The organism is Acidithiobacillus ferrooxidans ATCC 23270, from assembly GCF_000021485.1.
Classification (GTDB): Bacteria; Pseudomonadota; Gammaproteobacteria; order Acidithiobacillales; family Acidithiobacillaceae; genus Acidithiobacillus; species Acidithiobacillus ferrooxidans.
In genome coordinates, this window is the sequence record NC_011761.1 from 2398197 (window position 1) to 2453627 (window position 55431).

The window sequence follows — 55431 nt, forward strand, 5'->3', positions numbered from 1 at the left end:
CTGCTCCCAGCGCTGGTAGATGCGGGACTCCACAGCCAGCGCCTTGACCGTCTGAATACCGGTGATGGTCTCCACCAGAAAGGACTGGTTTTCGGCGCCCCGGTCGAAGCGCTCCTGCAACAGCCGTCGCAGAATGGGAAACACCAGGAGGGATATGCCGACCATGAAGGGAATGGTGGCCAGCACCACCAGGGTCAGGCGCACACTGTAAAAGAACAATACGACGAGGAAAATGCCGACGAACCACACGTCGATGAACGCCATGAGGGTGGGTCCGGTCAGAAACTGCCGTACCACCTCCAGTTCCCGCACCCGCGCCACGGTCGAGCCGACGGTCCGGGATTCAAAATAGCGCATGGGGATACGCAGCACGTGGGCGAACAGACGCGCGCCGAGGGTGACGTCGATACGATTGGTCGTATGGGTCATCATCAGCGTTTTGAGCACATTCAGGGTGGTTTCGAAGGCGATCACCACCAGCATCCCCACCGCCAGAATGTCCAGGGTGGGCAGACTGTGATAGACCAGCACCCGGTCGATCACCAACTGGATGAACAACGGCATGGCCAGACCAAACATCTGCACCACGAAAGCCGCCACCAGGACTTCGATGACCGGTTGCCGGTATTTGAGAATGATGGGAATGAACCAGCGCAACCCGAAGCGTTGCCCCGCCGCGTTCCACTCGAAGCGCGGCTTGATGAGCAACACCCGTCCGGTCCAGACCTGATGGAGGGTGGCTTCATCCAGTATCAGTTGACCACGCTGCGGATCCACCGCGACCAGGCGGTTATTCTCGAAGCGGGCCAGCACGAGGTAATTGCCATCCCGCAACTCGGCCATCACCGGATACGTCTGGCGGGCCAGATCCGTCCATTTCAACTGAACCGCCTTCGCCACCAGACGCACTTCGCGGGCCGCCAGAATGATTTTGCCAAGCGGCAGAATGGGTTCGGACATGCCCAGAGCGCGCGCCAACTGCTCCGCGTTACACGGCCGCTGGTAATACCCGGCGATCAGCGCGAGGCATTGCAGCCCGCTGGAGGCAATGCCACCGGCCTTGCCTTGAGCGGCGGGCCCGGTGGCGCCGCCGTGGTTTTCTTCCGCCGTCATGGATGCGCAGTAGCCCGCATCTGAATTCTCGGCTTCTGCTGGGGGGTGGTCCCGACCGGAGCAGACGCCGAGGGAAGCGTTTGCAGATCACCCAGAGACGGGCCTTCCTGCGCCTTGCTCTGCAATCCGGCAATCGCGGCATTGGTTTGGTCCAGTTGGCGCTGCAGTTCCTGGCGCCGGGAATTCAGCGCCTGCGCTTCGGAGAGAAGCTGGCTCTGGGCTGCGGTTCCCGCCTGCATGATCTTTTGCTGGGCGGATATCTGCTGCTCCAGTTCCGCTTCGCGCTTTTGTTGTGCCAGCAGGCTGCTGCGCGCCACCGCGATACGCGCATCCAACTGAATTTTTGCGATGTCCGGGGCAGATAACCGTATGGTTTGCGTCGCCAGTTTGGTGTACAGCATTTCCGCCTTGTGACCGTCGGCGGTTTGTCCGACCCACCAGAAATCGTGGTTCTTGAGCAGGACGACCGTATAATTGAGCGTACTCGGATTAAAGAACATGGCCGCCGCGAAGGGGCCGTTATAGATGGTCCGCAGTTCCACCAGCCGGTGTTCCTTGATCAACTGCAACACATGCTGAGTCAGTACGGGGGCCTCTGCCGGCGCGGTGGACGGCACGGCCTGCCGGGCGCTCACAGCGGGTGCGGACGGCGCAGCGTTGCTGCTGTCAGTGCCCGCCCGGGCCACGGCGGTGAAGGGCAAGACACCCATGACGACGGCGAATACCGCCATCCGGATACTCCGTTTTCCGTTTTGCTTTTCCATATCTCGCATCCTGTTTCTCCCTGTAAAAACGCGTAATGGCCTTGCGGCCGCAAACCGGTCGTTCGACTGATCTTGGTCGCTGCTGCTGATGTTCCGACTGTGCGTCGGTTCGGTGTTATCCAGATAATCCGTATTTTTTCATTTTGAGCCACAACGTCTTGCGGCTCCAGCCCAGTGCCTCAGCCGTTTCCAGTCGACGCCACTGGTTTTTTTCCAGCGCGTCCAGGACCTGGCTCCGCTCCTCCGCCCTGGTTGAAAAGTCCGGCGGAGCGCAGACCCCGGTGGTTTCGCAGTCGATTTCTCCGGCGCGCAAAAGATGCATGCATTCGGTCTGCTCCAAAACCCCATGGCCGAGGTAAAAGGCGGCAAGACGCGCCGCCCGGTTGAATAATTCACGCACGTTACCCGGAAACTGGGAAGTATAAACCCAGTCCTTGAGCCAGCCTGGCAGTTCCGGAGAGGCGATATCATCGCCGGAAAACTTTTCCAGGGCCAACCGGAAAGCGTGGGTGAACAGCAGCCACTTTTCGTCCCCACCACGTTCCTGCAGAGTGGGTATGTAGAGTTCAACCACACTGATGCGATGATAGAGATCCAGCCGGAAGGTCCCTTCCCGGATCATGTTGATGAGCGGTCGGTTGGTGGCGGTGACCAGGCGGAAATTGATCCGCATCGTCTCGTTGCTGCCCACCGGGTGGATCACCCCGTCCTCCAGCGCGCGCAACAACTTCACCTGCTGATAAAAAGGCAGGTCGCCGATTTCGTCCAGATACAGGGTGCCGTTATTGGCCTCGCGCAAAAAACCCGGGTGATCGCGTACGGCACCCGTAAATGCGCCCCGGACATGCCCGAAAAAAAGCGACTCGAAAAGCGCATCGGGAATGGCCGCGCAGTTCACCGGCACAAAGGGACCAGAGCGGTACTCGGGGTGGGAATCCGCCACCAGACGGGCGACGTATTCCTTTCCGGTACCGCTGGCACCGCGGATCAGCACATTCACCGACAATGCGCCATAAAGACGGGCGTTACCCACCAGGCGGTGCATACAGGGCGACTGATAGACGAAATCCCCATCTTTGGCCATGGGCAATTCCGTGAGCGAGATGGCGTCATCCCCCGGTAGCGGCCGGTCGGTTGCGCCCTGCGTCACCGTATGCAGGGTGTGTTTCAGTACGGCAGACAGGCTCGCGCAGTTGAAGTAGGCGGGCAACACGACCCGTTCGGATAGCGGCGTCGTCGCATAGATGCTCTGCTCGCCGCTACCCACCCAGATGACCGGTACGCCCTCTATCCGTTTCCAGGCAAGGTGGTTTTTTTCATAACGTCGCAGCGCCGTGGTGCTTATGAAAACGATATCCACGTCCATGGCTTCCATGCTGGACGGATGATCCACCTCGTCATCGTAGCGGATGACCTCGGCGTCGGCATGTTGACTCAGACAGCGTTCCAGACGCTTGGCGAAATCATGCTGTCCTTCCCAGACCAAAACACGAATCATGTTCATCAGTACACCAGAACCGGCGGGATGGTGCCGCAACTGAGGGCGTTGTAGTTCACCGCCGCCTGCCCAACCTGAATGCCCAACAGATTCAGAACCGGCGTAAGCAAGCTATCCAGAGCACTGAGTAGCGGGGTCAGGATGGGATTCAAAATACTGAGCAACGCAGCAACAATTCCTCCCGCTGGCAATTGAATAACATTAAGCACCGCGTTGATATTTAGCGCACCCGGTGTTTGCAGTTCCGTCTCCAGGGCCTGGAGCGTCTGGGCCACGGCGGAACCCAGGGCGTTGGTGGTCACATCCTGTGTCTGGGAAGGCGTACCCGTGAAGTTCAGTTCCTGGTAGCCATTTAAGCCTTGGGCGCTCAGCGGCACGATGAGCGGCTTTTTCATGGTGACAGTAAGTATGGGTAATCCCAGAAGAGTTGCATTCACCAGGGTTGCGCCCTGAGCATTCTGGGTCAACTGATTCAAAGATTGTACCGTGTTATTGAGCGCAGTAGAGGGTACATCTCCGACAATGGCGGTGAGCACCCCAGTATTGGCGCCGATGCCGACCTGAGACTGGGATACCGGCGTCCCGCAGGTCAGGCTGGTCAGATGCGCCTGGGCGGGCGCTACTTCCAGATAGATTGGAATGTCGACTACCCCGGTATTACCCCCCAGCAGCGCCCCGAGTTGCAAGAGCTGAATATGTAAAGCCAGCGCTACTTGCGCAGTATGGGCCTGAGTGCGCCACTGCCCGCTGGTGTCCCTGCCGGGTTCACCATAGGCGATGGAGGGAGGTGAAATCACGTTTAGGCCCAGGGAGACATTCACCAACCCGCCCAGGTGAATTCCGATGTCGGGGATCTGGATGAAATGCTTCTGGTTGGACAGCATGGCAGAGGCGGTGACGAGGTCGAGCAGGTTGACCTGCGCGTTGACGGCGGCGTTTTTGTCGGCCAGACCGAGCTTGAGGATTTTACTGAGCTGAATGGTGCCCTGTGCCGTGGTGGATCCGACCAACGTCTGCAAGGCGCCGGTGGCACTCTGGGTGCTCAGCAGGCCGCCGCCGGCCGCCTGGTTTCCGACGGCCTTCAGGGCGCCGGTAAACAGGCCGGGCAGGGTCAGATTGGCGTCCAGCAGGTTGTTCACGGTACCCACGCCAATGGACTGCGCCAACTGCCCCAGGGACACGGAGGTGTTCAACAGTCCGTTGAAGGCCGCCACGCCCAGGTTCAGATTATGGATGCCCAGCAGTCCCCCGAGCAGGCTATTCAGCAACGCAGACTGCTGTTCGCTGACGTTGAGCAGGGTGCTGGACAGGGAGAACCCCGCCGCCGGATTGGGCACCCAGGCGATGGCTTGCGCCTGCACGGTTTTCGCGGGCCCGAAAAAAAAGAAGTACGGCACGCTCTCGGACAATTGCACCTGTACGGCGTTGGCCTGATGGCCATAGGGTACAGCAGCGGAAAAATAGCTGGGACCGGTCTCGATCTGCGGATTCCAGTTGCCGGGAGTGACCGTTATTTGGGTGGATGACGTCTGCAGCCCGTTTTTGACGGCGTTGCCCGTCGCCAAGGACTGGGCGTTGGGAACGTCTTCCGCACCGGCGATGGCCGCCATATCGGCGATCTTCTGCAGATTGCGCTGTACATAGGCCATATGGCCGATGTCGATGCCGAAGGCCAACGCCAGGATCATGATGGGCATGACGATGGCGGCGATGATGGCGATATCGCCCCGCTCGCCCCTTCCGGCACGCCACCGGCGTGGATCAATAACCTGAAGCATTACCGCCAGACTGACCATTGCTCATTCCTTGCAGGGCGACGCTGCTCCCTGCGTTTTTCGTCGAAGACGACGAAGTGGAACCGGAACCGCCCGTAAAGGATTTCAGGTAGTTCTTGAAACTCTGCTGAGCCTCGACACCAAGGATCGGCTGAAAAGTGCCGGGGTCCTCGGCTTCGCTCTGGAAAGCGAGCAACCTTTGCACGGCGCTCTGCCGTCGCGCAACCGGGGGCGCGGGCGGCGGGCTGGTGTTCGCCACGGCCGCACTATGGATGACCGGCGGAACGACCGCTTCCGTGGCTGGAGGCGGCAGTGCGGGCGCCGGCGGCAGCGGCGCCGGCGGCACGACAGGGGCACGCGCGGGAAGGGCGGCGGCTGGTGCGGCTGGTGCGGCTGGCGTTGCGGCCACCGAGGCCACCGGCGCGACTGGCGCCGCCGCTGCGGGTACCACCACCTTCGGCAATTCATGCCAGCCGAGAATCGGTGGCTGCAGGTAATCCGAAGCACCATCGGCGGAGGCGAGGGGCGTTACCCCCAGGGCGCAAAAGGCCAGCAGCATCCGCGACAGGCGGGTGGAAAGGTGGGTGTTGCGGTTCATGGCACGCTCCTGGGTTCGGTGGCTGGCCCGGCATTACCGGAAGAAAACAATTGCGTCAACGGCGGATTGGGGAATGCGGGCATGACCGCTCCCGAGGGCGCGGGCGCCGCTGCGGAAGGATGGTCGCCGGTGGGGGTGGGCACGCCCGTCATCTGGTCGGCTTCGCGGCGGATGCGCTGGGAGACCGTCCAACTAAAATCGTGCGCACCCATGATCTGCTGCGCCCGGAAGCTATCGCCGCGCAGCAGGTAGTACAGGGCGATATTGCTCCACACCCGCTCGTCCTGCGGGGCGAGCTCTCCGGCGCGAAACAGGGCATTGCGCGCGACATTCCAGGCCTTGCCCTGCAGGGCGGCGTAACCCAGATCATTCAGTATCCCGGCGTTCGTGGGATCCTCCCGTGTGGCGCGTTGGAAAAGCGGGATGGCCCGGGTGATGTCGCCGCCGCGCGCGGCAATGAGGCCCAGACCCTGGTACCCCTGTGCGGCGAGGGGAGTACCCAATACCCGCCGAAAATAGCGCTCGGCCTGGGCCGGCTCACCCGTAGCCGCGAGGGCGCGGGCACGCAACAGATCGGTCTGATCCGAGGCCGGCCACTCTTTCAGGTAGCGGTCCAGATAGGAAATGGCCGCATACCACTTCTGCTCGGCTTCCATTTTCTGGATCAATTGCAGACTCAACCCCCGCAGATCGGAGGAGGAAACCTTTGGCTCCGGCGCGTTGGCAACGACCGGTGGCGACGGATGGGTGGCACACCCCCCGGCGGCCAGGATGCAGAATACGGCCAACCCCCTGCTCAGGTTCTGGATTCCACGGGCACGGTTCCGGGCGGTCATCTTCATCCCATCTTGTCGAAGAAACGCAGCAACGCGAGCACCGCGGGACCCGCCGTGATCAGCAACAACGCCGGCAGCATGGTCAGGGTCATCACCGCCGTCATCTTGACGTTGAGCTTTCCGACCCTTTCGCGCAGGGCCATCTGCCGTTTTTCCTGAAGGCGGCCGGCGAAATCCCGCAGGGGCTGGGCAACGTCGCCACCAAAACGTTCGATCTGCCGGAGCATGTTTACCAGCTCCTCAAAATCCGGGTCGCCCAGTTGTTCCGCCAGCTTCTGCATCGCCTCCACGCGGGGGCGACCAATGGCGATATGCTTGCCCATTTCGCGCATCTCGCCGGCGAGCAGCGGGATTCCCGCCTCGCTGGTCTGCGCCAGGGACGCGAGACTTTGCTCCAGGCTCAGGCCGACGCCCTGCAGAAGGGCCAGCATGTCCACGAAAAACGGGATTTCCGCATTCACCGCGTCACCGCGACTTTTGGCCTTGCTCTCCAGGATGAATTTGGGGAGCAGGTAGCCAACAATGGCCACCGCCAGAAGGCTCATCCAGAAGGTGAGTTTGAGCATGTGCGGCGCCAGCAGATGTTCGGTCATCCCGGTCACCACCACGAGCACGACCGGCAGCAGAAAGCGTATCGTGTTGAAAATACTGGGGGCGGCTGGCCGCCGGTAGCCGGCCCTGAGGAGCAGGCGGGCATCCTCGCCGCTCCGCCAGCGATCCAGCAGGTCCCAGCGCACGTTGGCCAGCGGCCCCCGCTCCATCTGCGCGGCCACTTCCGACGGTTCACTGCCGGCTTCCAGCTTCGGGGCGACGCGATCCATGGCCGAGCGGGCGCGGGCGATCATCACCAGACGATATGCCCAGAAGAAGACGCCCAGCAGTACCGCCAGGGCGATGCTCGCGACGGCCAGAGCGGTCAATAAGGCATGCAGGTTCAGCATGATGGCGTCACCTCAACTTGGCCATACGATTGAGCAGAACCACTCCGGTCACCAGCAGGGTTCCACCGGCGACCAGGAGCATGCGCCCGGTCGATACCGCCCACATGCCCTGCAGGTAGCTGTGGTTCATCAGCACGATGTAGAGGGCGAGCCCGGGAATCATCAGACTGAGAATGAGCGCCCCCAACCGGGTTTCGGCGGACAGGGCGTTGAACTCCGCCTGGGCCATCACCCTCCCCCGCAACCAGTCGGCGATGCGTTCGAGCACGACGTCGGTACGCCCGCCGTAGCGCATGTTCAGGCGCAGCACGGTGGCGATGATCGCCAGTTCCTGCATCTGGTAGCGTTTGCCCACCGTCAGCATGGCCTGGTCGATGGGGGTTCCGGATTGCTGGCGGCGCATGATCTGGTTGAACACCTCCCGCACCGGTCCATGGGCATCCTTGGTGGCGCTCAGGAGCGCGGCGGGCAGACTGGCGCCCACCCGCGAGGCGCGCACCACCGCATCCAGAAAACCCGGCAGGGCGAGAATCGCGGCGCTGCGCCGCAAACCGATCCGGTAGCGGATATGCCCCCACAGAGCCAATGGATAAAAGATGAGGATGAACGCCAGCGCCAGCCAGTCGCTGACCAGAAGCGCCAGCAACAGAGTGATCAGCAGGCCGACGATGGCGGCCTTGGGGAGATAGGATTTGGGCCGCAACCCCGCCCGCCGCAGCCATTCCTCCGCCTGGAGCAGGAAGGATTCCTTTTTGTACCGGGCGGCATGGTCCAGCAGATCGTCCTGGGCGGATTCCGTATCCCCCGCTTTGCCCGTGTGCGCGTCGAAGGCCCGCAGGCGCTCGCGCAGGGCATCCGGAAACGCCTCCCGCTGCCGGAAGGAGAGCCAGACGCCCGCCGCGATGCCGAGAAGCAACAGGGCGGAAACGATCAGACCCAGGGCCATCATTCCAGCCACCCGAACTGATCCTTCTCGGAGGATTCGGGACGATACTTGGCGAGTTTCGGACTGCGCGGATTGATCCCCGTGGATATCCAGCGGTCGACCGTCTTGTTTTCCCGGTTCACCTGGGGTTCGTAACGGAAATGCTCCTGGGTGGCGATGATGTTGTCGCCGACGCCGGTCACTTCGGTGACGGAGGTGATGCGGCGCCGCCCGTCGGGAAAACGCTCGATCTGGACGATGAGGTCGATGGCCGAAGCGATCTGCCGCCGCATGCTGGATTCATTGCCCGGAAAACCGCCGAAGCTGAGCAGGATTTCCAGGCGCTGCAAGGCCTCCCGGGGGGAGTTGGCGTGGATCGTGCCCAGTGAACCATCATGGCCGGTGGTCATGGCCTGCATCATCTCCAGGGCCTCGCCGCCGCGCACCTCGCCGACGACGATCCGGTCGGGGCGCATGCGCAGGGTGTTGCGCAGCAGATCGCGAACGTTGACGGTGCCCGCCCCGTCATGCCCGCCGGGACGGCTTTCCAGACGCACCACATGCCTGCTCTGCAGTTGCAGTTCCGCGGTGTCTTCGATGGTCACCACCCGCTCCTCATCGGAGATAAAGCTGGCGATGACGTTGAGGAAGGTGGTCTTGCCGCTGCTGGTGCCGCCGGATACCAGGATGTTGCAGCGCGCGCGCACCGCGAACTCCAGAAACTGGAGGATGGGCGCATTGAGCGTGGCCTTCTCGATCAGATCCTCGGCGCGCAGCGGATGTGCCGGGAAACGCCGGATGGAAATGACCGGTCCGTTCAGGGCCAGGGGCGGAATCACGACATTGATGCGCCCCACGTTGCTCAGACGCGCGTCCACGGTCGGCGACGACTCGTCCACCCGTCTGCCGGTGGCGCCCAACAGACGATAGATGATACGCATCAGATGGGCTTCATCCTGAAACACCAGATCACTGTGCTCCAGCGTACCTTTCCGTCCCAGATAGATTTCACGAGGTCCGTTCACCAGAATATCTTCGACCTCGGGATCCTTGAGCGCCGTTTCCAGCGGGCCGTAGCCAGTCAGCTCGTCGGTGAGCTGGTTGATGAGCACCTCGGTTTCTTTTTCGTTCAGCGGATAGGGGCGCTCCGCCATCAGGCGGTCCAGTTCCAGCGAGACGAAACGATAGACGGCGCCACGACTCAGCTCCGCGAAATCGGCGCCGATCTCTTCGACCCGGTCGATGAGCCGCAGATGCAGATAGCCTTTGAACTGCTGGTAGGCATCCTGCTGGTTCAACGCCTTCGCGGTGGCCATATCGAAAGGCTGCGCGCCAAAGGGACTGTCGTCGGTCATGCCATCGTCCTCCACCGGCGCAACCAGCCGGTCGCTCCACGGGTTCCCTCCGGGTTGCTGTCCGGCCAGATACGGCCCGCCAGCAACCCGGCACATTGCTGTACCGCACGACTGTAGGCGTCCTTCGGAAGGGCATCGACCGCCAATGCGCCGCCGTTCATCGCCTGAATCAGGGGCAGGCGCCGTTCGGGGACGATGCCCTGGCCGAGCAGGGGCAACCCCAGCGCCTCTCCCACATGCACCGCATCGACACCCAGCGCAGGCTCGTAATGATTCACCACCACACTCGCCTGCAGGCGAGTGCCGATCTTTTCCCGCAGATTGGCGGCGATTTTTTTCCCTTCGAGAATGCCCGCCACCGACTGGTCGCAGACCACGACGATCTCATCCGCCGCCTGCAGCAGATACTGGCTGACCTCGCTGAACACCGCTCCGCCGATATCGGCCACCACCAGATGATATATCGACAGGATGATCGCCAGCATCTGAAAGACTTCGCTGAGATTCAGTCCGCGCAGATCCCGGGCCGCCGCGAACAGCGGCAATACTCCGAGGCCACGGGTATTTTGGGCAATGGCCGTGTCCAGATACGTCTTGTCGCAACGTTCCAGATTGCGCACCGCCTCGGCAAAGGCGACGCGCGGCGCTATGCCCATATAGGTGGCGGCGGTCCCGACCGGGGCGCCGAAATCCAGCAGCAGCTCCGCGCTCTGCGGGTGGAGTGCGGAGAGGGACGCCGCCAGATTGCACGCCAGGGTGGTGCAGCCGCTGCCGACACCGCCCGCCACCACCACCAGCTTGCCGGCGCGCGCGCGCCGCTGCCGGGTCTGGGACAGGATGCGGCCCACCGCCATGCGCAGGGGTTCCGGCGCGCCGCCGCTTTGCACGAAATCCACCGACTGGGCGCGCATGGCCGCCAGCAGCACCCGCTGATCGGACACCGGCGCTATGCCGATCAGCCGGAGATCGGGGAAAGCCTGATGCAGGCTGTCGAATACGGTGCCGTAATCGTCACTCTCCGCGCCAAAGTCCACGATCAGCAGAGCGGCACCGCTCTGCCCGATGGCGGCGGAGATTTCGTTCTGCCGGGCGTTGACCGGCAGCACGGTGGCCAGACCATCGAGGGCCTGCCGTATCCACGCCAGGCATTCCGGGCGCCGGGACAGAGCCAGCACGACCACCGGGCCGGTGGCCTGTTCAAAGCGGGCGGCGGGCTCTACGCTCATTGACTGTATCCGGGACCGTTGTCGGGCTGGTTATAGTCCGACCCGGGCAACAATACCGCCTTGCCCAGATTGAAGCGGGAATGGGCAAAGGCCGCTCCCGGCAAGGGCGGGAGCTTGGCTCCGGCGGCGATGGGGCGCACCAGACGCGGGGTGACGATGATGGCGAGTTCCATGTCCTGCTTGGAATACTGAATGGAACGGAAGAAGGCGCCCAGTATGGGGAGATCCCCCAGGATCGGCACTTTGCTGATGTTTTGCTGCATCTGGCGATCCACCAGACCGCCGATGACCAGACTCTCGCCATTGCCGAGGGTGACGGTAGTGTCGGCCTGACGGACCAGCAGGGCGGGCACCGAATAGCCGTTGAGGGTGATGGCGTTGGTATAGTCGAGAGAGCTGACCGACGGCGCCACATGCAGGGCGATCCGGTGGGCGCTGAGGATGGTGGGGGTCAGATCGAGCTGCACGCCATATTTTTTGTACTGGATGGTGATGGTGGGGGTGCCGACCCCGCTGCTTTGCGGTACGGGAATCGGGATTTCGCCACCGGCGAGGAAGCTCGCCTGCTGGCCGTTCATCGCCACCAGCGTCGGTTCCGCCAGCACCCGGAGGATATTGTTGCCCTCCAGCAAGCTGAGGTAGCTGCTCAGGCCGCTGTTGCCGACCCCGCCCACCAGATTGAAGGCCTGGGTGAAGGGCGCCACGCCGGTGATCGCCAGCGCCCCCGGGCCGCCGCTCGCCAGGGATACCGGATAATTGGCCGAGGTCAGGGTGGAGGGACCGAAGGTGCCCAGGCTGAAACCGCCGGTGCTGGAGAAAATGTTGATACCGACATTCTTCAACTGCGCCTTGCTGAACTCCACCACCTTGACGCCGACCTGCACCTCGTCATCCACCGGAATCACCGACTGGTCGATGACCTTGCCGGTTTTGCCGGCGGCCAGCGCCGCCGCTTCCAGGGCCGCTTCGTGTTTCACCTGGTCCGCCACCGCGCCGGACAGGGTGACGGCATCGCCCTGGGCGCGCACTTCGGGCATGCCCGGCGCCGGCGCCGCCAGAGGCGCTCCGGGCACCGGCACGCTGACCTGAAGCTGCCAGACCTTCGGCGTCTTGTGGCCGAGGTTCCAGACCAGCAGGCTGGTGGTGCCGGTACTGAGGCCGGTGATCAGAAACTGCCGGCCGCCGGAACGCGGCAGCGGCGCCACCGATGCCGTTTTCGGGTTGCCGACGGCCACCCGGTAGGCCGGCTCGGTGAAACTCAGGGTCTGCTGGGTGCCCACCGGGATATTCAGCGCGCGGTACCCGCCGCTCTGGTGCGCGGCCCAGGAGGGATGGGCGCCGCCCTCCGCCGCCGGCCCTTCCGCCCAGGCGCCCTGGGAGCCCAGCGCCGCCAGGGTCGCCACCGCCAAACTGCTCATCATCCATTTGCGCATCGTTCAGGCCTCTTCAGTAGGGTACCGCTGTTTTTTGTCCACCCTGATAGATCTCCATCATGGGCGGCGGAGGCAACGGATGCATCGCGCGCTCGGCCGCTTTGCTCTTGCCCGCCAGACCCGGCAGGGTCAGGCCGGCATAGGCCCGGTTCTCCGGCTTTGCCAGGGCCGCCTTGCGTTGCGCGACGGGCAGTTCCGCGGGCGGCAACGCCGGCGACGGAGTCGGGAAGGCCCCGGTATCGGGCAAGGTATGGTCCTTGGGGTTGCGCAGCGCGAGCAGGAGATGGCCCTGACCGCTGGCCAGCGCCAGGGTCGCGGCGGAGGCGACGGGCACTTGCAGCACCACGGTGCTGGGCGGCTCCCGGGGCGGCTGGTTGCTGGAGCCCGCCGAGCCGGCCGCCGGACCAAAAGCCGACGGCTCGCCCTGGGCGACATGGCGCACCACCGTCTGCGGCCCCACCGCCAGTACCCGCAGATCGGCCAGCAGCAGGCGGCTCTGGGTCGGCCAGCCGCCGTGCATGGTCATCTGGTCACCGGCCAGGGTGGTGAAGACATCGACGTAATCGCCGGGCTGCAGATGGTCCCCCACGGCGATGGCCTTGTTGACGTCGATGGCCATGGCCACATCCCCTTCGGGCACCTGGGTGGCCAGACCGGACAACAGGTTGCTGGACATCACCGGGGCGCCCATGCCGATGTTCACCTGCGGCACCTTGCCGACGACGTGCGCGGTCTCATGGAAGGCGCCGGCGGGAAATTCGGGGTAATGCAGGACCTTGACCCCGTCCGGCGGGATGGGGAATCCCGCCGACAGGGTTTTGGCCGCCACCACCACGGCCACCCCCGCCGTCGGCTGCTGCGGCGCCGCCGCACTGGTTTTGCTCTGCACTACCGGACTGGGTTGGCTGACCAGATAGGCGGACACCCCCAAGGCGATGGCCAGCAAGACCAGTATCGCGATCACGATCTTCGCGGTATTTCCCATGCTACGTTTCCTCCCTGTGGTGGCCTCGCCTGGGCGGGCACCCGTCTATGTTCTGAATGGCCTGATGGCCGGCGTGATGAATCATTGCTTGACCGAAATCTGACCGCCTCAGCCCCCCGGCAACAAATTGCCCGGATCCACCTGCATGGTCGCCTTGCCCACCAGTTGCGTGGGGGCGAACAGGCCGAAGCCCGGGAAAGGCGGAATCAGCGGATGCTGCGCGTAGGGGTAGCTGATCTGCACATGAAAGCAGATCAGGTTGGCGTTATAGGTGCAGGGCGCGGAAGTCGCCGTGAGATAAGCCGCCGGATCGTAGGCAGGAGTGAAGTTCTGCAACCACTGTACGGTCTGGGTCGCCATGGTCGTCGCCGCGCTGATTCGCGCGGCGGTGGCGCCGGCCGTGGTGGTGGCGGGCTGGTAGCGCAGGGCCGCCCGCGCGCCGTTTTCCGCCGCCAGGGTCAGGGTGTTCTGGGCGGCGAAAATGAAGCCGAAGGTGAGGATGCCCCAGAGCATGGCGAAGAAGAGCAGGAAGACGATGGCGAACTCGATGGCCGCCTGACCCCGCTCCGCCGACCGGTCATGGACCCCTGTCATGGCCGCCGTCATGACAGGGGCCAGTGCAGGGCCAGCCGCCAGTGACTGAGCACCACCAGCGCGCAGCCCAGACCCAGACCCACGCCGTAGGGGTATTGCCGCTGCACCGTGCCCGTGAACAGGCGGTCGCGGGCCACCAGCGCCAGGGTGATGACCCCCGCCGCGAGATAGATCGGGAACAGCACATCCACCCCGCCCAGGGCGCCCATGGCCATGAAAAACTTGACGTCGCCCGCCGCCACCAGGCGCCAGACATAGGCGGGCAGCAGGGCGAGAAAAGCGGCGGCGACCCCCAGCAGGGCGGCGCTCCAGGGCGCGCCCAGGAGACAGCGCCCCGTCAGCGGCAGCACCGCCAGCCCCAGCGCCAGGGCGCTCAGGGTCAGGCGGTTGGGCAACCGCTGGCGACGGTAGTCGCCCTGCGCCCCCCACACCGCCCACAAGGCCACGCCCATTTCCTCCCATCCCACACTTCCTCCCGTTTATGGTCATTGTGAAAAATCCCCTGGGGACTGCCGTCCCGCCTGCGAGAAGGCGATTTTTCGCAATGTTTAGCTACAGTAACTTTGCCCGACTGTATGCTTGCGGAGTGTTACAACCGCTCCACCCCGCAAGTAAAATCATTCTAACGGACATTGCGACTCGCGCCACCCCAGAGGATGAAAGAGAATGGGGGGTGAGGAGATGGCGGATTGAGGTCGAGCAAGTTTTTGGTGATTCCATCCCGACTCTAACGTGACCCGCCAGGCCGACTCGTACCCCGGATTGCCTCCCTTGAGAGCGCACATTAAAAGGGCCGCCTGAGGCTTGCCACAGGCTGGTGATTTCGGCGCTGGCATTCGCCATCTCTCCCTTTGATAGTAATTGGAGAGACGTCGTTATGGAACTGCAATCCCTCTTTCACCGGGTTATCGGACTGGATGTTCATCAGGCCCAGGTCACCGCCTGTGCCATTCTCACGGACCCTGACGGAAACGTTACGATTGAGCGCCGGCAATTTGGTGCTTTTCAGAAGGACCGGAAGGCATTGGCCCTGTGGTGTGCCTCCCATCGGCCCGATACGGTGGTCATGGAGAGCACCGGGATCTACTGGAAGAGTCCCTATGCGGCCCTGGAAAAGGTGGGGATCCAGGCACAGGTCGTGAACGCCAGGCACGTCAAACAGGTCCCCGGTCGCAAGACCGATGTTGGGGATGCAGAGTGGCTCGCCACCCTGGCTCGAGCCGGACTGCTGCGGGGTTCCTTCGTTCCCCCGGCACAACTGCGGGAGCTGCGGCTGATCGCCCGACAGCGGCAAAATCTGGTGGGCATGCTCTCGTCGGAGAAAAACCGCTTGCACAAGGTGCTGACCGATGGCGGAATTCGACTGGGGGTGGTGGTCAGCGATATCCATGGGCAATCGGCCCGGGCCATGATCCAGGCCCTGATTCAGGGGAGTCCCCCGGAGGCCGTACTCCGACTGGCCAGCCGACGGCTCAAAGCCAGCCAGGAGGAGATCCTGGATGCCCTGCAAGGCGAGTTGAGTGCCAGTCACCGCTTTGTCCTGGACGAGACGCTCCGCCATATCGAGTCTCTGGAGGCCCAAATCGCGCGCTTCGATGTCCAACTGCTGGAGGGCTTGAAGCCGCAAAAGAATGCTCTCGAACTCCTGCAGACCTTGCCGGGCATCGATACCGTGGGTGCTGCCTTGCTGCTGGTCGAAATCGGAGACGACATGAGCGTCTTTGGGAGCGCCGATCGACTGGCCTCCTGGACCGGCCTTTGTCCCGGGAACAATGAGTCTGCCGGAAAACGGAAAAGTGGGCGAACCCGCAAGGGCAACCCGTATGTCCGTCGGATCCTCTGCGAATGCGCCCACGCCGCCAGTCGTACCCACTGCGCCCTGCGCTCCAAGTTCCAGAGTCTGGTCGTCCGTAGGGGGCACAAGCGCTCCATCATCGCCCTGGCCCACAAAATGCTGCGCATCATCTACTTCATGCTCTCACACGGCAAGTACTACCGGGATGCCGATACGGACTATGAGGCACTGAGTGTGCAGCGCAATGCTTCTCGCTGGATCAAGAAACTGATCAAATTCGGCTTCCTGCCGCAGCATCAGCCAGCGTAGAGCGTCACTTCGATCCCAATATGGCCACCCGATGGCCAGGGATTGCCGTGCCCATTCCACGGATTTCTTTCACATTAAAGAACTTACGGGACCTTGAGCTGGCCAGTTATGTAACTAAACAGGCTGGCCAATTTCAAACCCAGTGCCTGTACTGAAATAATAATCGCCACCGCAATCAAACCGGCAATCAGGCCGTACTCGATGGCGGTGACCCCTTCTTCCTCCCGCACGAAACGGGCTACAGCATGCTGCAACGTCTTCATCGCTCGTTCTCCTTCATAATCCACCCAAGAAAATGTCCGTTCCCAACGGCAGAGTCCCATCCGCCCGACCCGCAGCCAACAACCAGCAAACTGCGTGCCAACCCCGTCTCCACCGACCGGTCATTGCGTTATGCGGGCATCAAAGAAATCTTGCCATCGGGAAAATTAGTCTAACAGGATAATATTGCAAGGAGAAGTACATCGGAATATCAACAATTACTCATTTTATGGGCGGTCCAATTCCACTCTTGGTCTAGAAGCAGCGTAGAACGTTTTGCCACGTCTGTTACATGCTGTTACAGACAACGAAACCAACCACACCGGCCTTCCGCAGGGCGCGGGGCCGGGGGGTGGTGCCGGATGGCGGTCTCAGGGATCGCCCGAGGCCACTCCATCCGGCGGCGCAGCAACACTTCGTGATACCGCATTCGTTTCCTGGGTGGATAACGTAAGCAGAGTATAAGCACGAGCCGTGCCACCCCTGAAACACCAGAACAGGTACATACAAAACAAATAGATAGGAGTATCGAAAGATGCCGAAGGTTACCAACACCGTATCCACCAGCCCCAACGGGTAACCAACATTGACCCGTTGCCGCCTTCCCGCCGGGATATTCCGCCGACGCGGGGGGATACGTTCCTCCAGGCGAGGGAAGCAATGCGTAACACCATTTCCCATGGTGTCACCAAAGCTATCCGCATTTAACAGCTTATTCTCATGTTCTAAAGCTGCTCGCGGCCCGCTTATCCGGACATTATCAACACGATAGAAGGGAATGATGAATCCCCATAAAAACTGGCATGCAATATGCTGTTCGCTGCTGTCCCTGCGCGGCAGGGGCGCGAGCGGGACACGTAACCTACTGACTATGGAGAAATGATCAATGTCAATTTTGAACCTTGGTAGCCTGTTGAGTGGTTTGTTGGGCGGCAGCAGCACGGCGGCCTCCGGTGCCGGCGGGCTGTTGTCCGGACTCCTGGGCGACGTGGGCGGGGCGGCTTCCAGCGTCAGCGGCATTCTGTCCGGCGTCGCCTCCACGGCGACCTCCACCCTGGGCGCGGTGGAAGGCGTGGCTGGCGGTCTGGTGGGCACCCTGGGCAGCGCCGTGAGTGGCGTCACCACCAATGCGGAAAGCCTCCTCAACAATGTGACGGCCAATGTGGGCAACACCGCGGCCATCGCGACCTTTGCCGTCGGCGCAACGCTGGGCGCAACCGAAGGCCTGCTCAACAACGTGGTGGGCAACGCCGGCAACGCCCTGGCGGCGGTCAGCTCCACGGTGCCCAGCCTGCTTTCCGGCACGGTGGGCGCCCTGGCGCCGGTCACCGGCGCGGTAACCGGCCTGACGGGCGGCAGCACCGGTCTGCTGGGTGGCCTGTTGGGCAGTCTGTAAGGCGGAAGACGGCGCGGGACGGTTCCATCCATCCGGCACGGGGTGGCCATATCGGCCCCCCGTGCCGGGCCGTTTCCGGGTGTAATCCAAGGAAAACGATTTCGAGGAGAATGACATGAGTGGATCAACAGGGATATTCGCCAATGTTCAGGGCACCGTCGGCGGTTTGCTGGCGGATCTGGTCAACACGGTGGGCGGTCTGCTGGGCGGGATCACCGGCCAGGGCAACGGCGCGCAAGTCCAGGTGGACAAGCTGGCTTCCGTCTCCATCAATACGCCGGGGGGCAGCGCCAGCATCGCCCAGGTGAGCGCCACCACCAGCAACGGCAGTGCCGGCGGGGCACTGGCCGCGGATGTGCAGGGCCTGCTCGGCAGTCTCGCCGGCGGGGTGGTGAATGACCTCGGCAGCCTCCTGGGCGGACTGGGCGGCGGTCAGGGGTCGGGCTTCGCCCTGTCGGTGGGCGGTCTGGTGTCCATCGGCATCAACCAGACACCGGCACAGGCGTCCCTGCTGTCCCTCGGCATCAACACGTCAGCCAGTGGCGCAGGCGGTCTGGGCGGCCTGTAGCCCTCCGCGGGCGCTCACGGCCCGCAGACCACTTTCCGCGCGCCGGTCACCGAGATCGGCCGCTTTTTGCCATCGCCGGGCCCAGGGCCTTGGCTCAAGCGCCTGCTCAGTGGCCCATCAGCATCAGCGCCACCGCCAGCAAGGCACCGCTCACCGCAAGGGCGACCCTCCCTGGGCGCAACGGCGGGTGTTCGTCTCCGCGAAAATAGTATGGCGCCGGTTTCCCGACAAATATCATGGGGCTGGACCAGCGTGCCTGTTTCCAGACCTGCCACCAGAACACTCCCGTCCATCCCAGCAATCCATTCAGCAACAGCAGCCTGCGCCAATGCGCATGACGACAGCCGTTTTTCCAGGCGCGGACGGAGGGCAGGAAGTAGATCAGGACGACCATCCAGATGAATGCCATGGGAATACTTCGGTACATGAGCCTGTTCCGGCGTCGTTCTATGACGGCTTGCCGAGCGCGGAATGTTGCCATTCCGGGAACGGGACGCCAGGCCGGGCGCCGTCCGGTCCGGCGAGATCCTGTGCCAGCCTGCTCAAGCGCGCTTCCAGAAAAATCAGGGAGAATATCCACTCGTCCAGTTCGGCGGGCTCGCCGCTGGCCTGATGAAAGCGCAGCTCCGCGGCCAGATGCCCCAACTCCCTCCGCACCAGATGAAGCTCCTCGAGCAGGTGCGGTGAAGCCGGCGCGGCGTCGGCAGGCGCCGCACTCCGGTGACTCGAGCTTTCTGCCATATGCTCCGGCGCTGTATGCACGACGATGCCTCTCCCGAATGAAACCCTGTGTCGGCATACGCAATTTTTGCGCCAAACCGGGCGTATGGCCATGTGCCGATATTTATTGGATTACCTGCGGGTCCGATTTCCACGGCCGGGGTAAATGGCGTTACGGACCGCAACAAAACGTTACCGTATGGCGTTGAGGTACCGCTATTCCACGGGATTCTCCGGGTTTGACAGATCGCCCAGCCTGCCCCAGAGTAATGGCCGCTTACAGCGCCGTCCGGGCATTTGTCGGCCCCCTTGGGGAGGACGGTGCGAGGATCTTTTGAACAGATAATGGGAGTATTCGTGCCGGCAATCCGTCCTGCAGAAGCAAGCTATGTGAACATGCCACCCGCTTACCGGCCCAGATTCTTTGCGGGGCTGGTGGCCTACCAGACGACGCAGTTGCAGCAAGCGATGGGATATTCCCAGGAAGTGGCGCACGATCTGGCATACCATCAGATCCAGGGCGTCCAGCAGGACGACGCGGGCCTGACCCACCGTCACCTGGTCGCGGCGAAGTGGAAAAAGAACATCATCGGCGGTGCGTGGTATATGGCGGTGCCCGAGCGGGCGTCCTCCCTGCTGTGGATCATGATCGAGGACGCGCACCGGGGACAGGGACACGGCCGCAGGCTGCTGGCGCACGTGGCGGAGCAGGCGCGCGCGGCGGGGGCCACCGGCCTGGTGCTGCACGTGTTCACCGCGAACACCGCGGCCGTCACCCTGTACCGGAAGCTGGGGTTTTCCGATATCGGGAAGGAAATGTTCCTCTCCTGGTGAAAGGTGCCGGGCCGCAAATCCGGCTTTTCAGTCCCCCTGCCCGAGCGCGGTCAGCAGCGGCGCGAGGTGTCCGGTGTAAGCTTCCCATTTGCCGATGGCCGAACGGTAGATGGGCTCTTTGACCTGCAGGCGGCTGGCCGTCTGCAGCATCCGGGTGTTTTCGGTAAAATCCAGGCAGCGCGGATCGTACTCCAACTTCAGGAATTGCAATATTTCCCGGATGCCGTTTTCGGGGTCGGCGACGATGTCTTCATAGCCTACGGTAATGACATCCTCCGCCATGCGGGATTGCCATTGGGCGAGGGTTTTCAGATGCGCGCGATAGTATTTTCCCAGGCTGTCGAGGTCGTGGCTGTAGGCATGGTCCCCGACCATGTTCTGCTGAAATATGGAAAGGCAGTTGTCGCGCGCATCGCGTCGGCAGTAAATGACTTTTGCTTCCGGGAACAGGAGTTTTGCGCTGCCCAGAAACAGAAAATTGGTGGGCAGCTTGTCGATAAAGTATCGGCTTCCGGTCCATCGGTGCCGGATCCTGTCCAGATACCATTGGCGAATTGCGCCGATGTGATCCGTCAGGTTTTCGGAGTCGAGGCGCAGGCTCCGCAGTTTGGCGGCGGCCTGGGGAAGATGCCGGAGTTCGCCAAGGCCGTCGATGTCGGCGTGCATGTCCAACATCTGATGCAGCAGACTGGTTCCGGACCGGGGCATGCCGACGATGAACAAGGGGGTCGGACCGTTTGGCGTCGCCACCGCCATGCGGCCCTTCCAGCGATCATACCTGTCCAGGTCATTCCGCAGGGTGTCGGCCATGGCCTGGAAATCGAAGGGTTCGACCTTTTGCAGCATCTGATGTCCCTGACGGTAACAGGCGAACGCTTTGGCGTATTGCCGATGGCTGTGGTGGTGGTTTCCGGCAATGAACCAGGCGTTGACGGCGTAATTTTCCCCTTCTCCGCCGCTTTCCCATGACAACAGTGGTTCTATCAGTGCGAAAGATTCCGCGTAATTTTTCTGTCGTTGGAGTATCTCGGCAAGGGCGACCCGCACCCGAAGGTCGGTGGGCGCCAGATTCCCGGCCTTCCGCAGAGTCGTTTCGGCAGCCTCGACCTCGCCCAGTTTCTCCAGGCAGATCGCCAGGTTCACCAGCGCTGCGGCGTTGTCCGGCTGGTTTTCGAGCAGCTTGCGGATCATGCCCTCTGCCGTCCGGCATTCTCCCATGTGGATCAGGGCAACGCTCAGATGAAATTGCGCATCCGCAGACTCCGGCAGAAGTTCCAGCGCCCTGTGGAAGGTCTCCACCGCCTCATCCACATACTTCAATTGAAACAGTGCCCGCCCTGACAAGATGAGGGCATCGACATGGTCAGGCTTCAGGTTTAACGTGTGCAGCAGCACTTCCAGGGTTTCGGGATAACGACCCTGCTGGAACAGCAGGGTACCCAGAGGATAGCGGAGAGAATGGCTCTGGGGATGATCGGCGATGGCGGATCGAATGTACGCCTCGGCTTCCCGTTCGCGTTGCTGTGCCACGAGATTCTGAAAAATATAATGTCCGACATCCGCATGCACGGAATAGGTATCGGCGGTTCTTCTGAATATTTCTTCCGCTTCGGTCAACCGGCCCTGCTCCTGCAGGGCGATTCCCAGACCGATCAGCAGCGACGGATTTTCGCCGTACAGATGCATCCGCCGCCGGAACAGGGCTTCGGCGCCGCAATGGTCGCCGGTGGCCAACGCGAGCATATTCCTGTGATGCAGGGCGACGGCGTGGTTGGGGTCCGTGTCCAGCGCCTTGTCCAATAACACCCGCGCGTCTTCCTGCCGGCCCTGCTGCGCCAGCGTGACGCCCAACTGGACGAGGCAATCCAGACATTCCGGGCTGCGCGCCAGCGCTTCGCGAAAGGCACGTTCCGCTTCCGGGAAACGCTGGCAGGCGAGGAGCAGGAGCCCGTAGTTATACCATGCGGGCACGAAATCGGGCTTCGACGCGATGGCTGCGAGGTAAAGTTCTTCGGCGGCCACCAATTTGTTTTGATGAAACAATATGAGTGCGAGATTACTGAGGGTATCCGTGTGGTGACCATCCACGGCAAGCGCCGCCCTGAATGCGCGTTCGGCCAGGTCCAGTCTGGCACTTCCGGCCGTGGCCTGCCCTATGGTGGTGAGGAGGTTTATTTTTTCCGCCGCCGGGATGGCCGTTGCCTGTTCGATCAGCGTGATCGCGTCACCGTATTTTTGTTGGGAATAGTGGCTTTTTATGGCTTCCAGGGCAACATGAGCGGCGTCTTTTCCCGAGGGGTCGCGTTTTTTAAACATCCTTCATTCCTGTCCTGATGTAGTCGTTGGCGTCCTATGCGAATGGAGCATCATACCTTATCCGGCATAAGAGGCATCAGCTCCATTCCGGGTTCATTCTTCATGGCCTGCGCCAGGGCAGGACGGGCGGCACCTTCCACCACAGCAGCAGCACGCCGATCCAGACCAGGACATAGATCGAGGTGAAAAAAGACATGGGCAGGTGCCAGAACAGCAGATGGTCGATCCAGGTCTGGATCAGGGGCAGACGGTAGCCCCGCCGCCCTGCCGCTTCCTGCAGTTCGCTCTGCCAGATGGTCAGAAAGCAGGCAGTGCCCAGCAACGCCTGTACGGCCACCACCAGGAGCGCCGCGAGGTGGAGGGCCCGCCACCAGAAGATGCGGACCCACCGCCAACCCCGCCAGGCACCCAGCGGGATGGCGATCAGGCCAAAGACGTTGAAGGCGATGATCAGGATATGAAAAGCCAGAATCGCCTGAGCCAGCCAAAGTTCATTCTGCATGTCCGTTCTCCGTTGCGGAACCATTGTACACCTGCTGACCCTGGGGATGATTCCAGTTCCACTTTGCTGTTGACGAACCCAATATATGTGCTAAATTATCTATTGAGATGTCTATATATTGTGTTCTACCGTTCCGAGACGCGACAGCGCCGGTTCGGTGCCGGTCGGGAGAATATGGCGATGAACGATTCTTCGGTGTTGCAGCGAAACGGCGCAAGGGTACCTTTTGATCCAAAGCGATTGCGCGGGGATCGCCAGGCGATGGTAGACGCCATCACTTCCGTGAATGAGTACCTGGATCGGGAGGATTGGCGGATCAACGCCAATGCCAACCAGGGTTATTCCCTGGGGGGCCTGATCCTGAACATTGCCGGGAAAGTCACCGCGAACTACTGGCTGAGCCATGTCTATCCCGAAAAAATCGGTGCCGCCCACCGCGAGGCCGACCTGCATATCCATGATCTCGACATGTTGGCCGGTTATTGTGCCGGATGGTCCCTCCGCACCCTTTTGCAGGAGGGTTTTAACGGCGTACCGGGAAAGGTGGAGGCGGCACCGCCGCGTCACCTGTCGAGCGCCGTCGGGCAGATGGTCAACTTCCTCGGCACCCTGCAGAACGAATGGGCAGGCGCACAGGCCTTCAGCTCCTTTGATACCTATCTGGCGCCGTTCGTCCGCAAGGATGGCTTGTCCTACCGCGAGATTCGCCAAAACATCCAGGAATTCATCTATAACCTGAATGTCCCTTCGCGCTGGGGTGGCCAGACGCCGTTCACGAATGTCACCTTCGATTGGGTTTGCCCTGACGATCTGAAGGAACAGGTTCCCGTCATCGGCGGAGAGGAGATGCCTTTCCGTTACGGCGATCTGCAGGCCGAAATGGAACTGATCAATCAGGCTTATATCGAGGTCATGAGCGAAGGCGACGCCAGGGGACGGGTTTTTACTTTTCCCATACCCACCTACAACATAACGTCTGATTTTCCGTGGGATTCGGAGAATGCCGAAAGGCTGTTCGCCATGACTGCCAAATACGGCCTGCCCTACTTTCAGAATTTTATCAATTCCGAGTTGCAGCCCAACATGGTGCGCTCCATGTGTTGTCGCCTGCAGCTCGACCTGCGTGAACTGCTCAAACGTGGGAATGGTCTTTTCGGGTCCTCGGAACAGACCGGTTCCATCGGCGTGGTGACCATCAATTGTGCCAGGCTGGGCTATCTCCATAAAAACGATTCGGAAGGTCTTTTCCGTCGCCTGGACGCGCTCACGGAAATGGCGAAAGAAAGTCTGGAGATCAAACGCAAAGTCATCCAGAGACAAATGGACACCGGTCTTTTCCCGTACTCCAAGCGCTATCTGGGTACCTTACGCAACCATTTCTCCACCATAGGCGTGAATGGGATCCATGAAATGATCCGCAACTTCACCGATGACCGCGAAAACATCACCACCCCTGCCGGATATGCCCTCGCCGTTCGTTTTCTCGACCATATCAGAGAACGCATGGTGGCTTTTCAGGAAGAAACCGGCCACATGTACAACCTCGAGGCAACCCCTGCGGAAGGCACCACCTATCGTTTCGCCAAAGAGGATCGGAAGCGCTTTCCCGATATTTTACAGGCAGGTCTCCCGGATAAGCCGTACTACACCAATTCATCACAACTGCCCGTAGGCTTTACGGACGACCCTTTCGAGGCCATGGAACGCCAGGAGGCGTTACAGGCGAAATACACCGGCGGAACCGTTCTTCACCTGTATATGGGGGATCGCGTCTCCAGCACCGAAGCCTGCAAGCGCCTGGTGCGCCGCGCACTGGAACGTTTTCGCCTGCCCTACATTACGGTGACGCCGACCTTTTCCATCTGCCCGGTGCACGGATATCTATCGGGAGAACATCCATTCTGTCCGATCTGTGATGAAGAACGACTTGCTGAAAAACGGCGGCATTCCGCCTGAACCGAGAAAGGAGAACATCATGTATCCTGAAATGACGAACCAAAATCCTCTTGAAATGGAACTGGCGGATGACGAAAGACAACCCTGCGAGGTTTGGACGCGGGTCATGGGTTACCACCGACCGACTTCTTCTTTCAATATAGGCAAGCAAAGCGAGCATTCGGAGCGCAAATGCTTTGTGGAGACCGGGAAGCCGGATACGGTCGTGTCGCGGCCGGTGCATTGACGCGGCGATGAGCGAAGCAGCCACCACGGTGGACATCGGGTTACAACCCCTACCACCATTGGGCGGTTTCGCGCGGTTCAGTACGGTGGATTATCCCGGACATTTATGTGCCGTGCTATACACGCAGGGCTGCCCATGCCGCTGCCGCTACTGCCATAATCCGCATCTGCAGCCGGGGCGTGGCCACTCCGGTATATCATGGCCGGCCATCATGGCCTGGCTGGCCACCCGAGCGGGATTACTGGATGCGGTGGCGTTTTGTGGCGGCGAACCCACCGCTCATAAATCGTTACGGGCGGCACTTCGGCAGGTGCGGGCGCTGGGATTTGGCACCGCCCTGCACACATCCGGAATATATCCCTACAACTTTTCGCAAATGCTGCCTTATGTCGATTGGGTAGGCTTTGATGTCAAGGCGCCCCCCGCCCGTTATGCCGCCGTCACCGGCGTACCGGGAAGCGAGGTCCGGGTGCGGGACTCCATGGAATGGTTGTTGTCCGGCAATGTGGCTTATGAAATCAGAACCACGGTACACCCGGCCATACTCGACACTGCGGACCTGATCGCGATAGCGCGCTGGCTGGAGCTTCTGGGAGTTTCCCGCTGGGTACTGCAATCCTTCAACCCGGCAGGATGCGTGAATGGGGATCTGGTGACCAGCTACGCGCCGATCGACCATGAACTGCTCGATGAGTTGCGTGGATACGTGCCCGACATCTCGGTGAGATAGGCCGCGGGCTAATGACAGGCGTTGCTCTGATGCGCGATATGGATCACCTTTGCCGCCACTTCCAGATCTATTGCGGATTCGGCAATGAATTTACCGGAATATGCCGCCTGCTCCTGCAGGAGGTCATAACAGTTGGCACCCGCTATATCCAGCAACAATGCCGGAATACCTGCCGCCCTGAACGCGTCTTCATGCTTGATATAAAAATTATTGCAGCACATTCCGATATAGCATCGGGTATCTTGTAGCTTGAGCGTTTTCAGTGTCTGCTCCAGATGCTCAAAGTTTTTTACGGTGGTGACCTTTAATCCCTGCCTTCCGGCCAGGTCGTATATATCACCGACGTCGCATTTTCCGCAGCGGGAGCATCCATCCTTATGCCGCCATTTGCACCATGCCGGCTTGGCGCAGTATGGCACCAGCACCGCCTCCGCCTGCGCGGCGATTTCCATGGCGTCCATATCTCCGTCAGGGTCATGGACCATGAACGAATTGGCTGCAGATGCCGTTATGGCAAGTTGTTGAGCTATCCTGTTGCGCTCGAACAGTCTGTGAAATAACTTGATGACATGGCCGGGACTGAATCCGGACATCTCCCACCGTAGATCATAAAGGAGGCTTTCCATGCGCTGTGATATTTCACTTTCCGACGCGCCGTACCATACAGACTGAATTTTTTTAAACAGGTGGTGTGGCCTGACGTAAACATTGCCACCAATTTTTGCGGAAGATATTCTGAGCTCGTCGTCCAGTGTGATGCTGCCGTGGAGTACGCCACCGGATGTCGCCAGAAAGCCACTATAAGTGCGGCCGTGATCTGGTTCAGGAAATTGCTCATGACCGCCACGCGGGCTGTGGGATACGCTGTCTATCCACGGCGTATGTACGAGGGTTTCCAAGTTGCACATTTGTGCCATGAACCGTGCCAGGGATTCCTTCAGATTTACCAGATCCGCCGCGCTCTGGTTTTGTAGCGTAGTGAAGTGGAGACCGGCTGTATGTATGCCGTCCACTGTCAGCTTCTCTTTTGGCACGCGCAATGCGCGAAGCATCGTACTGATGTCCAAGGATCTGTATAGCGTGCCATTCGCGACGATGACATCATCTTGCATTCCGACGTAGACGCTGCCCAGCTTTCTGTTGTTTGCGTAGATATCGTTTGGTTTATGGAAATAGACATTTTCGTATCCGCTACTGCTCAGGCCGTTGCAAACCGCCATGCAAAGCCTTTCCAGCCATTGCGCCATACTGAACTCCTGCGCCTGTATGGTCAGGCTCCAGGCAACCTGGTCAGGATACAGATATGCTGTCCCGCCCCCTGTTATACGGCGGATAACCGGGATGGACCTGGCCCGACAATAAGCCGTTCGCACGGCAAAGTCCTTGTCCTCGAAGGCGCCCAGGGCCACCGCGTGGCCATTTTCATAAAAACGTAACATTGGTAGCGATTCCATGCGCGTAACGATCATCTGATGCGCATCGAGAATGATATTATCTGCGGCATCCCGAAGCCCGCTATCTCCCCATAACAGCTTATCCATAACCCCTCCTTCCTCAATGTCCCTGCACAGGGCTGAACTGCATGCCGGGTTTGCCGTACCAATAGCCGTTACAGGCTGGCGAGCCATATTCAACGGGGGGGCTGATTTCTCCATTCAACACCGCATGGAATGCCCGTATGACGGACTCGGTGGCGGTAAGTTGCGGGGATATGCGGACGATGTCCATGCCCATTTCCGACATGGCCACCGTCTCATTCAAGAGGTTGCACGGAATGCCGGACTGAAGCTGAATGCCATTGATGGTAAACAGGCGTTCCTGCTCCTGGGTGAATAGCGCACGCCCCTCCGGATCCTTTATGCATCGCAGTTCACACGCATCCTTACCGACGTTATCCGCCCGGGCGGTGAAACAGCGGGCGGAAAATGACAGAGGCAGATAACCATAGGCAAACGCCTCGGTTTCCATGGTCTCAGGACGCGTGTTTTGTAACATGGCGATGGTCGTGGCCGGCAACTCCACCGGAGGAATCCATCGCCTGCCTCCCAGATCGGCCAGGAGCGACAAGGTTTCGGCGTTATAACAATTGATATGGGGTCCGATGACGAAGGGACCCCGCCCCGCCAGCAGATGAACCGCCGACATGTCGTTGGCTTCCACCAGGTAATGGGTATTCGCACAAATCCTTTCCAGTTGCAGAAGGTCTGAATTGGCTTCCAGAAGGGCCAGTGTGGACAGCACGACCTCCTTGCCTGCATCGGTCAGACGCGCCGCGATGTCGAGCCAGTCGGCGCTGCGCAGGGCGCGTCGTTTTGCGCACACGGTCTCGCCCAGATAAACGATGTCCACCGGCCAATGTTCTGCGCGCCGGTAAAACTGCTCTATGTTTTCCTTCGACCAGTAATAGTGAATCGGGCCTAGCGAGATCTTCATTCTCCGTATCTCCTTATTGAAGGGCGCGGTCTTGTTGTGTAAAAACCCATTACGAAGGCGGGCATACCGGACGGACATCAATGCCAGGGCCGGTGATAGGCCCCGAGCGTATGCGTCTGTCCTTCGGAAAGACGATCGAGAACCGCGGTCCATTGGTTTCTGACCAGATATCGCGCAGGATCGGCGGCGCAGGTATCTATGGCTTCGCGCAGAACGCGGGCGACGGACGCCACGTAGGCCGGACTTCGCTGCCGGCCTTCCACCTTGATGGCGGCTATGCCGTGGTGCAACAAATCCGGCAATACATCCAGTATGTTCAGGCTGGTAGGCTCCTCGATGGCGTAATAGGCCTGGGCGTCTGTGTAGTACCGCCCCTTGCACAAAGTGGGGTAACCAGCGGCCTCATTCAGGCCGTGACGGTCGATCAATACGCCGTTCAGGCGAGACTCGCGGCCCAGGGCCGTCTCCTCCCAGCGTACGGACTCCGCTGGGGAACAAACGCCGCTGGCATTCGGGGAGCGTCCCGTAATGTAAGATGACAAGGCGCAACGGCCTTCCACCATGACGCACAGGCTTCCATAGCCAAATACCTCGATCTCCACCGGGCTGTTGGCTGTGGTGTGCCAAAGTTGTTGCAAGGACAGGACCCTGGGCAGAACGGCACGTTGAATGCCAAATCGCTGGTGGTAGAACTCCAGGGCCTTGTAAGTGGTGGCGGATGCCTGCACGGAAAGATGCAAACGGAGATTGGGGTGATGGGTTGCGGCATAACGCAGTAGTCCCGGGTCAGCCATGATCACGGCATCTATCCCCAGTTCCGCGGCGCGATCCACCGCGGTGGTCCAGATCGCCCAGTTATGTGCCTGTGGGTAGGTATTGATGGCGAGAAGCACCTTTTTGCCGGCGCGATGCGCATATTCCATGCCTCGCGCGGTCTCTTCCGGACCAAAGTTCAGTCCCGGGAAATTGCGGGCATTGGTATCGTCGCGAAAGCCGATATATACGGCGTCTGCACCATTATCGACCGCGGCTTTCAGGGCAGGCAGTCCCCCAGCGGGGCAGACCAATTCGGGTTTGCGGTGGTTCATGTGAAATCCTCTCTGATGTCGGGCCGTTAGTCAGGGCTGCAGCGCACGGTCCAGCAGGTCGTGCAGGCGTCTGTCGGCATGCGTGTTGCGGATGGCGTGGTCGATGGCCCGTCGTATTCGGGGGCCGAGCGGGGCAGGCAGGTAACCGACCGGAGCCAGCCAGTCCAGGTCTATGGAATCCAGAATATTCTTGAGCTGGAGTCCAACGGATGTTTCTCCTTCCAGTACCAGACGGCGCGCGAAGAACAGGGTGTCCGGATCTTCGAGACGTAGCGCGAGGCGGCAAAGATCTTTCGCATTTCCGGCGATGCGCAAATCGACCGGACCGGCACGGGTGGGGGCGATTCTTCCTTGCCTTATCACCAAACGTAGTGATTTCCCAAGGTCGGACACCTCGACCACGATACGTCGCCCTTCCATCTGCAGGAAATCCGCTTGATACCTCGCCAGAACCCGGTTGGCCAAGCCCATGAAAATGGCCATGAATACCGGGTCCATAAGAATAGTTGTTGCGGCGATAAATGGACGTTTTAGGGTACGTCCGTGTTCCAGGAAGGTTTTCGTCATATGTTTTTGGGGGAAACCAAGCATTATTGCCAGGGGGGAATAGCGCTGCGAGCGTAAGACTGTCCTCCCCTTCCCCATTTCTCCTTTATCGGTGGCTGCGCGCTATCGGGATGCTTCATCGCGTTGTTGACATTCATGCAAGAAAGCGGTACACCTGCATCGTACCAAACAATAAACGGATGTGTAAGTATTTAGTAACATGATGGCTCACGGGCGCAGATGAGGTGGTTAAGATGGACTTGCCATACCTGAAGATCAAAGGACGGTCCCTACTCCCGGTGATACAGGGGGGTATGGGTATTGGTGTTTCCGCACACAGCCTGGCTGGGGCGGTGGCTGCGGAAGGGGCGGTCGGAACGATTGCCAGCGTCGAGTTGCGGCGATTGCACGAGGACCTGATGCGACACCTGCGACGCCTGAGAGACCCCGCAGCCTCGGCCCAGGCAAACCTGACCGCACTGGATCGGGAGATTCAGGAAGCACGGCGAATCGCCGGCAAGGAGGGGTTCATTGCCGTCAATGTCATGCATGCCATTTCCGGCTATCGGGAGCACGTGCTTCAAGCCATCAGGAGTGGGGTGAACGCGGTGATCGTGGGCGCGGGTCTGCCCATGGATCTGCCCACACTGGCTGCGGAATTTCCCAACGTCGCACTGATCCCGATCCTTTCGGAAGCGCGCGGCGTGCAGGTGGTGGTGCGCCGCTGGATGCGCCAGAAGCGCCTTCCGGACGCCATCGTCATCGAGAACCCCCAGTTCGCGGGCGGGCATCTGGGCGCCACCCGTCTGGAGGACGTTGCGGATTCCCGGTATGGTTTCGCCAATGTTTTGCCCGCGATCCGCAAACTGTTCGAAGAATTAGGCCTGAAAGCCGACCAGATTCCACTCGTCGCCGCCGGAGGGATCTCTTCCTTTCAGAAAATGCGGGAGATATTTTCTCTCGGCGGCAGCGGCGCCCAGTTGGGCACCCCCTTCGCCGTAACCACCGAAGGCGACGCACACATCAATTTCAAACGTGTCCTGGCGGATGCGATGCCTAAAGATCTCGTGACATTCATGAGTTCGGCGGGTTTACCCGCGCGCGCGGTGCTTACCCCCTGGTTGCGCCGCTACCTGGGACGCGAGAGGAGGCTGCGCGCCTGCGCGAGCCCCGATCACTCGCAGTGCCCCAGCCAGACGGAGTGCTTGGTTCATTGTGGTTTCAAGGATGGGCATTCATCTTCCGGACAATTCTGCATCGAGGCGCAGCTCGCTGCTGCGCAACGCGGTGACGTAGAGCATGGACTGTTTTTTCGCGGCGCCGGACAGTTACCCTTTCGGACAACAGATCAGAAGCGTTCGGGAGCTTTTTGCCACGCTGCTGGGTGAAACCGCGCAGACCTCCGTGGAGGAGTGCATACCCAGGGTAGCTGTATGACCCTACCCCTCCGGCAAAAGCAGATCGGCGCCGCCATGGCGGATTTTTTTGGGAATGTCCATCAGTTAATCACCAGGTTGGCGAATGCTAACACGCTAAAAAATAGCCACTCAGCGTCTGGAGCCGTTTCTATGTCGATGATTCGCCTTTTAACGGAACGGGGCATATGGAAAAACCCTTGCGTTTCCGCGTTGCACCATAATAATTCATGCACCATGTTGCGTGCCGGGTTGATCAGCAATCCGTTGCATGGTGCCGGCGCGGTTGCGCGTTTGCAAAATAAATTGTTGCGTCATGGTGTTATGCGCACACAAAGCGCGACTATGGGCCCACAAGAAATATGAATGGCGCGCTGACAAACATCATCTATATAATGCTCTTAGAGAGGTCCTTCCTGTGAATATGTAATAAGGGTTTTTATTTACAACCGGCCCATAACTATCCACAAGCGGTAAAATGAGATTGATAGTTGCCAGCCCTAACAACCAAGGTGCCACATATGCTACAAAAAAAACCGCGTTTATCCGTTATCCCACTATTCTCTATGGCAATGGTCATGGCTTCGGCGGCCTATGGCTCCCCTCTCGCCCAAACGGTCTCCGCCGCCCCCGCAGCGGCTACGGCCAGTGCGGTCAGTGCTACCGCGGCGACGGCATCCGTCACCGCAAGCGGTATCCCCACGGTGGTGCAATCCACCTGCATGGCCTGTCATGGCATGCAGGGCATAGCGGCTGACGGGGGCATGTTCCCGAACCTGGCGGGGCAATGGAAGCCTTACCTTTTGCGCCAGCTCGATCACTTCAAAACCCATGTCCGCGCGGACCCGCAATCACCCATCATGTGGGGGATGGCGGCTCCGCTGACGGCCGCGCAGATGCAGCAGGTCGCCGACTACTTTTCCTCCCAGAAACCCGCGTCGGGACACGTTTACGATCCCAAACTCGTGGCCGAAGGGAAAAAGCTGTACTTCGGTGGTCTGCCCGACAAACACATGCCGGCCTGCATGGCCTGCCATGGCGCTACACTGGCCGGGCTGCCCCCTTATTTCCCCAGACTGGCCGGGCAGAAACGCACCTATGTGATCAATCAACTCACCTATTTCAAATCCGGGCAGCGGGTCGCCACCCACAAGGGCATCATGCAATACGTGGCTTCCAGACTGAACCCGAAACAAATCACGGCACTGGCCGCTTACATAAGGTCCCGGTGAGCGCCATGACGGAAAATGATTATACCAAGGCGAAAGGCGACGGCATCCTGGACGGGAAAACGATACTCGTGACTGGTGCGGGAGATGGCATCGGCAGGGCGGTGGCCATCGAATATGCCCATCAAGGCGCTACGGTCGTTCTGTTGGGCAAAACGAAGCGCAATCTGGAAGGCGTCTACGATGAAATCACCGACTATGGCTATGCCGAACCGGCCATCCTCGTGGTGGATCTGGCCGACCCGGCAAGCGACGCGTTCAAAACCATAGGCGCCGCCATTTCCAGCGAGTTCACCCAACTGAACGGCATCGTGCACAACGCCGCGGAACTCGGAATGCTGACCCCCCTGGAGAACTATGAAGGGGCATTATGGGACCATGTATTTCAGGTCAACGTAAAGTCTCCACTGCTGGTGACACAGCAGTGCCTCCCATTACTGAAAGAGGCACCATACGCCTCCATTATTTTTACCACAGATGAGTCCGGCGTTAAGCCCAAGGGCTATTGGGGCGCCTACGGCGTGAGCAAGGCGGCCATATTGCACATGGCCCGCATGTGGGCGATAGAGTATGCCAACACGCCTATTCGGGTAAATATCGTAGACCCGGGTCCGTGCCGAACGGGGCTGCGCCTGCTCACGCATCCCGGCATGCCGATGAAGCGATATACGCCGCCTGAAGCCATCACCAGTATCTATACACAATTAATGGATTGTGACGTTCTGGGTCATAACGGCGAGTTGTTTTATGCCCAAAATTTCATCAATCCCGATCTGGACGACAGGACGGAAAAGGATTTGGCAACTTCTACGGTGTAGTCCATCAAACAACAGACAGGAATCAATATCATGTCAGACGAAACGCAAGACAGCAAACATGCTCCCAATGTAACCCGCCGGCGCTTTCTCACGGCGCTGGTCACGGTATCCGGCGCCGCGGTGGCGGGCACCATCGCAATACCCATGGTGAAATCACTGGACCCAACAGCCGCAGCCGCGGCATTGGCCACCACCACCATCGATCTGAGCCCCATCGAGCCCGGCATGCAAATGGTGGCGTTATGGCAGGAGAAGCCGGTGATCGTGGTAAACAGAACACCCGAAATGCTGGCCACCCTGGATGAGGCGGAGCAGAAGGGCATATTGAAAGACCCCAACTGCAACGTTCCGCAACAACCGCCTTATTGCAAGAACAAGTACCGGTCACGCGTTCCGGAATGGTATGTGGGTATAAAAATTTGCAACCACCTGTGTTGCATACCGCATTACCGGCCGAAAAAAGCCAGTGTCGCACCGTGGTGGCTCGGCGGATTTCATTGCCCCTGCCATGGCTCCATGTACGATCTTTCGGCACGCGTAATCAAAGGATCACCTGCTCCCCATAATATGGCGGTTCCCGAATATGACATCGATGTGGCCAAGAAAACCGTCGTTGTCACCAAAATGTATCCGCTCGCCCATTTGTGCTGAGCGAGGTAGCCGATAAAGGAGGCTGATATGAGTTTCAAAGAATGGTTTGTCAAACGTTCGCCGCTGCCCGAAATGTGGCGGGAACACATGGCCGAATACTACGCGCCAAAGAACTTCAACATTTTCTACTACGCCGGGTCGTTGCTCTTGCTGATGGTGGTGCTGCAGTTCCTGTCGGGATTCCTGGTGCTGGCGCATTACATACCTACCGCCAAGGGTGCATACGACTCCGTTTATGGCATCATGTACGACGTGCATTACGGCTGGCTCATGCAGTACATGCATGTGGATGGCGTATCGCTGATATTCGTGCTGCTGTATGTGCACATGGCACGGGGCATGCTGTACGGTTCCCACCGATCACCACGGGAACTCGTCTGGATCATCGGCTATACGACCTATCTGGCTTTCATGGCGGAGGCATTCTTCGGATATGTGTTGCCTTATTCAAACCTCTCCTACTGGGCCGGCACGGTAATCACTTCTTTATTGAAGTCCATTCCGTTTATCGGCGGTTGGGTTACCACCCTGGTACGCGGCGGGCCCGGCATGAGCGGCGACACGCTGGACCGGTTCATGGCGCTGCACGTTACATTGGTGTTTCTGGTCATCGTCGGGCTGATCGTTTTTCATATCCTTTATCTCCATAAAGTCGGTTCCAACAATCCCGATGGCATCGAGATCAAGGCGAATAAAGGGCCTGATGGCCATCCCGTGGACGGCATTCCGTTTCACCCCTACTACTCCGTAAAAGATTTGTTTGGATTCGGTGTATGGCTGATCATCTTTGGCGCGATCATCTTCTACGCGCCGACGTTTCATCATATTTTCCTGGAACGTACCATGTCCACGCCGGCAAATCCGCTCAAAAGTCTGCCGGATGTCACGCCGCCGTGGTATCTATCGCCCTTTTACGCGATGCTGAGATCCATACCCAACAAGACTGCCGGCATCCTGTTAATGGTGTTCGCGGTGCTGGTCCCATTCGTGCTCCCATGGCTGGACAGAAACCCGGTGAAATCGACGCGATATCGTCCGGTCACCCGTATCCTGCTGATCATATTTTTCATTAACTTCTTCGTGCTTGCCTATCTGGGAGAGCAGCCTCCGCTGCCGAAATATTTTTTCGCGGAAAGATTGGGGGCGTTCATCTATGTGGCGTTCTTCCTTTTGCTGCCGTTCGTGAGCAAATTCGAACCGACCAGGACACCGCCGGCGCGCGTCCGTTTCCATGCCCACTGAGTTCGGGCAGAGAGGAGGAGTTATGAAAAAGTATGTTGTGTGGGCAGGAATGGCCCTGGGACTGTTTGCTGGCAGCGCATCGGGTGCATTCGCGGACGACGGGCCACAATTATTGACACCGCATTATACCTATAATGCAAAGACCATCATCAGCGGCGCGAGGTTATTTGCCACCAACTGCATGGCATGTCACTCCATAAAATTCATGCGTTACGAGTTTTTGACCCATGATCTGGGCATGTCCAGAGCCGATGTGCAAAAACAGGTCATGTTACCCACAGGATCGGCATTCAAGGATAACATGATATCCGCCATGCCGACCCAGATGGCGCATAAATGGTTCGGGCTTCCCCCGCCGGATCTCAGCCAGATGGTCCGCTACAAGGGTCAGGACTGGATCTACACTTATCTGCTCTCTTTTTACCAGGATCCCAAGCGCCCGTCGGGGTGGAACAACCATGTATTTCCCAATGTGGCCATGCCGGACGTGCTTGCCCCCTATGGCGGGATCGTCAATGAACAGGGAAAACTGCTTCGTGCGGGAGACGAATCTCCCCAGAAATTCAAGGAACAGGTCACGGATATCGTTGCATTTTTAAGATTCGTGTCCGATCCATCCGTCGTGCAACGACACGACGACGGGCCCTGGGTGCTTGGGTTGCTGGCGTTTTTTACCATAGCGGCCTATTTTCTCAAGAAGGAATACTGGAAGGGGGTAAAGTGATGGAAGGTTATTTGGATATATGAGGTGGTATCTCGCTGATCGTAGTGAGGCAGGCTGTAAAACCGTTCATCTGAAGGAGCGATATCATGAGTGAGAAACTGAAGGAAACCGAAAATTCCAAGGCCGGGAACATAAGCCGTCGTGACATGTTGAAAGGTATCGCCATTACGGCTGGCGTCGTGGCCGCGGGGACGGTGGTCGGAGTAAACCCCATTGGCGCTGCCCATGCGGCGGGTAATTGCCCGGGGACCACGCCCAAGGCGGAAGTACAATATCAGCCACACCCCAAGGGGAAGGCGCAGTGCTCTGTCTGCGCCAATTTTATTGCCCCGAAGTGCTGTAAGGTGGTAGCCGGACCCGTCGCACCCGACGGGTATTGTATAGCGTTTACGCCGATGCCCGCATAATCACATTTTGACCGGAGTTCCTCCTGCTTCTCCCCTTCTCTGAAGGGGAGCTTTTATTTTTTACGTACCATGCCTGCTGCGGCTTCGTTGCCCACCGGAATCCGGAAAATCGTTAGATTGCAGCAGATGTTGGTGGTACCCTTTGATCATTCCACTGGATACGGGAGTCAAGCATGCCTGGGCAGCAATATGACCTGAAATCAAACCCTGCCATGGTGTTGGCGGATGTTACCGTCGCCCAGTCGGCATATTTGGGTTCGCTGATCCTGTTTATCTGCAGTTTTCCGTTTTTATTGCTCGGCACAGGATTTTTCATCGTCATTGGTGCAGTATTCATCGTTTTGGCGTTTATTGATGCCGCCAACATAGCCACGCTCACCTTTACCACAAACTGTGCTGCAGACAATGACCAATTGATGGTCAGATACGGACTGATCCGACCGATAAGGGCGATCATCCCCGCTTCGGCCATTCGCCATATAAACGTTGATCAGAGCTGGCTCGGGTCAAAACTCAAATATGGCTCGATCATCATTCTCGGAGATGACCTTGGTATTCGCTTGCAATATATAAAGGACCCGCAGATCGCACTGAACGCGATTAAAAATTCGATTGGACTGTCATGATTCATAAGGAATAGCGAAATAGACCCGTATACGACAGGAGCGGCTCCCTGGAAACTCGTATCCGTTACCTTGATTTTGTCGACAGCGAGGAGCAACAAGAATGGCGCTTAACGACCATAGCGTTGCACGCAAAGGCGGCGCACACGATTTTGACAACACTACCAAGATCATCCATCTGGCCATGGCCGTTGTCTTGACGCTGCAGATGTGTATCGGTTTATTGGTCCATGATCCGCAGACGAGGTTTTTCTTATACCTGCATGAGTATGTCGGCATACTGTCGGCGTTGGTCATTTTCGTCGAGTGGTTATGGATATATACCGCATCGCAGTTTTCCGTTCTATTTCCGTGGAACCGTGCCGGCATATCACTTGTTGTAAAAGATATCAGAAACTTGGGTAGACATGTGCTTCCGGAAGGTGGCGATACCGTGGGCCTGTCCGGATTTTGGCATGGAATTGGTATATTATCGTTTACGTTTATGGCATTGACCGGAACCATTCTGCTTTTTGTTTTGCCCGGCGGACATTCCATACTTGGACTGCACTCGACGGATTTTGTATTATATACCCGCATCTCGCTATATCACCGGCTGATGTCCTATCTTGCATGGGTATATCTGCTTGGACACGTTCTTTTCGCCATTTTTCATCAATTGACCGGGAACGATGTATTCGGGAGAATTTTTCTTTTCCGTCGGGATGGATAATTTGGTGTCTGCACCACGGCGGGAAAGAGAAAAGGCCCGGAATGCGATCCCGGACCCTTGCGGGAGTTGGTGCGCAGTACTGGAGTCGAACCAGTGACCTTCGGCTTCGGAGGCCGACGCTCTATCCATCTGAGCTAACTGCGCGTGGGCCAGATTATAGGGAACTCGCCCCACCATTGTCCAACCTTTCCTGCGCAACCCCCTGAAAGTCCAGTGCCAGCCAGTACTGCTCCGTAGAGCGCGCACGCGAGGCCTCCGGTTTGCGTACCACGATCTTCTTGAAGTCTCGGCGCAGCGCCCGGCGCAACTCTTCCGCGCCGGACCCCATAAACACCTTGATCAGCAGCGCTCCGCCCGGCACCAGCCAGCGATGGGCCATGTCCAGAGCCAGCTCCGCGAGATCAATGGCGCGGGCCTGATCGACACTGGCAATACCGGACATGTTGGGCGCCATGTCACTCATGATCAGGTCAGCGCCGCCCGGTAGGGCTTCCTGGCAGGCAGCCAGTATGGCGTCGTCGTAGACGTCGCCGCAGATGACCGTGGCATCTGCCACCGGGTCCATTGCCAGGCGATCCACCGCCACCAGTCGCCCCTTCCTGCCGATCAACGGCGCCGCCACCTGCGTCCAGCCACCCGGCGCCGCGCCCACATCCAGCACCCGCATACCCGGGCGGATCAGGTGATCCTTCTGCTGAATCTCCAGCAATTTGTAGCTTGCCCGCGAGCGATACCCCTCTTTCATAGCGCGCTGCACAAATGGGTCTTTAAAATGCTCCTTCAGCCACTTCTCACTGGATTTACTTCTCGCCAAAATACACCTCCGGGCTTTGACCCCCGCCCTCCGCAAACGTACACTCTGCCGCTACACCATAGCAGCCCGATCAGACTGACGAGGATACCATGCTGGACGCCAAACATAGACAAGCCCTGCGTGGACAGGCACACGCCCTCAAACCCGTCGTCATCATCGGTGCCCACGGCATCACCGACGGCGTTCTCGCCGAACTGGAGGTCGCCATCCACGCCCACGAACTCGTAAAGGTACGTCTACCCCAGGTATCCCATGACGAACGCGATGCCATGATAAAGACCTTGTCCACCGCCAGCCATGCCGACGTTGTCGGCCACATCGGGCGCGTGCTCATTCTCTACCGCCCCCGCCCGGCTGCGGCGCCCAAACGCTGATCGGCCCACCGGTATGGCTTGGCAGCCCACCTCAAGACCGTTAGACTGTTTCTGAATCGCAACACCGGCCAGCGGCCCGGAGCAGACCCATGGAAGACCAGCCCCCCACAGAAATCCAGATCAGCGTCGAGACCCGCTATCTGCCGGAGCAGTCCAGCCCGGAGCAGGAGCACTTCGCCTTCGCCTATCAGATCACGATGCAGAATAACGGCCCGCAGACGGCGCAGCTTCTCAGTCGTCACTGGATCATTACGGATGCGGAAGGTCATGTTCAAGAGGTCAAAGGACCCGGCGTGGTTGGAGAACAGCCCACGCTGCAGCCTGGACAACGCTTCCGTTACACCAGCGGGTCCGTCCTGTCCACGCCCGTAGGCAGCATGCACGGTACCTTCGAGTGGGTCAGCGATACCGGCGAAAGTTTCGTGGTTCCCATCCCCGCCTTTCGCCTGGCGGCGGCGACCGTCTTCCATTGAGCCGCCAGAGCCTGCAGCGCGCCTATGCGCTCTGGGCACCCATATACGATTCGGCGGTGCGCGGCTTCTCTGCCCCCTTGCGGCAATGCAGCCTCGGCAATATTCCGCAAGGACCCTGCCGCGTCCTGGTCGATGGCATCGGCACCGGGCTGGACATTCCTTATCTGCCCGCCCACTGCGAAGCCATTGGCATTGACCTCACCCACAGCATGCTTCGCCGCGCACGTAGGTCGTCACCTCATTTTTCGCTCGTTCAGGCAGATGCCGAGGCTTTGCCCTTCCCGGACGGTTGCTTCGACGTTATCGTCATGCATCTCATATTGGCCGTCGTACCCCATGCCGGCCTGGCATTGGCGGAGGCCAGCCGTGTCCTCCAACCCGGCGGACGGATACTGGTTCTCGACAAGTTCCTGCGTCCCGGTGAACGCGCCTTCTGGCGGCGCCTGCTCGCCCCCCTGTCCGGCCCCATTGCCACCCACACCGACCTGGTGTTTGAAGACCTTCTGACCCAACGCCCGGAACTGCACTGCCGCAGCGATACACCGGCGGCTGTCGGCGGCTGGTTCCGTCTGATCGTTCTGGAAAAATCTGACACCATGTGACACGGAAATGGCCCGGAGCCTCATATCGGCTCCGGGCCATTTCCGGTCATTCCTCTACGACGATGTTTTATCCGCCACCGCGCGACGCCTTCTTGCGCTCGTTCTCCGTCAGATAACGCTTGCGAATGCGAATGGACTGCGGCGTCGCCTCTACCAATTCATCGTCCGCAATGAACTCCACCGCCGCCTCCAGCGTCAGCTTGATCGGCGGCGTCAGCATGATGTTTTCGTCTGAGCCCGATGCCCGCATATTGGTCAGCTTCTTTTCCTTGAGCGGGTTGACCACCAGATCGTTGTCGCGGGTATGGATACCAATGACCATGCCCTCGTAGACCTTGTCGCCGGGGCTCACAAACATCCGGCCGCGTTCCTGCAGGTTAAACAGGGCGAATCCAACCACTTCGCCCTCTTCCGCAGAGATCAGTACGCCGTTGTTACGGGAAGGGATGCTGCCCTTCACCGGGCCGTAGTTATCAAAAATATGGCTGATGACTCCGGTGCCGGACGTGGCCGTCAGAAATTCGGTGTGGAAACCGATGAGACCCCGTGCGGGAATCCGGTACTCCAGCCGCACGCGGCCCCGGCCATCGGGAATCATGTCCTGCAACTCGCCGCGCCGGATACCCAGGCGTTCCATGATGGTGCCCTGATGCTGTTCTTCCAGGTCGATGGTCAGCGCTTCATAGGGCTCTTCCCAGACGCCGTCCACCTGGCGCTGAATCACCCTGGGCCGTGATACCGCCAGTTCGTAGCCCTCGCGGCGCATGTTTTCCACCAGAATGGTCAGGTGCAGCTCGCCGCGCCCCGAGACCATGAACACATCGGCGTTATCCGTATCTTCCACCCGCAGGGCGACATTGGTCAGCAACTCGCGGTACAGGCGCTCGCGCAACTGGCGACTGGTGACAAACTTGCCTTCCCTGCCCGCGAAGGGGCTGGTATTGACCTGAAACGTCATGTTCAGGGTGGGTTCATCGATGGGTTTCCACGGCAGGGCATCCGGCGCTTCTGGCGCCGCGATGGTGGCCCCGATGGATGGATCTTCTATGCCGGTCACCGCAACGATGTCGCCCACCGTGGCACTTTCCCACGGCACCCGCTTGAGACCGTCGAAGCCGAGGAGCTGAAGGATGCGCGCCTTGGTCTGGGTCTTATCGACACCGTGAATCAACACGATATCCTGACCGGGACGCATGGTACCGCGACGGATGCGACCCACCGCGATACGCCCTACATAACTGGAGTAATCCAGATCGGCAATCTGCATCTGCAACGGACCTTCGGGATCCCCTTGCGGGGCCGCCACCTTATCGAGGATCATTTCGAAGAGGGGTTTCATGTCACCGGAGCGGACTTCGGGATCTTCCCCCGCATAGCCCTGCAGACCGGAGGCATAGATCACCGGAAAATCCAGTTGCTCTTCTGTCGCACCCAGTTTGTCGAACAGGTCGAGGGTGGCACTGATGACATAGTCGGCGCGGGCGCCGGGGCGATCCACCTTGTTGATGACCACGATCGGCTTGAGACCCAGTTCCAGCGCTTTGCGGGTGACGAAACGGGTCTGCGGCATGGGGCCTTCGACGGCATCCACCAGCAGCAACACGCCGTCCACCATACCCAGCACCCGCTCCACCTCGGCGCCGAAATCGGCATGGCCGGGGGTGTCAACGATGTTGATGTGGGTATCGCCCCACTGCACCGCCGTGTTCTTGGCCATGATGGTGATGCCGCGCTCCTTTTCCAGGTCGTTGCTGTCCATCACCCGCTCTTCCAGTTGCTGGTGGGCGGCAAAAGTACCGGACTGGCGCAGGAGCTGATCCACCAGCGTGGTCTTGCCGTGATCCACGTGGGCGATGATGGCGATGTTACGGATTTGACGAGCCACTGATATTCCCCAAAAAACGGACATAAGAAAAAACGCCGGGACCACAAGCCCCGCAGCGGGCTTTCTTATAACGGTATACATCCCAAAAAGCAAATAAAAACCGCCCCCGAGGGGGCGGCAATGGACCACCGAAGTGGCCCGAAGGCTTATTTGAACTTAGAAGCCGGCCTGGAACTGCAACATCAGGGTGTTGTAAGCCACACCGTTGATGGGGGCAAGCCCGTTGGGGCCAGGATAGGTGTTGTCGATGGAACCGCCACGGGTCGCCAGGATGTAGTTCAACTGCACTTCGGCGGCGTGGGGGTTGTTGGGATTGACATAGTAGTTCAAGCCCACGGTGGTATTGCTCAAGGTGCCCTGACCATGGACCGCATACTGGTCATACCGCGCGGCAGCCTCGACGTCCAGCCAGTCGGGGGTCAGCGTCATCTCGTACAGGTTGGCGGCGAGTTCCGCATGCCAATCGGTGGCAGAATAAGTGACCGGGGTATACAGCGGGTTGATATTCAGGTAAGGCCATGCGGACACGCCGGAAGCCTTGGTGTATCCCGCACCGTAGTGGATGCCCATCATCCCGCCCTGGACGCCAACGTTCCAGCTGGTCAGGTTGTCGGTGCCACGATTGTTCTCTGTACCCATACTGCCGCTCACTTCCGCGGTCAGCAGCGGGCCCATGCTGTACTTCAACATGCCGGAAACGATGTACTTGCCGTTGCCGTTGAGGAGTCCGCTCTGACCACCGCCAAAGGTATTGATATTGCTATATACCGTAGCGGGATCCAACGAAGTGTTGTCAAACATACCCACGGCATAGCCGATGCCCGTACCCATCACGTCGTCGGCATGGAGCATGGCGCCGGCGGAACGTCCGGGCAGCAGGGACTGGTTCATGTTGCGATAGATGAACATCAGTTCATTACCCGCGGTGCCGGTATATTCCAGACCTTCCGGGGTCTTGAACTTGCCGACCTGCAACTGGGCGAAGGGCACCGGCGCAAAGTTGATCCAGGCATCCATCAACTGTGCCTGAGCGCCACCTCCGATATTGCCGCCGAGGCCGTTGTTGAGCAGGCCAGCGGTTTTCGGGAACAGAGCGTTTGCGTTGCCGAGACCTGCCTCGTCATAAGCGCCCTGGATGTAATAGGTCACGCCGGGAACCGCTTCGCCCTTGAAACCCAGACGGATGCGGTTGGCACCAAAAATGAGGCCATTGGAACTGCCGGGGCCGGTGCCAAACTGCTGGGCGCCGGTGATCTGGGCGTAACCGAACACAACAGGGCCGGTATCCGCGTTGGAAGTGTCTGCGGCGAAAGCAACGCCGGGAACCACAAAAGCCGCTGCGACGGCCAAAGCTACGAGATTCTTCTTCATGACTAGGCTCCTCCTCGAGAGCAGTGTTTCAAATACTACAGTACAAGTTATAGCACCGCTGTGAACACGTTGCAACATTTCCACAACACCTTTTTTGCAACGCGCCGCCAATTTTATACACCGATATGCTTATCGAGGTCCACGTTTGACACAGATGCTCGGCCACGGCTATCATTCGCCCCTGTTTTGGGGGATCGTCTAGCGGTAGGACCGCGGACTCTGACTCCGCTAACCGTGGTTCGAATCCACGTCCCCCAGCCAAATTAAAAAACGCTGACGCGCACTGTCCTCCCTGGACAGACATTGCTAAACTCATGGCATGAACCATTCCCATACGGATTCTGCGTTGTCCGCCCTGCGTTTTACCAAAATGCAGGGCTTGGGTAACGACTTCGTCGTTTTTGATGGCATCCGTCAGCGCGTCGATCTACCCCCGGAGATGGTCCGCACCATCGCCGACCGCCACTTCGGCATCGGCTGCGATCAGATCCTGCTGGTGGAGGCCGCCGCATCCCCCGATTGCGACTTCCGTTACCGCATCTTCAATGCCGATGGCACTGAAGTGGCGCAGTGCGGCAATGGCGCCCGCTGTTTTGCCGTCTTCGTGCGCCGCGCCAAGCTCACCGGCAAGGACATCATCACCGTCGAGACTCGGACGGGGCGGCTGATCCTGCATCACCGGGGAAACGGAAATATCACCGTCCATATGGGTGTTCCGCGACTCGTCCCCGCCGATGTCCCCTTCCGCGCCGATGAAGAATCCCCCGAATACCTGCTGTCCGCGGGGAAGCACACCCTGCGCATCGCCGCCGTTGGCATGGGCAACCCCCACGCAGTGCTGCGTGTCGCGAGCGCGGCGGAGGCCCCGGTGGCCACTCTGGGTCCGCGCATCGAAACACACCCGGCCTTTCCCGAGCGCTGCAACGTGGGCTTCATGGAAATCCGCGACCGCAACCATATTCAACTGCGGGTCTGGGAGCGCGGCGCGGGTGAAACCCTGGCCTGCGGCAGCAATGCCTGTGCGGCCGTGGTGGCGGGCATCCGCTGGGATGAACTGGATCATGCGGTGGCGGTGACCCTGCCCGGGGGCACTCTGGAGATCGAATGGGCGGGTCCTGGGCATCCCGTGATGATGACCGGTCCGGCGCAGGTGGTTTTCGACGGGGTTTGGCCGTTGCCGGCAAAGATCAGGCACATTGAAGAGGGATCATGACATGCAGGATACGATATTGGAGGCAGTTGCCAAGGGTTTGAACAGTGATACGGCCGCGTTGGCCTTTCTGCACAAGCTCGATGATGAGGAAGGTGAAACGCTGGCGCGCCTGATCGCCGCACTGGAGGTCCACAGTGCCTCGGAACGCTACAGTGACACCCACTGGGAGGATGACTGAGTGGCTACGGAGCCTGAACTGGAAACACAGGCGGATCAGGTCCTGGCCTATCTCCGTCAGCATCCGCAATTTTTGTGGGATCAGGAAGACCTGCTCCACACCTTGACCCTGCCCCATGTCGGACGTGGTTCCGCTTCGTCCCTGCTGGAGCGGCAGGCGCAGGTGCTGCGCGAAGAAAACCTCCGGCTGCATCAGCGTATCAGCGCGCTGCTGGGTGCCGCCCAGCAGAATGCCGCACTCGGCCTGCACCTCTCCGATCTGGCTACCGAACTGTTGCAGACACCCGACTGTACCACGACCGTCAATACCGTCATCACCCGTCTGCGGGAGGGTTTTCAGGTGGAGGAAATGGCCTTGATCGCCCGCGCACCCGTGGCCGGACTGCCCCAGTTCCTACCGTTGGAGCAGGCTGATTTTCAGGAGATTCTGAACGGCCTACCGTTGTTGCGCGCCGCAACCGGGCTGGCCCTGAGCCCGACCCTGCGCAGCACCCTCTTCGGCGCGGCAGGGGCGGGACTGGCGTCCTTCGCCCTGATCCCGCTTGCCGGTCGGCATCTGCAAGGAGGGATTCTGCTCGGCAGCCAGCACCCCGACCGCTATGCCGAGGACGCCGGGGCCGACCTGCTCGACCAGATTGCCCGCCTGGTCACGGCGGCACTGGATCGCTGCCTGGCCCCATGCTGATCGAAACCGCCATTGCCCAATTCATCGAAACGCTCCGGCAGGGCGGCAGGGTCAGCCCGGCCACGATCAGCGCCTATAGCCGCGATCTGCATGCCTGGGCGCGGTTTGCGCTACAGCGCGGGCAGACGGAGATCGCGCAGATGGATCGCGGCAGCCTGCGCGCCTACCTCCTGGCGGAGCGCAGCCGCGGAGTGTCCGTTCGCAGCCTGCGCCGACATTTCGCGGCGCTACGCGCCCTCTATCGCCATCTGCAGCAGGATGCGCCCGAACTGCGCAACCCGGTATCGGGGCTCGCCATGCCCAGGGCGGAGCAGCGCCTGCCCGACTGGCTGACGGTGGATCAGGCCCGCCTGCTGATGCAACCCGCCATATCCGACACGGAAGCGGCACCGCAGGATTTCACCGGGCTGCGGGATCAACTGATCCTGGAGCTGCTGTACTCCAGCGCCCTGCGCGTCAGCGAACTGGCGGGACTGAATCTGGGTGATCTGGACCCTCACGCGGGCACGGTACGGGTGCTGGGCAAGGGGCGCAAGGAACGTATCGTGCCGGTGGGACAGCCCGCCTGGGCTGCGCTCCGCGCCTACCTTGCGGCGCGACCGGCCGTGGCGGCCAGCGACGAGCCAGCCCTCTTCGTCAACCGGCGCGGCCAGCGGCTCACGGTACGCAGCATTCAGGTGCGGGTCAAAAAACTCGGCGATGCGCGGCTCGGGCAGCCACTGCATCCCCATACCCTACGCCACAGCGCTGCCAGCCATCTGCTGCAGTCATCCGGCGACTTACGCGCGGTGCAGGAATATTTAGGCCATGCGGGTATTGGCACGACCGCCATCTACACCCATATGGATTATCAGCAACTGGCGCAGGTCTACGACCAGGCGCACCCACGGTCGCGACGTGGTGACCAGGACATGAAGCACTTTGAGGGAAAAGCATGACGGATTCGCAACAAATGCACGGCACCACCATCCTCTGTGTGCGGCGGGGCGCCAACGTGGTCATGGCCGGAGATGGCCAGGTGACCTTCGGCAATACGGTCATGAAGGGCAATGCCCGCAAGGTGCGCCGTATAGATCCGGGTGTGCTGACCGGTTTCGCTGGCGCCACAGCCGACGCCTTTACCCTGCTGGAACGTTTCGAGGCCAAACTCAAGGCCCACCCCGGTCAGTTGGCCAAGGCCGCCGTGGAACTCGCCAAGGAGTGGCGCACCGACCGGGTACTGCGCCGTCTGGAGGCCATGCTCGCCGTCGCGGACGACAAACAAAGTCTGATCATCAGCGGGCAGGGCGACGTACTGGATCCCGAATACGGCATCATCGCCATCGGTTCCGGGGGGCCCTACGCCCTGGCGGCGGCGCGTGCCCTGCTGGAAAACAGCGATCTGCCCGCCCGTGAAGTCGCCAAACGCGCACTCGGCATCGCTGGCGACATCTGCATCTATACCAACCACCAACATACGATCGAAGAGCTATGAGCATGTCTGAAATGACCCCCCGCGAGATCGTCCAGGAGCTGGACAAGTACATCATCGGCCAGTCCGAGGCCAAGCGCGCAGTCGCCATCGCCCTGCGCAACCGCTGGCGGCGCGGGCAGGTGCCGCCGCCGCTGCATCAGGAAATCACCCCCAAAAATATCCTCATGATCGGGCCGACGGGAGTGGGCAAGACGGAAATCGCCCGGCGTCTGGCGCAACTCGCCAATGCCCCCTTCATCAAGGTGGAAGCCACCAAATTCACCGAGGTGGGCTATGTGGGCAAGGATGTGGAATCCATCATCCGCGATCTGACCGAAACCGCCGTCGACATGATCCGCAACGAACGGCAGGTCGCGTTGCGCCAGCGCGCCGAGGAATTGGCCGAGGAGCGGATTCTCGACATCCTCATCCCCGGTCCGCGCGACAGCAGCGTACCCCGCAGCGACGAGGGCACTCGCCAGAAGTTTCGAAAAATGCTGCGCGAAGGCAAGCTGGATGCGCAGGAAATCGAGATCGAGGTGAGCGCTCCCAAGGGCGGGGTGGAGATCATGGCCCCGGCGGGTATGGAGGAGATGACCAACCAGCTCCGCGAGATGTTCTCCAACATGGCGCCAGGGAAGACCAGCACACGACGCGTCACCGTGAGCGAAGCGCAGCGTCTGTTGACGGACGATGAAGCCGCCAAGCTGGTCAATGAAGAGGAAGTTCGCGCCCTGGCACTGGAACGGGTACAGTCCGGCGGCATAGTCTTCATCGACGAAATCGACAAGGTGGCGGTACGCTCCGGCACTCAGCAGGGCTCGGATGTCTCCCGGGAAGGAGTACAACGCGATCTTCTGCCGCTGGTGGAGGGCTCCAATGTGAGCACCCGTTACGGCGTGGTGAAGACCGACCATATCCTCTTCATCGCCTCCGGCGCCTTCCACCTCAGCAAGCCCTCCGATCTGATCCCGGAACTGCAGGGTCGCCTGCCTATCCGCGTGGAGTTGGAGGCCCTGAGTGCGGCGGATCTGGTGCGGATACTGCAGGAGCCGGAGAATGCGCTGGTCCGGCAATACGGTGCGTTGCTGGCCAGCGACGGGCTGGCTTTACACTTTACCCAGGATGGCGTGCAGCGTATCGCCGAAATTGCCCAGCAGGTGAATGAACGCGTGGAGAACATCGGCGCCCGGCGCCTGCATACGGTCATGGAGCGGCTGCTGGAAGAGGTGGCTTTTGTCGCACCGGACGGCAGCACCACGGCCCTGGAGGTGGATGCCGCCTATGTGGACAGCCGTCTGAAAGATCTGGCGCAGGACGAGGATTTATCTCGTTATATTTTGTGAAGGGGATAACTGTACAGCGGGGTCAGGGCTTGATGTAGAGGGCACCGGCCTCTTGGGCATCCGCAATGGCGATGATGCCGGCGGCGACCAGTTGGCTGCCCGCAGGCCGGTCTTCAGGGTTCAACCCCATGTTACGCAAGCTGTTTTCACAAAAATCGACCTGCACTCCGGCACTGATGCGCTCTTCGATCTCGCGCCGCCAGTGGCCCTTTGCCCAGAGGGACACGGGTGCCTGACCATTCGCGATGACCCGCAGGCTTTGCGCCGGAGCCGCTGTCTGGGCATTACGCAGATTGGCCAGCAGATTAGGCCAGCGCCCAGCATCGTCAACGTGAAAAAGCAGTACGGCGCTCAAGCTACCGCCGCCGTCGTCAGCATTTGTTGACGCAGCTTGCCCATACTGCTTTTTTCCAGTTGCCGCACCCGTTCTGCCGAAACACCCAGCTCATCGCCCAACACCTGCAAGGTCTTGGGGTCGTCGCTCAGCCAGCGGTTTTCAATGATGTAGCGATCCCTCTGGGGCAGGGCCGACAACGCCGTATGCAAGGCCCTGTGCTGCTGCTGATCCCAGTCCCGCTCCACCAGTTGCTCAATGGGCGACCCGGTGGGATCCGCCAGATCCGGAGCACGTCCGCCCTCCCGTTCCTCATCCGGTTCGAGGTTGAGCGAATAGTCGTAACCAGACATCCGCCCTTCCATCTCCAGTACCTGGGCCTGGGTAACGCCCAGATCGTCCGCCATGGCGGCACTTTCCTCACCGCTCATCCAGCCGGTATGGCTGCGGCTGGAACGGAGGTTGAAGAACAGTTTGCGTTGCGCCTTGGTGGTGGCCACCTTGACAATACGCCAGTTGCGCAGGATGAATTCGTGAATCTCCGCCTTGACCCAATGCACCGCAAAGGAGACCAGACGTACGCCATGATCCGGGTCGTAACGCTTCACCGCCTTCATCAGGCCGATATTGCCCTCCTGAATCAAGTCGGCTTCCTGCAATCCATATCCCCGATAACCCCGCGCCACCCGCACCACGAAGCGCAGGTGGCTGAGCACCAGATCCTTGGCCGCATCCACATCGCCGTGATCGCGCAGGCGCCGGGCCAGATCACGTTCTTCTTCCGGCCGCAGCAGCGGTTGGGCGTTCACAAAACGCAGATACCCCGCCAGCCCGTCGGGGCTGACCAAATCTCTACTGGCTATCGCAAGTTCCTTCATGGCAATCCTCATGCACCGTCCTGCGTACTTGGACTCTGAACACGGCCGCACGTTCCGTCTGGTGGATTCTGATTCACGACACATCACCCGGCATATGGAGCTATCGTCCCGCTCTTTCAAGGACGGGCCGCAAAAACCCGCCCTCAGGAAAAAGTATGGTCGAGGTGCCGCCCGACTGCAAGGCGGGATCCCAGCCAGCCGAGAAGCGCACTGGCAGCGATGAGAACAAGGCCCTGCCCGGAACTCAGACCCAGCAGATGAAAACGGGTACCGTAGAGTTCCGCCAGCCGTTCCACAGGCCCCTGCAAGACCGATACCGTGACGGCGACAATCATCCAGGCCAGCACCCCGGCCACTGCCCCCTGAAACAGGCCCTGGTAAAGAAAGGGGCGGCGGATGAAGGCGCGGGTGGCCCCCACCAGACTCGCCACATCGATTTCGTCACGCCGCTGGGCGATGTGCAGGCGAATGGTGTTACCCATGACCAGAATAACGCCCACCGCGAGCAATCCGGCGAGAATCCAGACCGCGCGCTGACCCAGCGCAAGTATCGCCTGCAGACGGGCCACCCAGCCCAGGTCTGACTGTGCACTGGCCACCCCCGGCTGCCGGCCCCAGTAGGCCACCAATGTCTGCAGTGCAGACGGACTCTGGGCCAAGGGGTTCAGTTCGACCACGAAAGAGGCCGGCAGGGGATTTTCGCCCAGGGTCTGGATGGCCGCCCTCATGCCGGCGGTGTGCTCGAACTCCGTCAAGGCGGCGGCTTTGCCCACATAACGCACGCTCACCACCCCGGTGCCACGTTCGAGCAGGGTCTGGAGGTTCTGAATCTGGGCGGCGGAGGCTTCCTGGTGCAGAAAGAGAGAGATCTGCGCCTGATCCTGCCAATGTCCCAGCAGTTGCTGGAGATTGTTGAGGGCCGCAAAAAGACCTACCGGAAGCGCCAGAACGATGGCCAGCGCGAACACGGTCATGAAGGTGGCCACAGGCTGCCTGATCAGCGTGTTCAGCGCATTTTTGGCGGCTTCCAGGCGAATATGAAGATTCAAGCGTTGTCCTCCCCAGGCGTGTGCAGATGGCCCTGTTCCAGGTGAAATACCGGCAGGCCGAGGCGGTTGACTTGCGATTGGTCATGGGTGGCCACCAGCACCGTCGTTCCGTGGTGATGAAAGTCGCGGAAGAGATCAAGGATCTCGGTGCTCAGAGATTGGTCCAGATTTCCCGTTGGTTCGTCGGCCAGCAGAATTTCCGGGGTATGGACGATGGCGCGGGCGATCCCCACTCGCTGCTGCTCGCCTCCAGACAGGATCGCGGGAAAATCCTGTGCGCGATTCCCCAACCCCACCTTCTCCAGCGCTGCCCGTACCCGGCTTTGTACTTGCCGGCCACTGAGGCCTCCCACCTGCAGGGTCAACGCCACATTGCTGAACACATCGCGATCCATCAGCAGCTTATGGTCCTGAAAGACCACGCCGATCCGCCGCCGGTAGGCGGGAATATGGCGGCGCCTGAGGGTGGAGACATCGATACCGTTGACCATCAGCGTCCCGTGACTGACATCCTCCAGGCGCAGAAGCAACTTGAGGAGTGTACTTTTGCCAGCACCGGAAGGTCCGGTCAGCAGGGCCATCTCGCCTTTACGCAAACGCAGATTCACCTCGCGGAGGACATGATGCCGTCCCGGGTAATGCTTGGTGACGTTGATGAACTCGATCATGACTTCGACTCCGCAAACAAGGCATCGACAAAGGATTCGGGGTCAAAGGGACGCAAGTCTTCGACCTGCTCACCGACACCAATGTAGCGAATGGGGATGGGCAGGGCCTTGGCGATGGCCGCCACCACGCCCCCCTTGGCGGTGCCATCCAGCTTGGTGATGCAAATACCCGTCAGCCCCACGGCGTCATGAAACTGACGTGCCTGATTGAGGGCGTTCTGCCCCGTCCCGGCGTCCAGCACCAACCAGATCTGCTGCGGCGCCTCCGGATCCTGTTTGCCGAGAACCCGCCTGATCTTCTTCAACTCTTCCATGAGATGGCCTTGGGTGTGGAGGCGCCCGGCGGTATCGGCGATGAGCAGGTCGCTGCCACGCGCGCGGGTCGTGGTCAGCGCATCGAAAATCACGGAGGCGCTGTCAGCGCCCGTACCCTGAGCCACCACCGGCACCTGCGCGCGCCTCCCCCAGCCCTGCAACTGCTCGACGGCAGCGGCGCGGAAGGTGTCCCCGGCAGCAAGCACCACCGTGAAACCTTCCGCCTTCCAGCGTGCCGCCAGTTTACCGATGGTGGTCGTTTTGCCTGCGCCGTTGATACCGACCATGAGCAACACCTGAGAATGCCCCTTCTCGGGCGACCAGGGTTGTGCGCGGGGACGCAGGATATCCAGAAGCGACTCGCGCAGTGCCGCCTGGAGCGCGGCGGGGTCCGTGAGTTCGTTGCGACGCACCCGCTCCGTGACGCTGTCCATGACTTCGCGGGTTGCGGCGCTGCCGAGATCCGCCTGTAGCAGCAAGGCTTCCAGTTCTTCCAGCAGATCGGCATCGATAACCTTTTTACCAAGTACCAGACGCCCTACACCCCCGGCCAGTTGTTCCCGGCTGCGGGCCAGACCTTGCCGAAGACGAGAGAAAAGTCCCTTGGGGGTATCTTCCGGGATAGTCGCCACAGTGGCAGGGGAGTTCACCTCTTCGGCGAACGTTTCCCCCGCAGGGAGGCTTTTGTTACGCTTGAACCAGTCGAACACCATTGGGTTAAGCAGACCTCAGACGCCATGAATCTTTACATTATCCACCGAAGGGCGGAATCGAACAATGCGCGGGATGCCCGCGCGCAGCTTGCGGGACGATCTCCGCTGGCGGGCCCCTGCATATGAGCATCTCCATCATCGCGGGGCGTCATCGCGGGCGACGCCTGCTGACTCCGGCCGGCCGTACCCTGCGCCCCACGCCGGGCGCGGTGCGGGAGAGGCTGTTCAACTGGCTGGAGGGGCAGGTGGCCGGGGCGCGGGTGCTGGATCTTTTTGCCGGTAGCGGGGCGCTGGGACTGGAGGCCTGGTCACGCGGTGCCAGGGAAGTCGTTTTTGTCGAACGGGACCCCGGGCATCGCCGGCTTCTGGCCCGGAATCTGGCCGCCTGCGGCGTAGCGGCACAGCAGTTGGCGGGAACGGACGCGCTGGGGTACCTGCAACAGTGTACCAGGCCCTTCGATATCCTTTTCGCGGACCCGCCTTTCGATCAGGGCTGGCCAGCCCGGATGGCGCGTCTGCTGTGGAAGGATCGGAAACTTGCTGCGGGAGGCTGGCTCTACCTGGAAACCTCCGCTGCGGAGCAGTGGGACGACGCCCTGATCCCTCGCCACTGGCAAGCCCACCGGCGGGGCCACTGCGGTACTGCACACTATGTTCTCTATAGGACCTTGCCGGAGCACCCCCATGACTAAGTCCGACACAGAGCGCCGGGTCATTTATCCCGGCACCTTCGACCCCATCACCAATGGCCATGAGGATCTGGTGCGGCGAGCTGCGGCACTGTTCGACGAGGTCGTCGTCGCGGTAGCCGCCCAGACGGCGAAAACTACCATTTTCCCTCTCGCCGAACGGGTCGCGCTCGCCGAGGCGACTTTAGGCGCGATTCCGGGGGTACGGGTACGCCCCTTTCCCGGTCTGCTGATTCATCTGCTTCAGGAAGAAAGGGCCCACCTCATCCTGCGCGGATTGCGCGCCATATCGGATTTCGAGCATGAGTTTCAACTGGCTTCCATCAACCGACGTATGGACGCGCGGATCGAGACGCTTTTCCTGATGACCTCCGATCAGCATACGTTTCTCTCATCCAGCCTCGTGCGGGAAATCAGCCGCCTGGGGGGGGACGTGGATGCCTTTGTCCAGCCCGTGGTGGCTGCGGCCCTGAAGCGGCATTTTTGTATCGGCATGGACCCCGGTGCCGCAGAAACGTAGAATACCGGGCCACCCTGAGGAGAACACGATGTCCCTGCTCATTAACGATCAGTGTATCAATTGCGATGTCTGCGAGCCGGAATGCCCCAACAACGCCATCAGCATGGGCGCGCGGATCTATGTCATCGATCCCGGCCTCTGCACCGAGTGTGTCGGCCACTATGACACTCCGCAATGCAAAGAGGTTTGCCCCGTGGACTGCATTGTCAGCGACCCTGACCATGCGGAATCGCCGGAGGCCCTGCAACAGAAATTTCTGCGGCTTACCGGGCAGTGCTGAACGGCTCCCGCAACAAGCGGAGCAACGGCGCCGCGTGACGGTCAAGACGGGCCACCTGTTCCTCCGCGGTTTGCAGGTTCTGCCGTAACTGCTGAATGCGGGTGTCAATATTGCCCATCGTCTGGACAATACTTTGCAACGCCGTGAGCTCTTCTTCGGCGTTATCGTGATAAACCTGTAACTGCTGGTTCATGACCGCCATGATCTCATCCACCCAAACCTCTGCCTCTCGCCTGGTTTCCACGACAAAATCCCGGGTCCGCCCGGCTACGGTGAGGAAGGCCTTGCGCACCACCGCACTCTGGGTATTCACGGCGATCTCCAGCATCATCCCGAATCGCTCATAATTTTCCGCCATGTCGATGAGCTCCGCCCGCCGCGGCATGATGGCATAGGGCACTGCCCTCAGTGCCGGGAGACGATAGTGCTTCTGCAGCGCCTGATACTCCCCAGCCACCAGTTCCGATACCTGCTGCGCACCCTGCAGCGCAGTATCGAAGTGGGCTATGGCCTCCGCGAAGAAACGTTTGAAACGTTCGACGATACCGGCCGTCGTCCAGGCGGAAAGCATCTCCGCTTTGGCGTTGCTGATCACGAAATCAAAGGAGGCGGGCGCCAGGGGGGCCAACAGAAGCTCTTCAACCGCCTGCCGGAAAACCGCCTTTTTCCCCTCGAAGGCCTGCCGGTCAGCCTCAAAACTCCGTAGCAACCGACGGTGTTGCTCCACCAGTTCAGGCACCTTCTCTACAGTCCGGTCCTTGAGGCTGCGCATACCCTCCATCTGCACCGTGATTCTGTTCATTTGCTCACGCAGCAGACTCTTCTGGTCCATGACGACACGCTCTACGAGCGCCCGGCATTTGGCCTGAATGGCCGCCTGCCGCGCGGGCAGCAGCACTTCGGCGATGGAACGCTCCAGGGCAGCCATCCCACTGCGTTCCAGCAGCTTCCGGTCCCGGCGGATCCGGGCAACGAGCCCCTTCTGGCCGGAAACCGGGATCACCTGCTTACGGAGCACATGCAGTCGTTCCGCCGTTCTGTCCACCTGCTGTTCAATTTCCGCCACCACCCCGGACCAGTCACGCAATTCGTCCCAGAGGGTATCGATCTTGTTGAGCAGCACGATTTGCTTCTGGTGCGCATTGCGTATCAGATACTGTTCCCAGATGGTCAGGTCGCTCTGGGTGACGCCGGTGTCCGCGCCCAGCACAAAAATGATGGCGTCAGCGTCGGCGAGCATGCCAAAAGTCAGTTCAGGCTCTGCCCCGATGGCGTTGAGGCCGGGGGTATCCAGCACCGTGAGGCCGGCATCCAGCATGGGATGCGCCAGATACAGCAGGGCATGACGCCAGCGCGGAATCAGTACCTTACCGAGCCCACAGGATGGACAAACGGTGCGTTCGCGGTCCTTGGGCGTACGGTTGAGCGGCGGGCACAGTCCGATGCGGCGGGCATCCTCTACCGTCACACAAACCGTTTCCGTAAGATGCAACAGCGTCTGGTTGAGTTCGCTTTTCTCTTCCAGCGGCAGCGGCAGGCGGGTCCACGCGCTCCCCGCCCTCTTGAGTTTTTCGATGCTGACATCCAGACTACGGCTGGCAATGGGCAGCAGTTGCAACCCCGGTCGCCCCTGCGGCGCACCACGGATCTCCACCGGACACATGGTGGTCTGGCCGGAACCGGAGGGCAGCAGCCGCGTCCCCATATCCGAGAAAAAGAGCGCGTTGATCAGCTCGGTCTTGCCGCGGGAAAACTCACCGACAAAGGCAATACGCAAGCTGTCCTGCTCCGTTTCATAAGCCAGTGTTTCCATCTGCAGCATGGCCCCGCTGGGTAACAGGCCCAGATCAGCCATCATCGCGGCCATCCCATGCAGACCGGCAATGACGTCCTGCCGCCAGCCGTTCAACGCGCGCAGCCCCTCCAGAATGGGAGATAATTCCAACAAACCCGGTTCACTCATGCCTACTCCCGACCCATCAGCGCTGACATTGGGAACAATAGATCGTCGCCCGGCCCCCGATGCGGACGCCCTGTAACGGCGCACC

At 60.3% G+C, this 55431-nt stretch carries 62 protein-coding genes and 2 tRNA genes (2 of these 64 running past the window's edge); 30 read left to right on the plus strand and 34 right to left on the minus strand.

Annotated features, from left to right (window positions below; genetic code table 11):
• The 14 genes from AFE_RS12355 to AFE_RS12420 all read right to left on the minus strand — a co-directional run.
• Window positions 1–1113, minus strand: the 5' portion of a protein-coding gene (locus AFE_RS12355; RefSeq protein WP_012537336.1) for a peptidase domain-containing ABC transporter. It extends 1062 nt beyond the left edge of the window; only the first 1113 of its 2175 coding nucleotides appear in the window; it begins with the start codon at window positions 1111–1113; its stop codon lies off the left edge, out of view.
• Window positions 1110–1877: a DUF2968 domain-containing protein gene (locus AFE_RS12360; protein WP_157293192.1), complete on the minus strand. Its 768-nt coding sequence runs from the start codon at window positions 1875–1877 to the stop codon at window positions 1110–1112. The genes AFE_RS12355 and AFE_RS12360 overlap by 4 nt, the downstream gene beginning before the upstream one ends.
• A 115-nt stretch (window positions 1878–1992) precedes the next feature.
• Window positions 1993–3381, minus strand: a complete 1389-nt coding sequence (locus AFE_RS12365; protein ID WP_012537338.1) for a sigma-54-dependent Fis family transcriptional regulator — start codon at window positions 3379–3381, stop codon at window positions 1993–1995.
• The gene (locus AFE_RS12370) at window positions 3381–5171 is read right to left on the minus strand and encodes a TadG family pilus assembly protein (RefSeq protein ID WP_012537339.1); all 1791 of its coding nucleotides are present in this window, start codon (window positions 5169–5171) and stop codon (window positions 3381–3383) included. Before AFE_RS12370 ends, AFE_RS12365 begins: the two co-directional genes overlap by 1 nt.
• Window positions 5137–5748, minus strand: a complete 612-nt coding sequence (locus AFE_RS12375) for a hypothetical protein (RefSeq protein ID WP_012537340.1) — start codon at window positions 5746–5748, stop codon at window positions 5137–5139. Before AFE_RS12375 ends, AFE_RS12370 begins: the two co-directional genes overlap by 35 nt.
• A complete protein-coding gene (locus AFE_RS12380; protein WP_012537341.1) occupies window positions 5745–6584 on the minus strand; it encodes a tetratricopeptide repeat protein in 840 nt (279 codons plus the stop codon). Before AFE_RS12380 ends, AFE_RS12375 begins: the two co-directional genes overlap by 4 nt.
• 2 nt (window positions 6585–6586) lie before the next feature.
• A complete protein-coding gene (locus tag AFE_RS12385; RefSeq protein ID WP_012537342.1) occupies window positions 6587–7525 on the minus strand; it encodes a type II secretion system F family protein in 939 nt (312 codons plus the stop codon).
• A gap of 7 nt (window positions 7526–7532) precedes the next feature.
• Window positions 7533–8474, minus strand: a complete 942-nt coding sequence (locus AFE_RS12390; RefSeq protein WP_012537343.1) for a type II secretion system F family protein — start codon at window positions 8472–8474, stop codon at window positions 7533–7535.
• Window positions 8471–9805 (minus strand): CpaF family protein, encoded by a 1335-nt coding sequence (locus AFE_RS12395; RefSeq protein ID WP_012607505.1) that lies wholly within the window; start codon window positions 9803–9805, stop codon window positions 8471–8473. The genes AFE_RS12390 and AFE_RS12395 overlap by 4 nt, the downstream gene beginning before the upstream one ends.
• On the minus strand, window positions 9802–11031 hold the full coding sequence (locus AFE_RS12400) for a pilus assembly protein CpaE (protein WP_012537345.1): 1230 nt from the start codon (window positions 11029–11031) through the stop codon (window positions 9802–9804). The genes AFE_RS12395 and AFE_RS12400 overlap by 4 nt, the downstream gene beginning before the upstream one ends.
• Entirely contained in the window at window positions 11028–12452 is a 1425-nt protein-coding gene (locus AFE_RS12405; RefSeq protein WP_230456313.1) for a type II and III secretion system protein family protein, read from the minus strand. The genes AFE_RS12400 and AFE_RS12405 overlap by 4 nt, the downstream gene beginning before the upstream one ends.
• 25 nt (window positions 12453–12477) lie before the next feature.
• Window positions 12478–13449, minus strand: coding sequence for a Flp pilus assembly protein CpaB (gene cpaB / locus AFE_RS12410; RefSeq protein WP_009567543.1), 972 nt, complete (start codon window positions 13447–13449; stop codon window positions 12478–12480).
• A gap of 108 nt (window positions 13450–13557) precedes the next feature.
• On the minus strand, window positions 13558–14043 hold the full coding sequence (locus AFE_RS12415) for a TadE/TadG family type IV pilus assembly protein (protein WP_012607506.1): 486 nt from the start codon (window positions 14041–14043) through the stop codon (window positions 13558–13560).
• A gap of 8 nt (window positions 14044–14051) precedes the next feature.
• Window positions 14052–14510 (minus strand): prepilin peptidase, encoded by a 459-nt coding sequence (locus tag AFE_RS12420; RefSeq protein WP_009567545.1) that lies wholly within the window; start codon window positions 14508–14510, stop codon window positions 14052–14054.
• Between the two features lie 410 nt (window positions 14511–14920).
• Here AFE_RS12420 and AFE_RS12425 point away from each other — a divergent pair, with 410 nt between their 5' ends.
• Window positions 14921–16147 carry an IS110-like element ISAfe3 family transposase gene (locus tag AFE_RS12425; protein WP_012606582.1) on the plus strand — a complete coding sequence of 409 codons (1227 nt, stop codon included), beginning with the start codon at window positions 14921–14923 and terminating at the stop codon, window positions 16145–16147.
• Between the two features lie 83 nt (window positions 16148–16230).
• Here AFE_RS12425 and AFE_RS12430 read toward each other — a convergent pair whose 3' ends face one another.
• Window positions 16231–16410: a Flp family type IVb pilin gene (locus AFE_RS12430; protein ID WP_009567546.1), complete on the minus strand. Its 180-nt coding sequence runs from the start codon at window positions 16408–16410 to the stop codon at window positions 16231–16233.
• Window positions 16411–17294: 884 nt separating this feature from the next.
• On the opposite strand from AFE_RS12430, the gene AFE_RS12435 reads away from it, so the two are divergent.
• Together AFE_RS12435 and AFE_RS12440 are read left to right on the plus strand one after the other, a co-directional pair.
• A complete protein-coding gene (locus AFE_RS12435) occupies window positions 17295–17804 on the plus strand; it encodes a hypothetical protein (RefSeq protein WP_009567547.1) in 510 nt (169 codons plus the stop codon).
• 115 nt (window positions 17805–17919) lie between these two features.
• A complete protein-coding gene (locus tag AFE_RS12440) occupies window positions 17920–18372 on the plus strand; it encodes a hypothetical protein (protein ID WP_009567548.1) in 453 nt (150 codons plus the stop codon).
• A 106-nt stretch (window positions 18373–18478) separates the two neighbouring features.
• Here the strand turns inward: AFE_RS12440 and AFE_RS12445 are convergent, their stop codons facing one another.
• A complete protein-coding gene (locus AFE_RS12445; protein WP_157293205.1) occupies window positions 18479–18781 on the minus strand; it encodes a superinfection immunity protein in 303 nt (100 codons plus the stop codon).
• Between the two features lie 38 nt (window positions 18782–18819).
• The gene (locus AFE_RS16405) at window positions 18820–19113 is read right to left on the minus strand and encodes a hypothetical protein (RefSeq protein ID WP_009567550.1); all 294 of its coding nucleotides are present in this window, start codon (window positions 19111–19113) and stop codon (window positions 18820–18822) included.
• A 336-nt stretch (window positions 19114–19449) separates the two neighbouring features.
• On the opposite strand from AFE_RS16405, the gene AFE_RS12455 reads away from it, so the two are divergent.
• Window positions 19450–19926 carry a GNAT family N-acetyltransferase gene (locus AFE_RS12455; RefSeq protein WP_012537350.1) on the plus strand — a complete coding sequence of 159 codons (477 nt, stop codon included), beginning with the start codon at window positions 19450–19452 and terminating at the stop codon, window positions 19924–19926.
• A gap of 27 nt (window positions 19927–19953) precedes the next feature.
• Here AFE_RS12455 and AFE_RS12460 read toward each other — a convergent pair whose 3' ends face one another.
• Both AFE_RS12460 and AFE_RS12465 read right to left on the minus strand, forming a co-directional pair.
• Complete coding sequence (locus tag AFE_RS12460) at window positions 19954–22242, minus strand: tetratricopeptide repeat-containing sulfotransferase family protein (protein WP_012537351.1); 2289 nt, start codon at window positions 22240–22242, stop codon at window positions 19954–19956.
• A 100-nt stretch (window positions 22243–22342) separates the two neighbouring features.
• A complete protein-coding gene (locus AFE_RS12465) occupies window positions 22343–22744 on the minus strand; it encodes a DUF2784 domain-containing protein (protein ID WP_009569596.1) in 402 nt (133 codons plus the stop codon).
• A 180-nt stretch (window positions 22745–22924) separates the two neighbouring features.
• On the opposite strand from AFE_RS12465, the gene AFE_RS12470 reads away from it, so the two are divergent.
• Genes AFE_RS12470 through AFE_RS12480 form a run of 3 tightly spaced genes read left to right on the plus strand, consistent with a single transcriptional unit; the run spans window position 22925 to window position 25656 of the window.
• On the plus strand, window positions 22925–24700 hold the full coding sequence (locus AFE_RS12470; RefSeq protein ID WP_012537352.1) for a ribonucleoside triphosphate reductase: 1776 nt from the start codon (window positions 22925–22927) through the stop codon (window positions 24698–24700).
• Window positions 24672–24926: an anaerobic ribonucleoside-triphosphate reductase gene (nrdD, locus tag AFE_RS12475; protein WP_226833920.1), complete on the plus strand. Its 255-nt coding sequence runs from the start codon at window positions 24672–24674 to the stop codon at window positions 24924–24926. Before AFE_RS12470 ends, nrdD begins: the two co-directional genes overlap by 29 nt.
• 7 nt (window positions 24927–24933) lie before the next feature.
• Window positions 24934–25656 carry an anaerobic ribonucleoside-triphosphate reductase activating protein gene (locus tag AFE_RS12480; RefSeq protein WP_012537353.1) on the plus strand — a complete coding sequence of 241 codons (723 nt, stop codon included), beginning with the start codon at window positions 24934–24936 and terminating at the stop codon, window positions 25654–25656.
• Between the two features lie 8 nt (window positions 25657–25664).
• Here AFE_RS12480 and AFE_RS12485 read toward each other — a convergent pair whose 3' ends face one another.
• From AFE_RS12485 to ubiT, 4 genes are all read right to left on the minus strand, one after another.
• Window positions 25665–27197, minus strand: a complete 1533-nt coding sequence (locus tag AFE_RS12485; RefSeq protein ID WP_012537354.1) for a lipoyl protein ligase domain-containing protein — start codon at window positions 27195–27197, stop codon at window positions 25665–25667.
• Between the two features lie 13 nt (window positions 27198–27210).
• Window positions 27211–28089 (minus strand): U32 family peptidase, encoded by an 879-nt coding sequence (locus AFE_RS12490; RefSeq protein ID WP_012537355.1) that lies wholly within the window; start codon window positions 28087–28089, stop codon window positions 27211–27213.
• 77 nt (window positions 28090–28166) lie between these two features.
• Window positions 28167–29177, minus strand: a complete 1011-nt coding sequence (gene ubiU / locus AFE_RS12495; RefSeq protein ID WP_012537356.1) for a ubiquinone anaerobic biosynthesis protein UbiU — start codon at window positions 29175–29177, stop codon at window positions 28167–28169.
• Between the two features lie 30 nt (window positions 29178–29207).
• On the minus strand, window positions 29208–29660 hold the full coding sequence (gene ubiT, locus AFE_RS12500; RefSeq protein WP_226833922.1) for a ubiquinone anaerobic biosynthesis accessory factor UbiT: 453 nt from the start codon (window positions 29658–29660) through the stop codon (window positions 29208–29210).
• 317 nt (window positions 29661–29977) lie between these two features.
• Here ubiT and AFE_RS12505 point away from each other — a divergent pair, with 317 nt between their 5' ends.
• From AFE_RS12505 to AFE_RS12550, 10 genes are all read left to right on the plus strand, one after another.
• Window positions 29978–31111, plus strand: a complete 1134-nt coding sequence (locus AFE_RS12505; RefSeq protein WP_236608966.1) for an NAD(P)H-dependent flavin oxidoreductase — start codon at window positions 29978–29980, stop codon at window positions 31109–31111.
• A gap of 45 nt (window positions 31112–31156) precedes the next feature.
• The gene (locus tag AFE_RS12510) at window positions 31157–31504 is read left to right on the plus strand and encodes a hypothetical protein (RefSeq protein WP_012537358.1); all 348 of its coding nucleotides are present in this window, start codon (window positions 31157–31159) and stop codon (window positions 31502–31504) included.
• Window positions 31505–31659: 155 nt separating this feature from the next.
• A complete protein-coding gene (locus AFE_RS12515; protein ID WP_049759485.1) occupies window positions 31660–32370 on the plus strand; it encodes a c-type cytochrome in 711 nt (236 codons plus the stop codon).
• A 5-nt stretch (window positions 32371–32375) separates the two neighbouring features.
• Window positions 32376–33185: an SDR family NAD(P)-dependent oxidoreductase gene (locus tag AFE_RS12520; protein ID WP_012537360.1), complete on the plus strand. Its 810-nt coding sequence runs from the start codon at window positions 32376–32378 to the stop codon at window positions 33183–33185.
• Between the two features lie 30 nt (window positions 33186–33215).
• On the plus strand, window positions 33216–33836 hold the full coding sequence (gene petA / locus AFE_RS12525; protein ID WP_012537361.1) for a ubiquinol-cytochrome c reductase iron-sulfur subunit: 621 nt from the start codon (window positions 33216–33218) through the stop codon (window positions 33834–33836).
• Window positions 33837–33863: 27 nt separating this feature from the next.
• Complete coding sequence (locus AFE_RS12530; RefSeq protein WP_012537362.1) at window positions 33864–35078, plus strand: cytochrome b; 1215 nt, start codon at window positions 33864–33866, stop codon at window positions 35076–35078.
• Between the two features lie 22 nt (window positions 35079–35100).
• On the plus strand, window positions 35101–35802 hold the full coding sequence (locus AFE_RS12535) for a cytochrome c1 (RefSeq protein WP_012537363.1): 702 nt from the start codon (window positions 35101–35103) through the stop codon (window positions 35800–35802).
• An 86-nt stretch (window positions 35803–35888) separates the two neighbouring features.
• Entirely contained in the window at window positions 35889–36209 is a 321-nt protein-coding gene (iro, locus tag AFE_RS12540) for an iron oxidase (protein WP_009564698.1), read from the plus strand.
• Between the two features lie 173 nt (window positions 36210–36382).
• Window positions 36383–36835 carry a PH domain-containing protein gene (locus AFE_RS12545; RefSeq protein ID WP_009561095.1) on the plus strand — a complete coding sequence of 151 codons (453 nt, stop codon included), beginning with the start codon at window positions 36383–36385 and terminating at the stop codon, window positions 36833–36835.
• A 100-nt stretch (window positions 36836–36935) separates the two neighbouring features.
• Entirely contained in the window at window positions 36936–37544 is a 609-nt protein-coding gene (locus AFE_RS12550) for a cytochrome b/b6 domain-containing protein (protein ID WP_009561096.1), read from the plus strand.
• A 67-nt stretch (window positions 37545–37611) separates the two neighbouring features.
• Here AFE_RS12550 and AFE_RS12555 read toward each other — a convergent pair.
• Together AFE_RS12555 and AFE_RS12560 are read right to left on the minus strand one after the other, a co-directional pair.
• A tRNA-Arg gene (locus AFE_RS12555) sits at window positions 37612–37688 on the minus strand.
• A gap of 10 nt (window positions 37689–37698) precedes the next feature.
• On the minus strand, window positions 37699–38358 hold the full coding sequence (locus tag AFE_RS12560) for a ribosomal RNA large subunit methyltransferase E (RefSeq protein ID WP_009561097.1): 660 nt from the start codon (window positions 38356–38358) through the stop codon (window positions 37699–37701).
• An 89-nt stretch (window positions 38359–38447) separates the two neighbouring features.
• On the opposite strand from AFE_RS12560, the gene AFE_RS12565 reads away from it, so the two are divergent.
• The 3 genes from AFE_RS12565 (at window position 38448) to AFE_RS12575 (ending at window position 39807) form a co-directional block, all read left to right on the plus strand.
• Window positions 38448–38732: a YhbY family RNA-binding protein gene (locus AFE_RS12565; protein ID WP_009561098.1), complete on the plus strand. Its 285-nt coding sequence runs from the start codon at window positions 38448–38450 to the stop codon at window positions 38730–38732.
• Window positions 38733–38821: 89 nt separating this feature from the next.
• Window positions 38822–39205: a Co2+/Mg2+ efflux protein ApaG gene (gene apaG / locus AFE_RS12570; RefSeq protein ID WP_009561099.1), complete on the plus strand. Its 384-nt coding sequence runs from the start codon at window positions 38822–38824 to the stop codon at window positions 39203–39205.
• Window positions 39202–39807 carry a class I SAM-dependent methyltransferase gene (locus tag AFE_RS12575; protein WP_009561100.1) on the plus strand — a complete coding sequence of 202 codons (606 nt, stop codon included), beginning with the start codon at window positions 39202–39204 and terminating at the stop codon, window positions 39805–39807. The genes apaG and AFE_RS12575 overlap by 4 nt, the downstream gene beginning before the upstream one ends.
• 67 nt (window positions 39808–39874) lie before the next feature.
• Here AFE_RS12575 and typA read toward each other — a convergent pair whose 3' ends face one another.
• Window positions 39875–41692, minus strand: coding sequence for a translational GTPase TypA (gene typA / locus AFE_RS12580; RefSeq protein WP_012607515.1), 1818 nt, complete (start codon window positions 41690–41692; stop codon window positions 39875–39877).
• 156 nt (window positions 41693–41848) lie between these two features.
• Window positions 41849–43063, minus strand: a complete 1215-nt coding sequence (locus AFE_RS12585) for a porin (protein WP_009565967.1) — start codon at window positions 43061–43063, stop codon at window positions 41849–41851.
• A 187-nt stretch (window positions 43064–43250) separates the two neighbouring features.
• Here AFE_RS12585 and AFE_RS12590 point away from each other — a divergent pair.
• The 7 genes from AFE_RS12590 to hslU all read left to right on the plus strand — a co-directional run bounded on the left by AFE_RS12590 (window position 43251) and on the right by hslU (window position 47937).
• Window positions 43251–43324 (plus strand) — tRNA-Gln (locus tag AFE_RS12590).
• 85 nt (window positions 43325–43409) lie between these two features.
• Window positions 43410–44276: a diaminopimelate epimerase gene (gene dapF, locus AFE_RS12595; RefSeq protein WP_012607516.1), complete on the plus strand. Its 867-nt coding sequence runs from the start codon at window positions 43410–43412 to the stop codon at window positions 44274–44276.
• A 1-nt stretch (window position 44277) separates the two neighbouring features.
• Entirely contained in the window at window positions 44278–44454 is a 177-nt protein-coding gene (locus AFE_RS16550; protein WP_009565972.1) for a hypothetical protein, read from the plus strand.
• Entirely contained in the window at window positions 44455–45138 is a 684-nt protein-coding gene (locus tag AFE_RS12600) for a DUF484 family protein (protein ID WP_012537365.1), read from the plus strand.
• The gene (locus AFE_RS12605; RefSeq protein WP_009565974.1) at window positions 45132–46076 is read left to right on the plus strand and encodes a tyrosine recombinase XerC; all 945 of its coding nucleotides are present in this window, start codon (window positions 45132–45134) and stop codon (window positions 46074–46076) included. The genes AFE_RS12600 and AFE_RS12605 overlap by 7 nt, the downstream gene beginning before the upstream one ends.
• Window positions 46073–46612 (plus strand): ATP-dependent protease subunit HslV, encoded by a 540-nt coding sequence (gene hslV, locus AFE_RS12610; RefSeq protein ID WP_009565976.1) that lies wholly within the window; start codon window positions 46073–46075, stop codon window positions 46610–46612. The genes AFE_RS12605 and hslV overlap by 4 nt, the downstream gene beginning before the upstream one ends.
• Window positions 46613–46614: 2 nt before the next feature.
• Complete coding sequence (hslU, locus tag AFE_RS12615; protein WP_012537366.1) at window positions 46615–47937, plus strand: ATP-dependent protease ATPase subunit HslU; 1323 nt, start codon at window positions 46615–46617, stop codon at window positions 47935–47937.
• Window positions 47938–47959: 22 nt separating this feature from the next.
• Here hslU and AFE_RS12620 read toward each other — a convergent pair whose 3' ends face one another.
• From AFE_RS12620 to ftsY, 5 genes are all read right to left on the minus strand, one after another.
• Window positions 47960–48292, minus strand: a complete 333-nt coding sequence (locus tag AFE_RS12620) for a DsrE family protein (protein ID WP_009568269.1) — start codon at window positions 48290–48292, stop codon at window positions 47960–47962.
• Window positions 48289–49149: an RNA polymerase sigma factor RpoH gene (rpoH, locus tag AFE_RS12625; RefSeq protein WP_012537367.1), complete on the minus strand. Its 861-nt coding sequence runs from the start codon at window positions 49147–49149 to the stop codon at window positions 48289–48291. The genes AFE_RS12620 and rpoH overlap by 4 nt, the downstream gene beginning before the upstream one ends.
• A 143-nt stretch (window positions 49150–49292) precedes the next feature.
• The gene (ftsX, locus tag AFE_RS12630; protein ID WP_009568267.1) at window positions 49293–50198 is read right to left on the minus strand and encodes a permease-like cell division protein FtsX; all 906 of its coding nucleotides are present in this window, start codon (window positions 50196–50198) and stop codon (window positions 49293–49295) included.
• Window positions 50195–50866, minus strand: a complete 672-nt coding sequence (ftsE, locus tag AFE_RS12635; RefSeq protein WP_009568266.1) for a cell division ATP-binding protein FtsE — start codon at window positions 50864–50866, stop codon at window positions 50195–50197. The genes ftsX and ftsE overlap by 4 nt, the downstream gene beginning before the upstream one ends.
• Window positions 50863–51894 (minus strand): signal recognition particle-docking protein FtsY, encoded by a 1032-nt coding sequence (gene ftsY, locus AFE_RS12640; protein WP_009568264.1) that lies wholly within the window; start codon window positions 51892–51894, stop codon window positions 50863–50865. Before ftsY ends, ftsE begins: the two co-directional genes overlap by 4 nt.
• Window positions 51895–52016: 122 nt before the next feature.
• On the opposite strand from ftsY, the gene rsmD reads away from it, so the two are divergent.
• Genes rsmD through AFE_RS12655 form a run of 3 tightly spaced genes read left to right on the plus strand, consistent with a single transcriptional unit; the run spans window position 52017 to window position 53383 of the window.
• Window positions 52017–52586 (plus strand): 16S rRNA (guanine(966)-N(2))-methyltransferase RsmD, encoded by a 570-nt coding sequence (gene rsmD / locus AFE_RS12645; RefSeq protein ID WP_009568262.1) that lies wholly within the window; start codon window positions 52017–52019, stop codon window positions 52584–52586.
• Entirely contained in the window at window positions 52579–53103 is a 525-nt protein-coding gene (coaD, locus tag AFE_RS12650) for a pantetheine-phosphate adenylyltransferase (RefSeq protein WP_012537368.1), read from the plus strand. Before rsmD ends, coaD begins: the two co-directional genes overlap by 8 nt.
• 28 nt (window positions 53104–53131) lie before the next feature.
• Window positions 53132–53383 carry a YfhL family 4Fe-4S dicluster ferredoxin gene (locus AFE_RS12655; protein WP_012537369.1) on the plus strand — a complete coding sequence of 84 codons (252 nt, stop codon included), beginning with the start codon at window positions 53132–53134 and terminating at the stop codon, window positions 53381–53383.
• Here the strand turns inward: AFE_RS12655 and AFE_RS12660 are convergent.
• Both AFE_RS12660 and mutM read right to left on the minus strand, forming a co-directional pair.
• Entirely contained in the window at window positions 53367–55346 is a 1980-nt protein-coding gene (locus AFE_RS12660) for a dynamin family protein (protein WP_012537370.1), read from the minus strand. The two genes, AFE_RS12655 and AFE_RS12660, sit on opposite strands and share 17 nt — an antisense overlap.
• Window positions 55347–55362: 16 nt before the next feature.
• Window positions 55363–55431 carry the final stretch of a bifunctional DNA-formamidopyrimidine glycosylase/DNA-(apurinic or apyrimidinic site) lyase gene (mutM, locus tag AFE_RS12665; protein WP_009567582.1) on the minus strand. It continues 744 nt past the right edge of the window, so the window shows 69 of its 813 coding nt (coding positions 745–813); its start codon lies off the right edge, out of view — the gene reads right to left on this strand; the stop codon is at window positions 55363–55365.

Bases quoted from the DNA above. Each gene is read 5' to 3' on its own strand.
- AFE_RS12360 (WP_157293192.1), bottom strand. From the start codon at position 1,877: ATGGAAAAGCAAAACGGAAAACGGAGTATCCGGATGGCGGTATTCGCC.
- AFE_RS12365 (WP_012537338.1), bottom strand. From the start codon at position 3,381: ATGAACATGATTCGTGTTTTGGTCTGGGAAGGACAGCATGATTTCGCC.
- AFE_RS12370 (WP_012537339.1), bottom strand. From the start codon at position 5,171: ATGGTCAGTCTGGCGGTAATGCTTCAGGTTATTGATCCACGCCGGTGG.
- AFE_RS12375 (WP_012537340.1), bottom strand. From the start codon at position 5,748: ATGAACCGCAACACCCACCTTTCCACCCGCCTGTCGCGGATGCTGCTG.
- AFE_RS12380 (WP_012537341.1), bottom strand. From the start codon at position 6,584: ATGACCGCCCGGAACCGTGCCCGTGGAATCCAGAACCTGAGCAGGGGG.
- AFE_RS12385 (WP_012537342.1), bottom strand. From the start codon at position 7,525: ATGCTGAACCTGCATGCCTTATTGACCGCTCTGGCCGTCGCGAGCATC.
- AFE_RS12390 (WP_012537343.1), bottom strand. From the start codon at position 8,474: ATGATGGCCCTGGGTCTGATCGTTTCCGCCCTGTTGCTTCTCGGCATC.
- AFE_RS12395 (WP_012607505.1), bottom strand. From the start codon at position 9,805: ATGACCGACGACAGTCCCTTTGGCGCGCAGCCTTTCGATATGGCCACC.
- AFE_RS12400 (WP_012537345.1), bottom strand. From the start codon at position 11,031: ATGAGCGTAGAGCCCGCCGCCCGCTTTGAACAGGCCACCGGCCCGGTG.
- AFE_RS12405 (WP_230456313.1), bottom strand. From the start codon at position 12,452: ATGATGAGCAGTTTGGCGGTGGCGACCCTGGCGGCGCTGGGCTCCCAG.
- cpaB (WP_009567543.1), bottom strand. From the start codon at position 13,449: ATGGGAAATACCGCGAAGATCGTGATCGCGATACTGGTCTTGCTGGCC.
- AFE_RS12415 (WP_012607506.1), bottom strand. From the start codon at position 14,043: ATGACAGGGGTCCATGACCGGTCGGCGGAGCGGGGTCAGGCGGCCATC.
- AFE_RS12425 (WP_012606582.1), top strand. From the start codon at position 14,921: ATGGAACTGCAATCCCTCTTTCACCGGGTTATCGGACTGGATGTTCAT.
- AFE_RS12430 (WP_009567546.1), bottom strand. From the start codon at position 16,410: ATGAAGACGTTGCAGCATGCTGTAGCCCGTTTCGTGCGGGAGGAAGAA.
- AFE_RS12435 (WP_009567547.1), top strand. From the start codon at position 17,295: ATGTCAATTTTGAACCTTGGTAGCCTGTTGAGTGGTTTGTTGGGCGGC.
- AFE_RS12440 (WP_009567548.1), top strand. From the start codon at position 17,920: ATGAGTGGATCAACAGGGATATTCGCCAATGTTCAGGGCACCGTCGGC.
- AFE_RS12445 (WP_157293205.1), bottom strand. From the start codon at position 18,781: ATGGCATTCATCTGGATGGTCGTCCTGATCTACTTCCTGCCCTCCGTC.
- AFE_RS16405 (WP_009567550.1), bottom strand. From the start codon at position 19,113: ATGGCAGAAAGCTCGAGTCACCGGAGTGCGGCGCCTGCCGACGCCGCG.
- AFE_RS12460 (WP_012537351.1), bottom strand. From the start codon at position 22,242: ATGTTTAAAAAACGCGACCCCTCGGGAAAAGACGCCGCTCATGTTGCC.
- AFE_RS12465 (WP_009569596.1), bottom strand. From the start codon at position 22,744: ATGCAGAATGAACTTTGGCTGGCTCAGGCGATTCTGGCTTTTCATATC.
- AFE_RS12470 (WP_012537352.1), top strand. From the start codon at position 22,925: ATGAACGATTCTTCGGTGTTGCAGCGAAACGGCGCAAGGGTACCTTTT.
- AFE_RS12480 (WP_012537353.1), top strand. From the start codon at position 24,934: ATGAGCGAAGCAGCCACCACGGTGGACATCGGGTTACAACCCCTACCA.
- AFE_RS12485 (WP_012537354.1), bottom strand. From the start codon at position 27,197: ATGGATAAGCTGTTATGGGGAGATAGCGGGCTTCGGGATGCCGCAGAT.
- AFE_RS12490 (WP_012537355.1), bottom strand. From the start codon at position 28,089: ATGAAGATCTCGCTAGGCCCGATTCACTATTACTGGTCGAAGGAAAAC.
- ubiU (WP_012537356.1), bottom strand. From the start codon at position 29,177: ATGAACCACCGCAAACCCGAATTGGTCTGCCCCGCTGGGGGACTGCCT.
- ubiT (WP_226833922.1), bottom strand. From the start codon at position 29,660: ATGGCCATTTTCATGGGCTTGGCCAACCGGGTTCTGGCGAGGTATCAA.
- AFE_RS12505 (WP_236608966.1), top strand. From the start codon at position 29,978: ATGGACTTGCCATACCTGAAGATCAAAGGACGGTCCCTACTCCCGGTG.
- AFE_RS12510 (WP_012537358.1), top strand. From the start codon at position 31,157: ATGACCCTACCCCTCCGGCAAAAGCAGATCGGCGCCGCCATGGCGGAT.
- AFE_RS12515 (WP_049759485.1), top strand. From the start codon at position 31,660: ATGCTACAAAAAAAACCGCGTTTATCCGTTATCCCACTATTCTCTATG.
- AFE_RS12520 (WP_012537360.1), top strand. From the start codon at position 32,376: ATGACGGAAAATGATTATACCAAGGCGAAAGGCGACGGCATCCTGGAC.
- petA (WP_012537361.1), top strand. From the start codon at position 33,216: ATGTCAGACGAAACGCAAGACAGCAAACATGCTCCCAATGTAACCCGC.
- AFE_RS12530 (WP_012537362.1), top strand. From the start codon at position 33,864: ATGAGTTTCAAAGAATGGTTTGTCAAACGTTCGCCGCTGCCCGAAATG.
- AFE_RS12535 (WP_012537363.1), top strand. From the start codon at position 35,101: ATGAAAAAGTATGTTGTGTGGGCAGGAATGGCCCTGGGACTGTTTGCT.
- iro (WP_009564698.1), top strand. From the start codon at position 35,889: ATGAGTGAGAAACTGAAGGAAACCGAAAATTCCAAGGCCGGGAACATA.
- AFE_RS12545 (WP_009561095.1), top strand. From the start codon at position 36,383: ATGCCTGGGCAGCAATATGACCTGAAATCAAACCCTGCCATGGTGTTG.
- AFE_RS12550 (WP_009561096.1), top strand. From the start codon at position 36,936: ATGGCGCTTAACGACCATAGCGTTGCACGCAAAGGCGGCGCACACGAT.
- AFE_RS12565 (WP_009561098.1), top strand. From the start codon at position 38,448: ATGCTGGACGCCAAACATAGACAAGCCCTGCGTGGACAGGCACACGCC.
- apaG (WP_009561099.1), top strand. From the start codon at position 38,822: ATGGAAGACCAGCCCCCCACAGAAATCCAGATCAGCGTCGAGACCCGC.
- AFE_RS12585 (WP_009565967.1), bottom strand. From the start codon at position 43,063: ATGAAGAAGAATCTCGTAGCTTTGGCCGTCGCAGCGGCTTTTGTGGTT.
- AFE_RS16550 (WP_009565972.1), top strand. From the start codon at position 44,278: ATGCAGGATACGATATTGGAGGCAGTTGCCAAGGGTTTGAACAGTGAT.
- AFE_RS12605 (WP_009565974.1), top strand. From the start codon at position 45,132: ATGCTGATCGAAACCGCCATTGCCCAATTCATCGAAACGCTCCGGCAG.
- hslV (WP_009565976.1), top strand. From the start codon at position 46,073: ATGACGGATTCGCAACAAATGCACGGCACCACCATCCTCTGTGTGCGG.
- hslU (WP_012537366.1), top strand. From the start codon at position 46,615: ATGTCTGAAATGACCCCCCGCGAGATCGTCCAGGAGCTGGACAAGTAC.
- rpoH (WP_012537367.1), bottom strand. From the start codon at position 49,149: ATGAAGGAACTTGCGATAGCCAGTAGAGATTTGGTCAGCCCCGACGGG.
- ftsE (WP_009568266.1), bottom strand. From the start codon at position 50,866: ATGATCGAGTTCATCAACGTCACCAAGCATTACCCGGGACGGCATCAT.
- ftsY (WP_009568264.1), bottom strand. From the start codon at position 51,894: ATGGTGTTCGACTGGTTCAAGCGTAACAAAAGCCTCCCTGCGGGGGAA.
- rsmD (WP_009568262.1), top strand. From the start codon at position 52,017: ATGAGCATCTCCATCATCGCGGGGCGTCATCGCGGGCGACGCCTGCTG.
- coaD (WP_012537368.1), top strand. From the start codon at position 52,579: ATGACTAAGTCCGACACAGAGCGCCGGGTCATTTATCCCGGCACCTTC.
- AFE_RS12655 (WP_012537369.1), top strand. From the start codon at position 53,132: ATGTCCCTGCTCATTAACGATCAGTGTATCAATTGCGATGTCTGCGAG.
- AFE_RS12660 (WP_012537370.1), bottom strand. From the start codon at position 55,346: ATGAGTGAACCGGGTTTGTTGGAATTATCTCCCATTCTGGAGGGGCTG.